We start from the raw sequence: 56488 nt of genomic DNA on the forward strand, positions 1-56488 counted from the left end.
TCCTGGTGAGCTCTGCTACGCGATAGAGCCTTGCGAGGTGCGACGATTCGATGGTGTGCGGCTGGCCTTCGGAAGCTCCGAAGGCCACGCCGCAGCGGCTCAGTGGCGCAGCATCGATAACGGCACCGCGGTTCTGACCCAGTACCGCGTGCTGATGCTCGGTCGTGTGGGGCCACAGACGTTCGGCATGCCGACCGTGACCCGGATGTGGACTGAGCACGACGGCATAGTGCTCGCCTATGGCGAGGAGCAGTACAAGCTCTGCACGCCGCGGCCGACCTGGTTCGACGTCCTGATCAACCAGGTGGCCTTCAACCGCCGGATGGACCTGGTGGTACCGACCTTCGTCACGGCCGCCTGGCGCCGGGCCGGTCTGGTCTGAGGCAACCCAGGCTCTGCTGCTGGCGGACCACGATCATTCCGGTTCATTTTGCCCAGAGCAGGTCCAGCGCCCAGCGTCAATTGAGGTTCCGCAGAACCCCGTACAGCAGCAGACCGGCGACCACCAGCTTTGCCGACCAGTTCACGGCGCGCGGACTTATCCGGAGCCGGGGAAGTTTGACCAGCCTGATCCACTCCAGCGCCCAGGCAACCAGTTGATAGCCGACACCGAGGCCGATCAGAGGCCCGAGCACCAGCACTACACAGTTGAAGTTCCAGGCAGCGACGAAATCACCGCGCAGCAGTGACGCTGCCATCCGGGTCGACCCGCACAGCGGACAGTTCAGCCCGGTCGTCGCGTGCAGTACGCAGGGGATGCCGATCCGGCCACCCGAAAGCTGGTAGACCGCAGCGACACCGAGTCCACCCACCCCGGCGGCAGCCAGACCAAGCGCCCGGCGGTCCACAGGCTCGACCGGCCCGCTCGGGCGGAGAAGGATAGCGTGGGCCGAAGGGGTCATTGCACCAAGGTAGACCCAGCTGCAGTGGAAATGGACACAGCATGAGTACTCCGACACCACCCCCGGGCGACGACCCGCAGGATGAGCCGTCCGGACCGCAGGGTAAGCCGCCGAACGGGGAGAACCCACCTGGCCAGCGAGGCTTCCCGAACCAGCCGGTCCCGGGCCAACCGCAGTACGGCCAGCCGCCGTACCGGCAACCCCCGTACGGCGAACCGCCATACGGGCAACCCCCGTACGGCGAACCGCCGTACGGGCAACCGCCGTATGGGCAACCGCAGCCCGGCCAGCCCAGCCAGGCACAGTACGGGCAGGTCCCGTATGGCCAGCCTCCGCACGGGCAACCGGGTTTCGGGCAGCCGTACCCGTATCCGTACGGGTACGGGTACGGCTATGACGGTCCCGGTGGCGCCGAGTTGGCCGGCTGGGGATCGCGCGTCGGCGCCGCCCTGATCGATGGTTTGATCATCTGGGTGCCGGCGGGGATCGGCTACGCGGTGTTCATCGCCAACCTCATCTCGAGATCGGAGAACGCCTATCCCGATGATCGTCCGACAGCGGGCGCGACCATCGTCTTCCTGATCGGCATCCTCGCCAGCCTCGGTCTTTGGATCTGGAACCGGGTGATCCGCCAGGGCAACACCGGCCAGAGTGTCGGCAAGAGCGCGCTGCACATCAAGTTGGTTGCCGCTGACACCTTCCAGCCGATCGGCGCCGCGAGGTCCCTGCTGCGGGAGGTCCTGCGCGTCATCTTCGACAGCGCCTGCTTCCTCAACTCGCTCTGGCCGTTGTGGGACGAGCAGAAGCAGACGTGGCACGACAAGGTCATGTCGACCTACGTCATCAAGGTCTGAGCTAGCGCGACAGCAGGACGCCGGCGCAGGTCACGGACCACAGGACGCTGGTGAAAGTACCGATGATGAAGCGTTCGGCGACCGCCTGAGGCGTCACCGACGCAGGCTGGTCCGGGCTCCGCAACTCGGGGTACCGGGCCAGCCCTTTGATCGCAAGCACGATCGCCAGCCCTTCCGGCCAGCCCGCCACGATCGACGCGAAGATCGCGCCACGCTCCAGCGCTCCGATCAAGGCGCCCCCGCGCAAGACCTCCCCGGCCTGCTGGGTCGATTGGGACCGGGTGTTGCCGCGGTCGACCAGCGCGAGCACCGATGTCGTCAGCGGGCCGCCGCCGGCTACCGCGAATGCGCCTGCCAACAGCAGCAGGACGTTCCACCAGCCCTCGCGCCAGCCGACGACCCCGTCGCCGGCAAGGAGGATGACGCCTACTGCGACCAGGCAGGCCAGCGTCACTCCACTGAGCACAATCTCCAGGGTGGACCCGGACTCGAGCGTCCACGCCAGTACGGCGAGGATCAGCCCGGCCGCGATCAGCGACAGGACGAGTGCCGTCATGCAGCGTCGCCCGACTCGAGCAGTTCGGCCGCGTCGAGCAGCTCGGCCGCGAGCACCCGGCCGCGTTGTTCTTCGGTGAACCCGGCCGCTTGGGCCCGCTGGGTCACCGCGGACTGACTGATTCCCAGTTTCACGCCGATCTCCCTGCGGGTGAGTCCCTCGGCGAGCAGGTCGGCCACGGCCCAACCACGCTCGCTCCTGCGTCGCAGTACCGAAGCCATCAGCCAGAGCACGGTCTCCACCTGTTCGGCGGCGTGCGCGTTGCTCCCGATCACGGTCACGTGGTGGGGGCTGGACTTGGCGCGGTTGACGGCCTCCCGCGCGTTCACGAACGCGGGGCCGCTGCCCGCCCTGGTACTACGCGGCAGCGGTTCGTCCACTTCACCGAATCCGAGCCCGATGTACCAGCGGTCAGCCCGGAGCAGCTCGACGATCACGTCGATGGTGGCGCGTGCTTCGGACAGCACGCCCTGCACTTCATCACCCGCGGTCCGCTCGAACCTGCGCAGCAACCCGGTCCGCCGCGGCCGTCGGTTGAGCGAGGTCAGCAGGTCGGGAACCACATCCGGCGTGGACCGACTGGCTCGCTGATCTACCGTTAGAACGAAGACCATCGCCCTGCACCTCCTTCCCGACGCATGATTAAGGCTACAGCCTTATTCACGTAGGGTGAAGGGCAGAACCTGAATCGGTTCCCTCGATCACGCAAAGTGATCGGGTTGTCGACTGCCGATCTCGCCCTCTCCGCTGGTTTCGGGCCCGCTCGCGGATCGACTCACCGTCCACCCTCACTCCGAGTCAGGGAGCTTTCGCTCGGGTCTCAAGCGGTACGACGCGGGCGGGGCTCGCCGGTCAACCGGCCGCCGGCTCTGGCTCGCCGGTCAACCGGCCGCCGGCTCCGGCTCCGGCTCGCCGGTCAACGCCGGCTCTGGCTCGCCGGTCAACGCCGGCTCTGGCTCGCCGGTCAACCGGCCGCCGGCTCTGGCTCGGCGGTGAGTCAGCCGCCGCTGTCAACCGCCGCTTCGCAGGGGCGGCTGCGGGTTCGTGCATAGGAAGGGCGGGCGCCCAGCACCCGAGTGGTACTCGTACCGCTTGCCGTCTGCCTCTAGCACGATCCGGCTGCCGTTGGTGAGGACCTGGGCGTATTGCATGCCCGGCTGCGGACAACCAAGGCTTGCGTCCCGCCAAGTCACCTCCTCGGAGCTGACCACAGTGACCTGCTCGGCACCAATCCTCAGGCGCCCGGTCAGATCCGACTTCGCCTGCTCGACAGATCCCTGCGCCGGCGTACTCGACCCACCGCTAGATGGTGTCGCGGAAGGGCTCACAGTGTTCTCCTGCCCGGTGGACGGGGGCGAATCGGACTCGTTGCCGCAACCGCCGAGCAGCAACAGAGCCGCGCCGAGAGCCCCCACAACGACAAACCTCATGACGAATCACCTGCCGACCCCATCGTAGGCAACAACACCTTCCCGACCAGCCAGGTCCCAGCTCCATCGACGCGCTCGGCGTGGAGTCTTGTTGCCGACAATCGATTCCCGTTCGTCGACGACTGAACCGCCACTCCCCCCGTACGGGTGGTCCGGACTGCGCGCTGGTGGGGTCGGCTGGCGGGTTCTTCGGCCGATAGCGCCAAGTAAAGGCGGTACCGGTCGAAGAACCCGTTACCGGCGGCGGGGATGCGGCTGAGCCGCTGCGGGGTGGGCCGCTGCGCGGGCGCGCCGCTGCGGGGTGCGCCGCTGCCGGGGGTGGTGGGCCGCCCGGCGCTTGCGTCCGAATGACTGTGGGGCAGGCCCTTCGGTTCTTCGGACGCAAGCGCGGCATCAGCTGCGCGGGTGCGCCGCTGCCGGGGGTGGGCCGCTGCCGGGGTGCGGCGCTGCGGGGTGCGGCGCTGCGGGGTGGGCCGTTGCGCGGGTGCGCCGCTGCCGGGGTGCGCCGCTGCCGGGGGTGCGCCGCTGCGCGGGCGCGCCGCTGCCGGGGGTGGTGGGCCGCCCGGCGCTTGCGTCCGAATGACTGTGGGGCAAGCCCTTCGGTTCTTCGGACGCAAGCGCGGCATCAAAGGGTCAGTCGACGACGGGGAGGTAGACCTTGTTGTCGTTGGACTTGAAGGTGTCGGACATCTCGGCGAAGCCCGCCTCGATGGCTTCCGTGGAGGTCAGCCCCTTCTCCTCGGCGTACTTGCGGATGTCGGCGGTGATCCGCATCGAGCAGAACTTGGGGCCGCACATCGAGCAGAAGTGGGCGGTCTTCGCCGGCTCGGCCGGGAGCGTCTCGTCGTGGTAGGACCGGGCCGTGTCAGGGTCGAGGGAGAGGTTGAACTGGTCCTCCCAGCGGAACTCGAACCGCGCCTTCGACAATGCGTCGTCCCAGTCCTGCGCGCCCGGGTGCCCCTTCGCCAGATCCGCTGCGTGGGCGGCGATCTTGTAGGTGATCACCCCGGTCTTCACGTCATCGCGATCCGGCAGCCCGAGGTGTTCCTTGGGCGTGACGTAGCACAGCATCGCCGTACCGAGCCAACCGATCTGGGCGGCCCCGATCGCGCTGGTGATGTGGTCGTACGCCGGCGCCACATCCGTTGCCAACGGCCCCAAGGTGTAGAACGGCGCCTCGCCGCAGAGCTCCTCCTCGAGCCGGACGTTCTCCGCGATCTTGTGCATTGGAACGTGCCCGGGGCCTTCGATCATCACCTGGACGTCGTGCTCCCAGGCGATCTTGGTCAGCTCGCCCAGGGTCCGGAGCTCCGCGAACTGGGCCGCGTCGTTCGCGTCCGCGATGCAGCCGGGACGAAGCCCGTCACCCAGGGAGAACGTCACGTCGTACTGGCGGAGGATCTCGCAGAGCTCGGCGAAATGCGTGTACAGGAAGGATTCCTGGTGATGCGCCAGGCACCAGGCGGCCATGATCGAACCACCGCGCGACACGATTCCGGTGATGCGCTGCGCGGTCAGCGGCACGTACCGCAGCAGCACGCCCGCGTGGACGGTCATGTAGTCCACGCCCTGCTCGCACTGCTCGATCACGGTGTCGCGGTAGACCTCCCACGACAGCTCGGTCGGGTCGCCCTTCACCTTCTCGAGTGCCTGGTAGAGCGGCACCGTACCGATCGGCACCGGCGAATTCCGCAGGATCCACTCGCGGGTCTCGTGGATGTTCTTGCCGGTGGACAGGTCCATCACCGTGTCCGCGCCCCACCGGGTGGCCCAGACCAGCTTCTCCACTTCCTCCTCGATCGAACTGCTGACGGCGGAGTTGCCGATGTTCGCGTTCACCTTCACCAGGAACTTCTTCCCGATGATCATCGGCTCGGACTCCGGGTGCCGGCGGTTCACCGGGATCACCGCCCGGCCGCGGGCGACCTCGGCCCGGACGAACTCGGGATCCACCCCCTCCCGGACCGCGACGTACCGCATCTCCTCGGTGATGGCGCCGGCCCGCGCGTGCGCCAGCTGCGTCAACGGCTCCCGGCCGGCGATCCAGTCTCGCCGCAGTGCCGGCAGACCGGTCTGTACGTCGATCCGCGCCGCCGCGTCCGTATACGGGCCGGAGGTGTCGTACAGGTCGAGATGCTCCCCGTTCGTGAGGTGCACCCGCCTGGCCGGAACCCCCAACTCGCCGCGCTGGATCTTCTCCGACCCCGAGATCGGGCCGGTGGTGACACTCGGGCGGACCTGTGACAAAGCGCTGTTGTCGATGGTTGTCACGATGCTGCTCCCTACGCCGGAATTACCCGGACAGGTTCGGCGGTCGGCGGCGCCGGTTCGCCCGACCTGGCCGGTCTCCCGGATCCAGGGGTGCGCAGTCCAGCCGCCCTCTCAGCCCACTACAGCGCGAGCTCCCGCGGTATCAACTTGTCGTGAGCAACCATAGCCAAGCGCTGCGTACTGCGTACTGGATCCGTGTGGCGCATCACGTCCTGAGCCAGTCTCCCGCCCGTCCAACCCGAGCCGAGCGGCGAGTCTCACGGCTCGAACCGGTGTGGCGTCTTGCCGGAGCCGGTAGCGTCAGGGGATGCGCGACATCCTGTATCCGCCGGTGATCGGCCTCGCCAAGACCGCCTTCAAGGTGCTCGACCTGAAGTTCCAGCTGACCGGCACCGAGCATGTGCCGCGCAGCGGTGGCGCGGTGCTCGCGCTGAACCACATCAGCTACGTGGACTTCGTGATCGGCGGGTTCGGCGCGCAACCGAGCAAGCGACTGGTCCGGTTCATGGCGAAAGAGGTGCTGTTCCGGAACCGGTACTCCGGGCCGCTGATGCGCGGGATGCACCACATCCCGGTGGACCGGGGCGCAGGGGCCGGCTCCTACCGGGAGGCTTTGCGCTACCTCAAGGAGGGCGAGATCGTCGGGGTCTTCCCGGAGGCGACGATCAGCCGGTCGTTCGAGTTGAAGGAGTTCAAGTCCGGCACCATCCGGATGGCGGCCGCGGCCGGCGTGCCCGTGATCCCGATGGTCCTGTGGGGCACTCAGCGAATGATGACCAAGGATCACCCGCGGGACTTCTCCCGGCACCAGCGGGTCTCCATCACGGTCGGCGAGCCGATCACCGTCACCCGTGCGGACGACGCGACCGAGGCGACGGAGCACCTGCACAAGACCATGTCCGGCCTGCTCGACACGACCATCCGCGACTACCACGAGCAGCCGCCCGGCGCCTGGTGGTTGCCGGCGTCGTACGGGGGTGGAGCGCCCACCCCGGAGGAGGCCGAACGCCTCGACCAGGAGGAACTGCGCCGCCGCGCGGAACGCCCGAAGAACTGAACTCCGTGAGTCATAATCCGGACAACGTCTTGACCGGACGCTGACCCGGGGGTACTAAGATCCTCTGTTGTTGTCGAGGCAGGTACCTGGGGGGTCCCTCTCGACGCAGGCCGCACGGCTCCAGCACGGGGGCACCAAGCGGCTGTCACCGGGTCGGGGGAAGATTTTGTTTGATTCTGACGAGGAGTTGCACCTCTTCGAGCCGGGAACGCTGACGATCCCGGCACACGTCGAGGAACAGATCCCGGACGTAGGCGGGTTCTTCATCGCATGGGCCACCGAGGCGCTGCGGCCTGACCAGGCCCGCGAGCTGGAGTCCGCTGTGAACGGCCGACGGTGCCAGAACGGCTGGTTCCCGCTGGAGAGCCTGGACAGCATCGGCAGCCGGGGCCTTTGGCGCGGCCCGCTGACCTATCTGGCTCGCATGACGGCCAAGGACCCGGCGATCGTCGAGGCCTGGGCGACCATCGACCTGTACGGCGCGGACAAGGCGAGGATCGGGGCCACGGCGAACCACCTGCTCTTCCAGCAGGGGCACGCGGCAGCGGCGACCTGGGTGATGGCTGTCCGGCCGCAGGCCTTCCTGAGCCTTACCCTGCTCGGCGAGTCGCTCTACCGCAACTGGGAGGACGTCGTCGGCACGGTCCGGCCCAAGGACATCGCCAAGGCCGTCCGCCGCTGGAACCGCTGACCGCATCCGCCGCCGAAACCCCCCGCCTGCGTCCGAACACCTGCGGGTCCTGCCCCGCTCCCCTTCGGACGCAACATCGCGGCGATTGGCGGCGCGCGGCGGGCCGTAGTACGGATCACTCCAGGATCAGGTGGGCGATGCCATAACAGAGGGCGGCCACCAAGCCGGCGGCCGGGATGGTCAGGATCCAGGCGATGATGATGCCCTTCGCCACGCCCCAGCGGACCGCTGACAGTCGCTTGGTCGCACCGGCGCCCATCACCGCGGAGGTGATCGTGTGGGTGGTCGAGACCGGCGCGTGCAGCCCGATCGCCATTACGTAGAGCACGGTGGCCGCGACGGCCTCGGAGGCGAAGCCACGGGCAGGATCCAGGTGGATGATCCGGCGTCCCAGCGTCCGCATGATCCGCCAGCCGCCCGAGTAGGTGCCGAGCGAGATGGCCGTGGCGGCCGAGATCTTCACCCAGGCCGGGATGCCCTGGCCGGCCTGCACGTGCCCGGTGGTGAGCAGAGCGAGGAAGATCACGCCCATCGTCTTCTGCGCGTCCTGCAGACCATGCCCGAGTGCCATCGCCGCCGCGGACAGCGACTGCGCCAGCCGGAAGCCGCGGGTCACCTTGCCGGGATTGCTGCGCCGGAAGATCCACAGGATCGCGGTCATCAGGATGAACGCGCCGAGGAAGCCGATCGCGGGCGACAGCACCATCGGGATGACGACCTTGTCGAGGATGCCGTTCCAGAGCACCACGCTGCTGGAGGCGATCCCAGCGCCGACCAGACCACCGATCAGGGCGTGTGACGACGAGCTCGGCAGACCGAAGTACCAAGTGATCAGGTTCCAGGTGATGGCGCCGATCAGCGCGGCGATCACGATCACCAGGCCGTGTTGGCCGGCCGGAGCGGTGATGATGCCCTTACCGACGGTGTCGGCGACCTCGGTGCCCAGGAAGGCGCCGAGGAAGTTCATCACCGCGGCCATGATCAGCGCGACCCGCGGCGTCAGGGCCCGGGTCGAGACCGAGGTCGCGATCGCGTTGGCGGCGTCGTGGAAGCCGTTCGTGTAGTCGAAGGCCAGCGCGATGACGATGACCGCGATGACGAGCGCGAACTCCACGCTCAGCTCTCCTTGACGGCGATCTGCTCGACCGTGTTGGCGACGTGCTCGAAGGCGTCGATGGCGGCCTCCAGCAGGTCGACCACGGTCTTCACCTTCATCACCGTCAGCGCGTCGAACTCGCCGCTGAACAGCTTGGCGATGATGCGCCGGTGCACCGCGTCACCGGTGTTCTCCAGCCGGTTGATCTCGATCCAGTACTCCGCCAGGTCCTTCATGGTGCGCAGCCGCGGCATGGTCTCGGCGGTCAGCGTGGCCATCCGCTGCAGCACCTCGATCTGCTCGGCGACCTCGGCCGGCAGCTCGGCCAGCGAGAAGAGGTGAACGGCGTCGACCGCCTCCTCCATGTAATCCATCACGTCGTCCAGGTCGGACGCCAGCCGGTAGATGTCTTCCCGGTCGAACGGCGTCACGAAGGTCGAGTTGACGCGGCGGATGATCGAGTGGGTCGTCTCGTCGGCCGCGTGCTCCGCGTCCTTCATCTGCTTGGCGATCTGATGGCTGGCCGCCAGCCCCGATCCGGCCTGGCTGCCCAGCAACTCGGCCATGATGCGGGACCCGTCGACCAGATGATTGGCGGATTCGGTGAAAAGGTCGTAGAACGTCGGGTCGTTCGGACGCAGACGTAACGGCACTTCAAGCTCCGGGTGAACGAGGGACAAACCGTGAACATGCTAGGGGCAACGGACCGTTGACAGCGCATCCGCCTGGTCACGGTACCGCGAGATGATGAATACATAGACTCAGCGCAACCGGTCCGTGACGAGAAGACTTCAGCGAGTGACCACCGCGTAGAGGTCGAACAGCCCTACCAGCAGGACCAATCCGGCCGCCACCTTCAGTACCCGATCGGACCCGAGTCCACCCGGAAAGCGCATAGCCCTTCGGTAGACGGCACTCACCGCCGCCCAGCAGAACAAAGCCAGCGCGGTGACCACGATGCCGAGTCCGAGCCGGACGTCGGAGGCGCCCCGATCGTCCGATCCACCAAGACCGGAGGCAAGCAGGAGGACGCCGTTGGCCACCAGGCCAAGCGCGGTCCGCCGCCACGCGAGCAGCGTGCGCTCCGGCTGCAGGCCAGAAGGCGTGCTCATCGCAGCAGGCTGAGCAGCAGCCCGATCAGGCCGACCACCGCGACGGTTGCCCCCAGCATCAAAGGCAGCCGGGTGACCGGTAGCCGCGCGCCCTGACGCATCGCGCTCAGGTTGACCTGCCAGCGGCGGAACGCGCCCGCGGTGGTGACGATCCCCGCCGTCACCAGGACGACCCCGATGACCCGGGCGAGCCAACGGGCACCGCCCAGATCAAGGAACTGTACTGCGGACAAACCGCCCGCATAGCAGGCGAGTGACGTCCGCAAATAGGCCAGGTACGTCCGCTCGTTGGCCAGGGTGAAGCGGTAGTCCGGCTCGTCGTCCGGCGGCGGCGTGGTCATCCGCAGCTCATCAGACCGTGGTTCTGCTTCAGGGTGAGCACCCGCCGCACGCTGCTCTGCAGGAGGGCCGCGAATGCCTTGTCCCGCTGGGATTCCCGGACCAATGCGCTCACCATCGTGGCAGTGAGCGAGGCCCTCGCCGTGATCACGATGTCGCCGCCTGCTGCTACGAACCGGGTCGCCCGCTCGCCTGCCGGCACAGATGCCACCTCGGCCGCGGCACCGACGTCGTCCGTGATCACGACCCCGCCGTACCGGAGGTCGCCGCGCAGCATGCCCCGGATCATTGTGGGCGAGAACACCGCGCGGTTCTTCGGGTCGATCTTGGTGTAGGTGACGGTCGACACCATCACCAGGTCGGCGCCCGCCCGGACCCCGGCCACGAACGGAGCGAGGTCGGCGTCACCACGAACCGTGACGTTGTCCACCACGCCGGAAGAGAAGTCCGTGTTGCCGCGCACGCGGCCGAGCCCGGGGAAGTGCTTGACCGACGTCATCACACCGGCCGCGTCCATGCCGTTGATGAACGCGGCGACGTGCTGGCCGACTGGGCCAGGGGTACTGCCGAACTCGCGGTCCAACTTGCCGATCGGCTCATTCGTGGTGCGCTGCGACTCCGGTACGACGTCTGCCACCGGCGCGAGGTCGACATTGATCCCGGCCCGCTTTAGCTGGTTACCCCAGCCCGCCGCCTCTGCGGTCAGCTTGGCCGTGGACCAGGTGCCTTGCACGGTTGCGGCAGGGATGCGGTCGAAGCCGGAGCCCTTGAGGCGCTGGATCTGGCCGCCCTCCTGGTCCGCGGCAACGAGTGGACGGATCTCCTTCAGGGTGGCGACAGCGGTCGCGGTCGACATCGCAGTACGGGTATGTGAGGCGCTGCCGCCGCTGCCCAGCAGCAGGAGGCCGCCCGGCTTCTGGGCGCTGGCCGTGGAGCGTTGCGCCGAGGTCATGCCGTTGGCGCTGATGCCGGTCATGATCAGCTGAGCTGCTTGCTCACGCAGTGTCAGCTCCTGCAGCTTCCGGTCCACGCAACTGGCCGGGGGTGTGCTCGGCGGCGTCGCTGGTGGGCTCGACGGCGTCTGACTCGGAGTGTCGCTTGGCGTCTGCGTAGGCGCAGTGGTCGGCGTGGTCGGCACGGACGACGACGGGACGGTGCTTGGACCGGCGGTGGGCGACGAGCTGTCCGCACAGCCTCCGAGGACAAAGGCTGCGACAACGAGCACGGCCGCTGCTGGGGTGGCCCGACCGATGATGTTCATCGGGGCGATTCTTGCTGACCGGGTCAGTGGGACTCCCAGATGGCGCTGTCGTAGGTCCCGCCGGAGTGCCGGGCCAAGGTCGCGCAGATGTCCCGCAGTTGCTCGACCTGCTCCTCGGTGAGTGCGTCGAACACCACTTGCCGGACGGTCTCAACATGGCCGGCTGCGGTCTCCTTCAGCTTCTGCCGTCCGGCCTCGGTGATGATGGCGACCTGGCCGCGGCGATCCGACTCGATGCCCTCGCGGCGGACCCAGCCGACCTGCTCCAGTCTGTTCACCGCGTGGGACAGACGGCTGCGAGAGCCGAGCGTGGAGACGGCGAGCTCGCTCATCCGCAGCCGGCCGTCGGCCGCGTCGGACAACCGGACCAGGATCTCGAAGTACGTGTGCGGCATGCCGGCGTCGCGCTGTAGCTGCTGCTCGATCCTTGTGTTGACCACGCGTTGGGCGGCAATGAACGCTCGCCAGGCCTGCTGCTCTTTCTCGTCCAGCCATCGCGGTTCCGCCATGGCCGCAGCGTAACCAGATCGTCGCCTTCATGCTGGCTCGGCGAGCCGTCACGTCGGCCGGCCGCGATCCCTGAACCGGAAGAGGACTACGGAGGCGGCACAGACGACCATACCGACCACAGCGAGCGCGCCGATGGTCTCGTCGAACAGCAGAAACGCGAGCACCATCGTGGTCGGCGGCACCAGGTACAGGAGGCTGCTGATCCGGGTCGCGCCGGACAGCCTCAAGTTGACCAGGTAGAGGCCCCAGCCGCCGCCAGTGGCCAGTACGACCAGCCACAGCGCGGCGCCGTAGAACCCGGCCTCGTGCGGGATAGTCAGTTGTCCGGTCGCCGCGGCCATGCCCACGAAGAACACGCCTGAGACGAGGCTCTGCAGGCAAAGGGCATCCAAGAGGGCGACGGCCGGCTTGCGCTTCCTCTCGAGGCAGGTGCCGGCTACCAGACCGAGTAAGCCGGCCAACGGCAGCAGGAACAGCAAGGGCGAGCCGTGCCCGGCGTTCACGTCGTCCGCGACGACCAGCCCGACTCCTGCAACCCCGACAACGAGGCCGACCCACTGGCGCAGGCTGACATGTTCCCCAAGGAGCGGCCCGGCCACCGTGGCGATCAGGATCGGCTGCAGTGAACCTATGAGTGCGGTGACCCCCGCGCTGATGCCGTGGTCGATCCCGCTGAAGATGAAGCCGAGGTAGACACACTGGGTGAGGAAGGCCATTGCGACCTGGGTGACGAGGTCTCCCCTGCTGATGCGCGGTCTGCGAATGGCCAGAACGGCCGCTGCGAGGCTCCCCGCGAGCAGGAAGCGCCAGGCGAGCAGATCGAAGGCCGAGCTGTACTCCGTGCCCCAGCGGGCCCCGATGAAGCCGCAACTCCAGAAGACGACGAATCCCGCTCCCGCGAGCAGTGGAAGGGCCTTCGGCCGGCCGGTACGCCGTACTGGGGTCGTCTCCAAGGCTTCGGCGGTCATACGACCCAAGTAACCACACCGGTCGGTATACTGTCAGTATGGTTGTTCGGCAGGCGAGACTGCTGATGGATCGCGGCGAGCTGGAGGCGAAGCGGCTGACCCCGGCAGGTGAACGCATCCTCTCGGCGGCTTCGGCGCTGTTCTACGAGCGCGGGATCCGCACAGTGGGTGTCGATGCGATCGCGGACGCCGCCGAGGTGACCAAGAAGACGTTGTACGACCGGTTCGGCTCGAAGGACAAGCTGATCGCGGCGTACTTGGAGGAGCGGAACCGGAGCTGGCACCGCTTCCTCGACGAGCAGCTGGACGCCCGGGATCCGCAGACGCCGGAAGAAGTGATCCTGGCACTGTTCGCGGCGCTCTCCGACTGGATGGCCGAGTCGCGGCGCGGCTGCGGGTTCATCAACGCGAGTGTGGAACTGGCAGCGCCGGACCACCCTGCGATGCCGACGATCGTTGCGCAGAAGCAGTGGATGCGGGCCGAGTTCGTGGCGCAGGCGGAGCTGGCCGGCTTCCGCAGTACGGGTGAACTTGCTGACCGTCTACTGTTGCTCCACGAGGGCGCGCTGGTCACCTACCGGGTGGCTGCGATGGAGCACGCACCCGAGGTGGCTCACCGGGCCGCTGCCGATCTGCTGGCAGCCTGGCCACGGGTCTAGGAGCGCCGGGCTATGTGCGGCGGGCGACCGTAAGGCCCACCAGGCGCGAGACCACCATGGCGACGTAGCCGAGGCCAGCGAGTTGCTCGAGCATCACCACTGATCTACCCCAGGACGTGACGGGAACGATGTCGCTGAGGCCCGTGCTCGACAGCGTCGTGAAGCTGAGGAACAGCAGCTCCATCCAGGTGCGATCCATGGCCGGGTTGACCGCTGCGATGAAGCTCTGCGGCTTGAGTGCCTGTACGAAGACGAACAAGTAGGCGAAACCCCAGGCCACCAAGGTGAAGGTGGCGCCGGTGGCATACAGCTCGTCCGCGCTCACGTCGTGATCGGACAGCATGTACCGCAAGAGGCTGTAGGCCGCGTAGAAGTAGAACGCTGCGTGGAACGCGCCCGAGATCGGAACGATCACGTCGGTCGGACGGAAGGCGTCCACGAGCGACAGCGCCACAGCGGGGACCCCCAGACCGATACTGACCCAGGTCAGGCCGGGCGTGGACCGGACGGAGAACACCGCGAGCACCAGCACGACGATGCCAAGGATCTCGAAGGCGACACGCCCGGTGCGCGAACCTTCCATCGCCGGGTAGACCAGTACGCCGAGCAGTTGGACGACGAGCAAGATGGCCGAGGGATGCCGCCTGGCACTGCCGACGATGCTCACGGCGTGACCTCCCCCCGGGTCGCCGAGGTCGGACGCGACGACGGGGTGTCGGACATCTGCGGTGTGCTCCTCGGGGACGGCTGTCTGGTGGTCGGGTGACCTTCACTCGGTTGGCGGGTGTGCTGTCGGTCGGACCGGATCTTCTGGTCGGTCGGGCGGGAGGTTCTGGGGGTGATCGGAAATTCTGGCGGTTAGCAGGAGGTCGGGTGGGTACTGAGCGCGGCGGTTGACGCAGGATATCCGGCGGTTGTCCACAGGGCCGGAATTGCCTGGCGGGCGAGGGGCCGTTCGCTCGTACTTTCTCTGCCGAGGAGGTGGACAGCATGACCATCCAGCACAACGATCCCACCGAACGGGCCTTGAGCAACGATCCGGACTCCCGGCATCCCCTGTTCTCGCCGCTGACCTTCACCGAGGCGGCCCACCTGATACGACTCGCCCTGACGGCCGCCGCCGCACAGGGTTTCCCAGCCACCTATGACGGCGCCGGCGCCATGGTCGTCACCCCACCGGCCGAGCTCGCCCTCACTGGCAGCGGGCCAGAGATCGTGGTCGGGCTGACGAATCTGGCCAGGGCCGTGTCGGCCCATTCCAGGCACCGCTGGCCACAACTGGTCGAGGAACACCTCGCACACCTGGCGAGCAGCCTCCTGCACGGCCCGCCGCCACCACCGGCAGACCCTGAGCGGGAGCTCTTCCTGCGACTTGCGGCGGCACGTTCTCTGCCACCGGAGTGGACTGCCTCCGCGCCGGAGTTCCTTCCCGGCCTACTGTCAGTGCCCGCGACCCACGAGAACGGCATGGTCGCGATGCACCTGGACCCTTCGGACTTCGGTATGACCTGGCCCGAGGCGCAACGCATCGGCCTGGCCAACCTCCGGCGCCTGACCGACACCGTGGATTACGCCGAGTACGGCGACGTCCGGGTCGCAGTCCTCAGCGGATCCAGCTTCGCCGCCTCCCGAGCGCTCGTGCTCGACACGGTCCTGCGGGAATCCCTCCACGTCGAGAACCCAGAGTACGGCGTGCTGGTGGCGCTGCCGGTGCGTCATCTCCTGCTGGTGCACGTGATCCAGGACCTGTCGGTGATCACGGCGCTGAGCATGATGCTGCACCTGACCGGGCATGCCCATGCGGAAGAGCCGGGTCCGCTGAGCCCCTGGGTCTATCTGGTCGACAAGGATGGCTGGCATCCGGCGACGGCCTCGGAGCCCGATGAGGATCTCCATTTCCGGCTGACGCCACGCATGCTGGCCCTCGTCGACGAACTCCGGCAACTGGAGTAGCCGAAGCGGGCCGCGTGGCACAGTCGGGGCATGGCACAGACATCGTCGGAGCTCCGGGATCTGTTCAGGCGTGCGGCCGACCACGCTGCGGACTTCCGGGAATCCCTCGACGAGCGACCAGTCCGGTCGGCGAAGAGCTCGGCCGAGGTTCGGGCGGACTTCCAGCGGCCACTCGGGGCCGCGGGGCGACCGGCTGCCGAGGTGATCGACGAACTCGTGAGCGTGGCGGACGGCGGACTGGTCGCCACTGCGGGGCCGCGGTACTTCGGATTCGTGGTGGGTGGTGCACTGCCCGCCGCGACCGCCGCCGAACTGCTGGCTGCCGGGTGGGACCAGAACGCCTGGAACAGCGTGCTCTCCCCCACTGCGGCGGCCGCCGAGCAGGCTGCCGGCGACTGGCTCAAGGAGCTCCTGCGGTTGCCGCCGACCGCCTCGGCCGGGTTCGTCACCGGAGCTCAGGCGGCCAACACGGTTGGGCTCGCGGCGGCCCGCAACCACGTGTTCGCCCTAGCCGGCTGGGATGTGGAGGCGGACGGGCTGATCGGTGCACCACGGGTCCGGATCCTCGCGGGTGACGAGCGGCACGCCACCATCGACCGATCGCTGCGGCTGCTCGGGTTCGGATCGAGCTCGCTGGAACTCGTACAGACCAACGCGAACGGGGTGATCGATCTGCAGGACCTGCGAGCCCGGCTGGACGGCCACGAAGGCCCGCTGATCGTCTGCCTGCAGGCCGGCAACGTGAACACCGGGGCCTCGGATTCGGTCGGACCTGCTTGCCGGATCGTGCACGAGTACGGCGGGTGGGTGCACGTGGACGGCGCCTTCGGACTGTGGGCGGCGACCAGCCCGGAGCTGCGGGACCAGGTGCACGGGCTCGAGCTCGCTGACTCATGGGGGTGCGACGGGCACAAGTGGCTCAACCTGCCCTACGACAGCGGGTTCGTGTTCTCCGCGCACCCCGAGGCTCACGTGGCTGCGCTCGCGTACAGCGCGTCGTACCTTGTGAAGTCGGGAGAGCGGGAGCCGGGCGACTACGCGATCGAGTCCTCGAGGCGGGCGCGCGGGCTGGCGGTCTGGGCCGGGCTGCAGGAGCTCGGTCGCGACGGTGTGACCGAGGTGATCGACCGGTGCTGCCGGCTGGCGCGGAGATTCGCCCAGCAGTTGGGCGAGGCGGGGTGCGAGATCGGGAACGAGGTGGTGCTCAACCAGGTGCTCGTGGCGTTCGGATGCGACGACGAGACCGACCGGGTGATCGCGGCTGTGCAGGAAGGCGGCGTCTGCTGGATGGGCGGCACCACCTGGCGAGGCCGCCGCTACATGCGCATCTCCGTCTCGAACCACCTCACCACCGAGCCCGACGTCGACCGCTCAGTCCAGGCAATCCTCGCCGCACGAACTGGTTGATGCGACTGGGCGGCGCCCCGGCAGAAGAGGCGCCGCCCAGTCCGTGCAGGATCCTGGCCTGGCTTGCGGTCGGAGGATCAGGAGGTGATCAGGCTGCCGGCGGCATCAGGACGGTGTCGATCAGGTAGACCGTCGCGTTGGCGGTCTTGACGCCACCGCAGATGACCTTGGCGTTGTTGACCATCAAGTTGTCGCCCGAACCGGTGACGGTGACGGGCTGCTTCTCGACCGTTGTCTGCTTGCCGACCACCGCGGTCGGATCGAGCTGCCCGGCCACCACGTGGTAGGTCAGGATCTTGCTCAGCAGCGCATCGTTGGTCTTCAGTGTGTTGATCGTCGCGGCCGGGATCTTCGCGAACGCCGAGTCGACCGGTGCGAACACGGTGAACTCGCCACCGTTGAGCGTCGACACCAGGTCGACCTTCGGGTTCAGCTGGCCCGACACCGCGGCCACCAGGGTCTTCAGCAGCGGGTTCCCGGAGGCGGCAGTGGCAACCGGTGCGGCCGCCATGCTGTCGATCGAGCCGGAGCCGGTGGCGTTGGCCTTCGCGTAGTCGGCGCAGCCAGGCCCGACCAGGCCGGACGCGTTGCTCATCGGGGGCGTCATGCTCGGGGTCTCGGCCGGCGCCGAGGACGAGGTGCTGGTGGACGGGTTGCTGCTGCTGGCTGTTCCGTCGTTGCTTCCGCAGGCGGCAGTGGCGAAGAGCAACGAGACGGCCGAGGCGGCGAGTGCGACCCGCTTGATGGTGTGGGACATGACGATCCTTCTCCTTCGGATGGATTTCTACTACGTCGGTGATGGGTACTGGTACTTACTTCGGTTCGACTGCGTCTGCGGGTCATCCGCAGCTGTCCTTGGGCGCCGGCTACTCGACCATCACCACCGTGTTGTGCAGCCCACTCGATCCGTTCGGGCGTGGGGCTGCACGGTCGGTGGTCTGCACCTGTCCGTCGGCATCGGTAGCCCGGACGGTGAGTCTGTGGTTGCCCGGCGTCGCGTTCCAGCGCAATGTCCACTGCCGCCAGGTGTCGATGGTGTCCTCGAGCGCGAGAGTGGCTTCCTGCCAAGGGCCTTCGTCCACCTGCACCTCGACCTTGGCGATGCCGCGGTTCTGCGCCCAGGCGACACCGGCGGCAACGGCCGGGCCTGCCTTGATCCGCGCGAAGCCCTTTGGCACGTCGATCCGGGACGAGGTCTTGATCGGCGCCTCGACCGACCAGCCGCGGTCTGTCCAGTAGGCGCTGAAGTCCTCGAACCTGGTCACCTCGAAATCCACGATCCACTTGGTCGCGGACACGTAGCCGTACAGGCCGGGCACCACCATCCGCACCGGGAAGCCGTGCTCGAACGGCAACGGTTCGCCGTTCATCGCGACCGCGAAGATCGCGTCCCGCCCGTCGGCCAGGGCCTTCAGCGGCGTGCCGATGGTGAGGCCATCGACACTGGTCGACTTCACCGCATCGGCGCCGGCCCGGACTCCGGCCTCTTGCAGGATGTCCGCGATCGGTACGCCGATCCAGCGGGCGTTGCCGACATACGGGCCGCCCACCTCGTTGGACACGCAGGTCAGGGTGATGTCGCGCTCGACCAACCGCCGGCCCAACAGATCGGCGAGGTTGAAGCGCAGCTCGCGATCGACCATGCCGTGGACGCGCAGTTCCCAGTTCCGCGGATCCACCTTCGGAACGGTCAGCAGCGTGTCGACCCGGTAGAAGGACTTGTTCGGCGTGACGAACCGGCTGACCCCAGCCACGTCCGCGGAAACCCCCGCAGGCAAAGCGTTCGCCCGACTCGCCGGCGCCGGAATCTTGATCGCGGCCCTGGTCGCGTCGTCCACCCCACCAGGCAGCACCCGCGAAACCGCCAACCCCCCTACCCCGGCCGCCCCCAACGCGATTGCCGTGACCAGGAACCCGCGCCGATCAAACCCTGCGGGCGTCTCACGCTCGCCAGACTCAGCACCCCCGGCACCCGCTGCAGCCGAGCCACCCGAGCCACCCGAGCCAACGGTCACGGCGTCCAGGTCGGCGGTCCTGTCGTTCGGCCTGGTCGGAGACGGGCCGACGATGCGGGTGGAACCTTCGGCGGCCGCGGTCTTCCGGCCCCGGCGACCGCCGAAGGGGTTCAGGTTGAGAGAACGCAAAACCAGGAACATGCCGATTGTTGCTACTAGCAACGTGACGAACCCCGGCAGGACCTGGACGAAGTGGTTGGCCGCAAGTGTTCGCCCAGTGGCAGCGGCGAGGATCGCGAGCAGCCCGAGCGCGATCGTCATCCCTACGGCCACCCGCGGCTTCGAGGCCCCGATCACCCCTGCCAGCAAGGCGAAACCCGTCACGGCGAGGAGAACTGCCCCGACCAGGATCGGTTTGTCCGCAGTACCGAGGTTCTTGACCGCCCAGTCCTTCGCGGGACCGGGAGCCAGGTCGATCAGCTGCGTGCCGACCCCGACAACCGGCGACGTACCACCGGCCAGCGCGGCGGTCAGCTCACCCAGGCCGAGTCCAGCGCCCGCGGCGAGCACACCTCCCAGCGCGGCCCTGGCCCGAAGTCGCCTCGTCAAAGTCATGCCGGTGCTTCGGACCGACCAATGCCCCGGATAGGTGGATCCCCGAGAAAGTTTCCGCCCCGAGGACGGCGCCCCAAGAAGGCGTTACCCCGTCAGGGACTTTCCTGCCAGTCTCAGTGACACCACACCTCGCTGTCGCTGTGCTCGGGTCGTGCGGGCAGTTCCCGCTCGGCCTCGGTGTCGTCTACCTGATCACCGTGCGGTCGACGATGCTGCAGCGAGAGGTCGCGCCCGGGCTACTGGGCCGGGTCGGCGCGGTGATCCGCCTGGTCGAGTGGGGACCAGGCCCGTTCGGCGGGCTCGCAGGCGGCCTCGTGGGGTTGCCCTCGGGCTCAGGCCAGCCCTGCTCCTACTCGGAATCGGCAGCCTGTCCGCCGTCCCCTGGATCGCTGTCGCCGCCGCCCGCGGGCACCTGAGGCTCCCGGACTGATCGCCCGCCCCCGGGCCACGTCCGCCAAGACTGTTCAGCCGGCGTTGGGGGTGGTGGGCGCGGTGAAGTGACCGGGCCAGTCGGTGTGGCGGATTCGGCTGATGGAGCGGATCTCGCCGAGGGTGGACCACTCGTCCTTGCCGAGGCGGGCCAGCGGCCGGAGCTTGGTGATCTCCGGGTGGTCGCCGTCCAGGACCGCCTCGTCGATCGCGATATGGCGTACCCGGCCGATCACGACGGTGGAGTCGCCGAGTTCCAGGGTCGTGTGCAGCCCACACTCGATCGCGACCGGCGATTCGGCAACCCGGGGAACCGCGACCGTCGCGGCCGGCTCGGTCGTCAACCCGACCGCCGCGAACTCCGAGATCTCGGGCGGGAAGTTCGTCGCCGTCGCGTTCACCTGCTCGAACAACGGCTCGGCCGCGAAGTTCACCACGAACTCGCCCGTCGCCTCGACGTTGTTCAGGCTGTCCTTGCGCCCGACGGACATGAACTGCACCATCGGCGGCCGCACGCATGCCACGGTGAAGAACGAGTGCGGTGCCAGGTTCAGCACCCCGTCCGCCGACAAGGACGACACCCAGGCGATCGGCCGTGGCACCACCACCGCGTTCAGCACCGCGTAGAAGTCCCTACTGCTGACCGTCTCCGGATCCAGATCCCTTCGCACGCCCGCAAGTATCCCTGCCCATCCCCAACGGCCGACCGGCAGACCGATCGACAAGCCCGATCCGCCGTGGCGGTGAATTCGGTGGACCGCGGCAACGAACCCCCGCGAGAATCCCCTTCGATGACAAGGTCCCCAGAGTTGAGCGCATGACGGCGGCGCCGACCGCCGACGTCCTGGCCGCGCTCGCGAGCCGGTACGGCGTACGGCTCGAGGCGGTTCGCGAGGTTCCGGGCGGCGTCGCCAACCGCGCCTTCGTCCTCGGCGACGGGTTGTTCCTCCGGATCCCCCGCGCCGAGGCCTTCGCACGCGATCTGCGCAAGGAGGTCGCGGTCATCCCCGTCGCCCGGGCTGCCGGCGTACGGACTCCCGCGATTGTCGACTTCGACGCCACCCGCACCCTGATCGACGCGCCGTACCTGGTCGTCGAGCGAGTCCACGCCACCGATCTCAGCACAACTCAAGACGCCGGTCACGAACTGTGGCAGGACCTGGGCAGCCAGGTCGCCCTGCTCCACAGGGTCAGCCAGGAAACCCCACTCGAAGGCGTCGAACACGACGACGGCGGTGGGGACCCACGCCCCACAGTCGAGCGCCTGGCCACAGACGGCTACCTGGACGCCGGTACTGCGAACTGGTTGCTCGCGTGGTTCGACAGACTGGCAAGGCGGTTCCCCCAGGACGAGCCGCACGTGCTCCTGCATGGCGACCTGGCTCCGCAGAACCTCCTGATCGAGGACGGTCACCTCGGAGCCCTCATCGACTGGGGTGATGCGGCATGGGGTCCACCCGGGATGGAGTTCGCCAAGCTGCCGCTGGACCAGGTGGCCGCGACCCTGCCCAGCTACAACCGCCAGTACCGAGACCAGCCGGGCCACCACCGCGAGGGCATGGAGGCGGCCGCCCTCTGGTACCACCTCAGCTGGGGACTGAGCGGGATCACCAAGCCACCACGGCCGCCGGAACCACACGAGCGGCACTGGACGGCACCGCCCGCCAGCCGGTTGCTCGGCGTACTGCGGTTCTACGCCGCGTCACCACCGGACCCCTGGTCCGCACTGGGCTGAACGGCAGCGCCAGTCAGAAGGTGTGCCACTTGCACTGATCGACGCCGGTTCTACCGTAAAACAAGGGTTCGCGGACATTTCCCGCCATGGTGCAGACTGGGGTTCCGTGACTGATTATGTAGCTGCTCAGGACCGGTACGACGACCAGATGACCTATCGGCGAAGTGGCCGCAGCGGACTCCAGCTGCCGGCGATCTCGTTGGGGCTGTGGCACAACTTCGGTGACGACAAGCCGTTCGAGGTCCAGCGGGACATCCTGCGCCGCGCCTTCGATCTCGGCGTCACCCACTTCGACCTGGCGAACAACTACGGCCCGCCGTACGGCTCGGCTGAGACCAACTTCGGCACGCACTTCGCGCGCGACTTCAAGCCGTACCGCGACGAGCTGCTGATCTCCACCAAGGCCGGTTACGACATGTGGCCGGGCCCCTACGGGCAGGGCGGCGGCTCCCGCAAGTACCTGCTGGCCTCGCTCGACCAGTCGCTGGGCCGGATGGGCCTGGACTACGTCGACATCTTCTACTCGCACCGGTTCGACCCCGACACCCCGCTGGAAGAGACGATGGGCGCGCTCGACGCCGCCGTCCGCTCCGGCAAGGCGCTGTACGCGGGGATCTCGTCGTACTCGGCCGAGAAGACCCGCGAGGCCGCCCGGATCCTGGACGAGCTCGGCACGCCGCTGCTGATCCACCAGCCGTCGTACTCGATGCTGAACCGCTGGATCGAGGAGGACCTGCTGGACGCCGTCGGCGAGCTCGGGGTCGGCGTGATCGCCTTCTCCCCGCTGGCGCAGGGCCTGCTCACCGACCGTTACCTGGACGGCGTACCGGAGGGTTCCCGAGCGGCGCAGGGCAAGTCGCTCAGCACCGACATGCTGACCGAGGAGACTCTCAAGCACGTCCGCGCGCTGAATGACATCGCCAAGCAGCGCGGCCAGTCCGTCGCCCAGCTGGCGCTGTCCTGGACGCTGCGTGACAACCGCGTCACCAGCGCGCTGATCGGCGCCTCCAGCGTCGCCCAACTGGAGAACAACCTCGCCGCGGTGAAGAACCTCTCCTTCACCAAGGACGAGCTGGACGCGATCGACGCGGACGCCGTCGAGGCCGGCATCAACTTGTGGAAGAAGAGTTCCGACAGCTGAACAGGTTGGTCACGGACTGTGCTGGTGCGGTTGCGCCGGCACAGCCCGGGGCGCACTCTGGGAGGAGATCCAACCCTCCCAGGAGGTGGTCACGATGACCGTCTCGACGCTCGAACAAGCAGTCGGCTTCGAACACGCCCGGATCCGCGAACTAGCGGGGCCGGCGCACGAGCAGGCGGCTGCCAGACCTGACCGGCGGCACGAGACCGACCGGTTCTACGCGATCGCGGCCCAGCATCTGGCCGCAGCCGAAGACGTCCTCCTCCCGCGAGTGCGTCGACTACCCGACGGCCGGACGAAGGTCTCGGCGTACGTCGAGAATGCCCGGCAACTGGAGCGATCGCTGCGGTTCCTCAAAGGCCGGATCTACGGCGACGCCCGGATCCAGCATCTGCGGCACGACGAGGTCTGGCGGGAGGTGGACCGGCTGCTCGCCCAGCACGAGGTGCTCGAGGCCGAGTACTGCCGGCTCCTCGCCGAGGAGCTCGCCGGCGACGACGTCAGCAGCCTGACCGAAGACCTGCTGACCGCCGAGGAGAAGGCCCCGACGCGGGCACATCCGGGTTCACCGCACACCGGACCGGCCGGCCGGCTCGCGCACCGGATGTGGCGGCTCGCGGACACCGCCTGGGACAGCGCGGAAGGCCGCGTGGTCCCGGCCAGGTACCGCGAGCACCCCAAGCGCGACTCGGCGCTGTCGCACTACCTCTACGGCACCCTGATGCCCGAGGCAACGAACCCCGAGGCACCGAATCCGCCGGCCACGGCCCGCGGTACAGGAGACGACGCGGCGACAGCTCCGCGGCCGCCCGACGAGAAGATGTAGAACGGCCGGACCCGACACCGCCGGATGCCTCCGGCAGCGCGGGCCCGGCCTGAAACCCTCCCCCACTGCGCCTGGTTGTGGGGGTGGGCCTGGTTCCCGCCTCCGCTGCGCCTGGTGTGCGGAGGTGGGACCCTGCGCCCTCCCCCGCTGCGCCTGGTGTGCGGGGGAGGACGGATCGTGGGGTCAACTCATGGAGTCGATCGCCTTCTTCGCGCCCGGGTGCAGCGGCACCGGGTCGGTCTTGGCCGCGTTCTCCACCGTGATGCCCTTGGCGGCGGCATTCACCTGGACCAGCGCGTCCTTGTTGTCGTAGATGACCTTGGTCAGCTTCTCAGCCAGCTCGTCCGACATGTTCTTCCGGACCAGCAGCACGTTCGGCACGATGATCGTCGCCACGTCCCCCGCCTGCTTGTACGTCGCGGCCGGGATCGCGCCCTCGGCATAAATAGTGCCGTATGTCTTCTGCAGTGCGGGCAGCAGGTCCGTGATCGGGATCAGCTTCACGTCCTTGCCCAAGCTGGTGGTCAGGTCGGTGATGCCGCCGGTCGGCAGGCCGCCGGACCAGACCAGGGCGTCGATCGAGCCGCTCTTCATCGCATCCACCGACTCCGGCAGGCCGAGCCGCTGGGCGGTGACGTCGCGGGCCGCGTCCAGGCCGGCCGCCTCGAGCAGCCGGCGAGCGATCACCTCGGTGCCGGAGTTCGGCGATCCGGTGGACACCCGCTTGCCCTTCAGGTCAGCGATCTTGGTGATGCCGGCGGACGCGCGGACCGCGACCTGCGTGTAGTTCGGGTAGAGCCGGGTCAGCGCGACCACGTCCTGCGGCGACTTGAAACTGTGCTCACCCTTGACCGCGTCCGCCGCGGTGTCACCGAGCGAGAACGCGATGTCGTAGTTGCCCGCCACCAGCCCCTGCACGTTCTGCACCGAGGCGCCGGTCTCACTCGCCGTTGCCCGGTAGCCCTCCACCTTCGACGAGATCAGCGAGGCCAGCGCGCCACCGAGCTGGTAGTACACGCCGGTGGTATTGCCAGTGGCGATCGTCAGCCGGCCGCCATCCGTACCGGCCTTGCCTGCTTCTGGTTCGCGCTGACCTCCGCAGGCGACCAATGAGACAGCGGCGGCGAGCGCGACCACGGCGGCGGGGAGGCGACGGCTTCTCATGAAGTGAAGGTTCCTTCCGTTGATCCGGCACTTGACCGGGGTGGTGGGGTGGGGTCAGCATCTGTACCGCGTTGCCGCCGGAGAAGATTGATGACCACGGCAACAAGAAGCAAACCGATCCCGACGGCGATGGTTACGGGCGCGAGGTAGAGCAAGAGCAACGCCGCCGGCACGCACAGCAGTCGCTCGAGCCATCCAGTGGCGATCACGATCCAGCCGCCGGTGACGACAGCCAGCGCAGCCACGGCGAGGATCGAAACACCCAGCGTCCACAGCATGTCCAGCAGGCTGCCCTGGCCCAGCAGGTGAGCTCCGTTGTCGGTCAGCACGAACGCGAACGGCACCAGGAACGCAGGCAGCGTGTATTTCCACGCCTGCCACATCGTCGGCATCACCTTGCCGCCGGTGATCGCGGACGTCGCCACCGCGGCCAGTGCGGTCGGCGGCGAAACCTCGGAGAGCACCGCGTAGTAGAAGATGAACATGTACGCCTCGGCCTGCGTCACGCCGAGGTGGACCAACGCCGGCGCGATGATCACCGCCGCGATGATGAACGACGCCGTCACCGGCACCGCCAACCCGAGCACCAGTACTGCGAACGCGGACAGCACCACCGTCAGGATGAGCACGACGGTCGGGTTGTCCGTCAGGCCCTTCGCCGCGTCCACGATGATCTCGGCCAGGTTCAGCCCCAGTCCGGTCTGGGTCGTGACCGCGACGATCACCCCGGCGGTCGCGCAGGTGGCCACCACCGGCAGCACCGAACGGGTGCCCTGGGCAAGGGCCTTGAACAGTGGCCCAGCGGTCAACCGGTGCTCGCGGTCGAGGAACGACAACGCGAACTGGATGATCACGGCGTACACGACGGCCTTGAACGGCGGCACGTCCACCGCCATGAAGCCGATGATCACGAACAGCGACAGGAAGTGGTAGCTGAATCGCAGCAGCAACTTCCCCGCGGACTGGGTGGAGGTCTCGGCCGAGATGGTTCCATGCCGTCGCGCGTCGATCTCGATCGCCAGCAGGATGCCCAGGTAGTAGAGGATCGTCGGGATCACCGCGTAGCCGAGCACGGTCAGATAGCTGACCTGCAGGAACTCCGCGATGATGAACGCGGCCGCACCCAGTGTCGGCGGTGACAGGATCGCGCCGATACCTGCCGCGGCGAGCATTCCGCCGGCGGGCTCAGGCGGGTAGCCCGCGCGGCGGAGGATCGGCCAGGACACCGTGCCCAACGAGACTGCCGTCGCCGTACCAGAGCCGGAGACGCTGCCCAGGAGGAAACCCGCCAGCGTGACGGTCCGGCCGGGCGCGGTACGGCTTCGTTTGAAGGCCGCGAAGGACAGGTCGATGAAGAACTTGCCGGCGCCGGAGTAATCGAGCACCGCGCCGTAGATGGTGAACAGCACGATGTAGCTGGCTGCCACGTTCAGCGGGGTTCCGTAGAACCCGGCCGTGCCCATGGTGAACTGCGCGACGATCGCGTCGAAGTTGAAGCCCTGGTGGGCCAGGGACCACGTGTACGGCAGGTAGCCGCCGTAGTACGCATAGGCAATGAAGAGCACGCTGACGAGCGGCAGCACCCAGCCCGTCGTACGGCGGCAGGCTTCGAGCAGCAGCACCAGCAGCACGGCACCGGCGAACACGTCGAGAGTGGTCGGAGCCTGGCGTCGCTCCAGGAAGCCGTCGAAGTCGAACAGCGGATAGACGCAGACGACGAGCGCGATCACGGCGAGCACCCAGTCGGTGATGCCTGGGTTGTCGCCTGCCCGGGCCTTGAAGGGATTCACGAAGGCAGGCACATGCCAGCCCCGGTAGCACAACAACGTGACCGGCAGGGTGGCTGCGAGAAAGATCACTAAATAGAACTGGGTTCCGGCCGACAACGGGAAGAAGACCTGCAGCAGAACGCCGACGCTGACCACCGCGCACCAGGCGGAGACCGCCAGGTCCAGGGCAGGATGCAGCCGCCGAGCGGGCTTTTCCTGCTCGTACTCGGCTAGTTCGGACTCGGAGAGCGCGGCAGAGCCAGCCCCCGTACCAACACCCACAGTCATCGACCGGTTCCCTCCTGTCGTCGAAGGCTAGTGTCGACGACCACTCCATGGAGTCGCGTGATTACGTCTTTACCAAGATCTGACACACATGAGCGCCTCCTGCCCTACGATCACGGACATGAGTGGCGCGGTCAGGATTCTGTTGGTCGAGGACGATCTCGATATCGCCAATGCTCTGATACCTGCGCTGCGGCGGTACGGGCTGATGGTGACGCACGTCAGGACGGCCGCGGACGCCCTCGCCGCCGACCCCGGGGACCTCGTTCTGCTGGACCTCGGGCTTCCCGACGGCGACGGCATCAACGTGTGCCGGCAGATTCGCACGGTGTCAGACGTCCCTGTGATCGCGGTCACCGCCCGAGGCGAGGCGGCGGACCGGGTCCGCGGCCTGCGCAGCGGCGCGGACGACTACGTGGTGAAACCCTTCGCCATCTCCGAACTACTCGCCCGCATCGACGCCGTACTGCGGCGCACCGGCCTTCTGCAGCCTCGACCGCGGGTCACGGTCGGTGACCTGACCGTGGATATCGAGGCCCGGACGGTCCAGGTGGCGGAGAAACCAATCAGCCTGACCCGCAAGGAATTCGACGTACTCGCTGTGCTGGCCGCTCACCACGGCCGGGTGGTGCCGCGCGAACAGGTCGCCCTCTACGCGTGGCAGTCCGTCTTCGAGGCCTCGTCGCGGACCATGGACGTGCACGTGGCAAGCCTGCGGGCCAAGCTCGGCAGACCGGAGCTCGTCCAGACCATCCGCGGCGTCGGCTACCGCCTGGGCTCGGACTGACCGTTGCGCCGTCGCCTGCTGCAGTCCCTCGTCCCGATGGTGATCGTGCTCGCCGTCGTCGCTGCTGTTCCGCTGGCCAACTACATCGCGACCAGTGCGTCGCGCACGCTCTTCCTGTCTCGTAGCAACGACGCCGACTGGTTCGCCACCATGGCCGAGTCGCCGCTGCAGTCCGGTGACATCGCCGGCCTGCGCGAGCTCGCCGTCCGCTATCACGAGCTCTACAACACCCCGGTGTTCGTCGTGGACGTCGACCGCCGGGTGATCGCCACCTCACGATCGGGCGTCGTCGTGACGGAGCCGGACCTGGACAACGCGCTGGACAGCACCCTGGCCGGCCGCCTGCCCGCGGAACCGCCCGCACTGTGGCCGTGGCGTTCCGGCGAGATGGTGGTGGCGCGCCCGGTCGTCAACAACGGCCGCGTGCTCGGCGCCGCAGTACTGCGGGTCCCGACCGAGCGGAGTCGCGAGCAGGTCCAGCGTGGCCTGCTGCTCCTCCTCGGTGGTCTGCTGATCAGCATCGGCGCCGTCGTGATCGGCATCGTCCGCCCGGTGACCCGCTGGGTGCTGCGGCCGCTGAACGACCTCGACAACGCGACCCACCAGGTCACCCGCGGCGCCCTCGACACCCGGGTCTCCACCGACGGTCGTGCGCCGGAGCTCCGCCGGCTGGGCGACAGCTTCAACTCGATGGCCCTGAGCCTGCACCAGGCCCGGCAGCGCGAGCGGGAGTTCGTCGCCGACGCGTCCCACCAACTGCGGACCCCGCTCACCTCGGCCCGCATCCACATCGAGGGCCTCTCACGGCTGTCCCCGACCGCGCGGTTCGCGCTCAGCGACATCGACCGCCTCGGCCGGATCGTTCAGCGGCTGTCCCGACTGGCCGGTTCCGACCGTCCCGGCGATGCCGACGGCAACGAGCCGCCGCTGGACCTGGCCCAGGCGGTGAAGGAGCGGCTGGTCGGCTGGAAGGCCGTGTATGCCGCCGACGACCTGGAACTCATCATCGGCGAGATGGTCCCCGGCGGGGTCGCCTCCGAGCTCGAGGTGGACGACATCCTCGACGTGCTCCTCGACAACGCCGCCAAGTACGGCGCCCCGCCCGTCGAGGTCTCGGTACTGCGGGACGGCACCGAGGTGGTCCTGTCAGTCCGCGACCACGGCCTCGGCCTGGGCTCCCGGGACCTGAAGAAGGTCGGCGAACGTTTCTGGCGCAGCGCCCATCACCGCGAAATGCCCGGCACCGGCCTGGGCCTCGCGATCGTCCGCTCAGAGGCCGCCCGAGTAGGCGGCCGCGTAGTAGCCCGCCCCCCGATCGGCGGCGGCCTGGTCATCGAGGTTCGCGTCCCCCTCATCGAGGACTACGACCTCTAGTACGCCGCTGACCCCTGGTGCGCCGCTCCAGCACCTCTGGTACGCCGCTCCCTGCGCAGCTCCTATGAGGGTTGGGCCACGCAAGGCGCCGTACTCCCCTGCCACGGTGGTAGCCGCAGCCATCTCACCCAGCCCAAGGTGATCCCGCGCCGAGCGCGCCGTGTGCGCCCGGTGGGGACCAGTGGCGGGATGCCCGGTCGGGACCAGTAGCGGGATATCCGGTCGGGACCAGTGGCGGGATATCCGGCCGGTAGCGCGTTATTTTGGCGCCAGTGGGCGAAGAACCCGGCAGCGGGCGCGCCGCGAACGCTGCAGGTGGGCGCGCCGCGAACGCTGCGGGTGGCGCGGCTGCGACGCAGGAGCCGGGCGGAGTTGCGACGCAGGAGCCGGGCCGGGGTTGCGACGCAGGAGCCGGGCGGAGTGCGACGCAGGAGCCGGGCCGGGTTGCGACGCAGGAGCTGGGCGGAGTGCGACGCAGGAGCCGGGCGCGGTCGGAGTACGGGACTCAGATGTGGTTGTTCCTGTACCAGCGTTCGGCGGCTGGGTGGAGCGGGATCGGCATGGTGGCGATGGCGGAGCGGGCGTCCAGGGAGCCTGCTTCGGGGTGGATCTCCATCAGGTCGGTCTGGCGGCGGAACATCGTGTTCAGGGTCCACCAGGCCCACGAGTCGGGCAGGCCGCGCCGGGCCAGCAGGTAGTTCGGTACGGCGAGGGTCGGTACCGAGCTCGAGAGCTGGTAGACCGAGGGTGGGATGGAGGAGAGGAGGTAGCCGCCGAAACGCTTCAGCGCGATCTGCTCTGCCAAACTGCCGATGTCGACCAGCCGGAAGCCGATGGTCGACTGCAGGTCCAGGATCGGCTTCGTCGGCAGGCCGCCGCTCCAGATCAGTGCGTCGATCCCGTTCGGGCTCTTCTCGTCCTTCGCCTTGGCCTGCAGCGCCTTCGCCGCTTGCTCGAGGCTGTAGTTCCGCTTCCGGACCTGTACTCCGGCCGCCTGCAGGATGCGCTCGGCGACCACCCGGGTGCCTGAGTTCACCGGACCGACGCTCACCTGCTTGCCGGCCAGGTGCCCGATGTTGAAGATGTCGGAGGACATCGGCACCACCACGTGCACGTAGTTGTCGTAGGTCCTGGCGAGCGCGGTGAAGCGCAGCGCACCCTTGGCGAAACTGGTGTCGGCGGCGCCGTCCCAGGCGTCCAGGGCCGAGTCCGACAGGCTGAAGCCGACGTCCGCAGTGCCGGCGGCGAGCATCCGGAGGTTCTGCACGGACCCGTCGGTCTGGATCGTGGTCATCTGCACCCCGGTCACCTCGGTGACCAGCTTGGCCAGCCCAGCACCGTAGATGGCGTACACGCCGCCCGTGTTGCCGGTGGCGAACCTGGCCGGTCCGGCCGGGGCCGGTTCCTGGGACCGGCCGCGGGAACATCCGGGTGTCACCAGCGCCGCCGCAGCCGCGGCTCCCATTCCGAGCACGCTCCGGCGATTCAGCAGGCGGGGACGATCCATAGAGGACAACCTAGAGGTCCAGCGGTCCGTGCTGGTAGTTGCTCCAGTGCCGGCGGTGCTGAGTCCCAGTGCCGGTAGTGCTGAGCTAGCGGCAACAGTTGGCATCGTGCTGCTACTGAGGGTGCCGTAAGGCGCTGAGTCTGGACGCGCCCGGGTGGTATGTGACAGCGTTGTCATGCAGGCGGCCGAGAGAGCCGCGACAACCCGGAGGATGATTCCGTGCACGACGACCGACAACTCATCGAGGAGCGGCTCCAGCGCGCCCTGCGGGAGCGGATCCGCCCCGCGATCTACGGCGCGGCCGTCCCGCTGGACATCAAGGTGTGGCACGCGCCTGGTGAGCCGGTGTCCCCCGCCGAGGCCCTCGTTGCCAGCTACGAGGCGGCCGAGATCGGCTTGCCCTGGGGTCCCGCGTGGGGCACCGCGTGGTTCAACTTCAGCGGCCAGGTGCCGACCGAGTGGGCCGGCCGTGAGATCGAGGCCGTGATCGACCTCGGCTTCAGCGGCGGTCCGGGCTTCTCCGCGGAGGGCCTGGTGCACACCACCTCCGGCGTCCCCCTGAAGGGCCTGCACCCGCGGCAGACCTACGCGCCGCTGTCGATCCTCGGCCCGGACGGTACCGCGGCCTCGGCCGGCGACCACATCGAGTTCTACGTCGAAGCCGCGGCCAACCCCGAAGTACTGGGATCCAACGCCTTCGCCCCGACCGACATCGGCAGCAAGCCGGAGCCGGGCGGCAAGCCGATCTACCAGCTGGCCCGCGCCGACCTGGCCGTCTTCAACGCCGAGGTCTGGGACCTGATCCTGGACCTTGAGTCCCTCGACGGGCTGCAGAAGCAGCTGTCGCCGCAGGAGCCGCGCCGCCGGGAGATCCTGCGCGCGCTGAGCCGCGCCCTCGACGTACTGGACTACGAGGACGTCGCCGGTACCGCGACGGACGCCCGCGCCGAGCTGACCGACGTACTGAGCCGTCCGGCGCACGCGAGCGCGCACCAGCTGTCCGCGGTCGGCCACGCGCACATCGACTCCGCCTGGCTCTGGCCGCTGCGCGAGACCCGCCGCAAGGTGGCCCGCACGGTGTCCAACGTGGCCACGCTGGCCCAGGAGTACCCCGAGCTCGTCTTCGCGTTCTCGCAGGCACAGCAGCACGCGTGGGTGAAGGACAACTACCCCGAGGTGTGGGAGCGGCTGAAGAAGGCCGTTGCCGACGGCACCATCGTGCCGGTGGGCGGCATGTGGGTCGAGTCCGACACCAACCTGCCCGGCGGCGAGGCGCTGGCCCGGCAGTTCGTGCACGGCAAGCGGTTCTTCCTGGACGAGTACGGGATCGACACCCAGGAGGTCTGGCTGCCGGACTCGTTCGGCTACACCGCGGCGCTGCCGCAGCTGGTGAAGCTGTCCGGCTCGAAGTGGTTCCTGACCCAGAAGATCTCCTGGAACAAGGAGAACAAGTTCCCGCACCACACCTTCTTCTGGGAGGGCCTGGACGGGACCCGGGTGTTCACCCACTTCCCGCCGATCGACACGTACAACTCCGACCTGTCCGGCCGGGAACTCGCGCACGCGCAGCGCAACTTCGCCGAGAACGGCGCGGCGACGCGTTCGCTGGTGCCGTTCGGCTACGGCGACGGCGGTGGCGGCCCCACCCGCGAGTTCGTCGCGACCGCCCGCCGGGTGGCCAACCTGGAGTCCTCGCCGCGGGTGACGATCGAGTCCCCGACCGAGTTCTTCAGCGCGGCCGAGGAGGAGTACCCGAACGCGCCCGTGTGGTCGGGAGAGCTCTACCTGGAGATCCACCGCGCGACGTACACCTCGCAGGCGAAGACCAAGCAGGGCAACCGGCGCAGCGAGCACCTGCTCCGCGAGGCCGAGCTCTGGTCCGCGGCGGCCGTGGTGGCGGGCAAGCTCGACACCTACCCGTACGAGGAGCTCGACCGGATCTGGAAGGCCGTGCTGCTGAACCAGTTCCACGACATCCTGCCGGGCAGCTCGATCTCGTGGGTGCACCGCGAGGCCGAGGCGACGTACGCGCGGCTGGCCGAGGAGCTCGAGGCGATCATCGCCAAGGCGCAGCAGGCGCTCGCCGGCGAGGGCTCGAACCAGATCGTCTTCAACGCGGCCCCGCACAGCCGCGAGGGAGTCCCCGGCCTCGGCGCCGGCATCACCGCCGGCGAGGGCCAGGCGGCGACGATCGACGGCAACGTGCTGGACAACGGGCTGATCCGGGTCACGATCGACGACCGCGGCCTGATCACCTCCCTGTACGACGTGGCCGCCGACCGCGAGGTGCTGGCACCCGGCAGCGCGGCGAACCTGCTGCAGCTGCACGTGGACACCCCGAACCACTGGGACGCCTGGGACGTCGACTCGTTCTACAAGAACAATGTCCGCGACGTCACCGAGGTGGACACGGTCGACTTCAGCACCGTGGAGGGCGTCGCGACGGTCGTGGTGGCGCGCTCCTTAAACCGGTCCAGCATCACCCAGACGCTGCGGCTGCGGCCCGGCGCCAAGCGGGTCGACATCGAGACCTCGGTCGACTGGCACGAGTCGGAGAAGTTCCTCAAGGCGGCCTTCCCGGTGGACGTGCACGCCGACCGCTCCGCCTCGGAAACCCAGTTCGGGCACATCTTCCGCCCGACCCACCAGAACACCTCCTGGGACGCGGCCAAGTTCGAGATCGCCGCACACCGCTGGGTGCACGTGGGCGAGCCCGGCTACGGCGTTGCCGTGGTCAACGACTCGACGTACGGGCACGACATCAACCGGACCGCCCGCCAGGACGGTGGCACGACGACCACGATCCGCACTTCGCTGATCCGGGCGCCGCGCTTCCCCGACCCGCACACCGACCAGGGCGTGCACGTGGTGAACCACGCGCTGGTAGTCGGCGCCGGCATCCCGGAGGCGATCGAGGAGGGCTACCGGATCAACCTGCCGGAGCGCGTCGTCAGCGGTGCGACCGGGTCCGACCCGATCGTTGCCGTGGACAACGGCAATGTGATCGTCGAGGCGGTCAAGCTGGCCGACGACCAGTCCGGCGACGTGGTCGTCCGGCTGTACGAGTCGAGCGGCGGCCGCTCCCGCGCGACGCTCACGCCGGGCTTCGCCGCCACCACGGCGACGGAGGTCGACCTGCTGGAGCGACACCTGGCGGACCGTGAACTGAAGGACGGCGGCGTCACCTTCGAGCTCCGCCCGTTCCAGATCCTCACCCTCCGCTTCACCCGCGCCTGACCCAACGCACTTGCGTCCGAAGAACCGTGGGGCACGACCCCGGGTTCTTCGGACGCAAGGAAGCGCGCTACCTGAAGCTCTGCCGGTGTTCACACTGCTGACGTAGCGTGGAGCCCACAGGAGGTGGCATGTCACAGACGCCCTTGTTGGGAGCGCGCACGCTCGACCGGGAGACCGCCCGGGCCCTGCCGCCCGGTCCGCGGTTGCCGACCCTCGTTCAGACGGTGTTGTTCGCCAGCCATCGCAAGACGTACTTCCCGAAGCTGCGACGACGCTACGGCGAAGTCTTCACGATCCGGCTGGTCCCGTCGAGCCGGGTCGTCGTGGTGCTCAGCCGTCCGGACCACATCCGCGAGGTCTTCGGTACGCCGCCGACGGTGGCCCACGCGGGCGAAGGCAACACCGTGCTCGCCCCGATCATGGGTGACCACTCGCTCCTGCTGCTGGACGACGACGACCACGTGCGGATGCGGCGTCAACTCATGCCCGCCTTCAACGGCCACGCCCTGCGCAGCTATACCGGCATGATCGCCGACCTCGCCCGCGCGGAGGTCGAGTCCTGGCCGGTCGGCGAACCCTTCCGACTGCACGAGCGGATGCGGACCCTCACCCTCGAGGTGATCCTCCAGGTCGTCTTCGGCGTCACTGACCAGGACCGGCTGGCGCAACTCCGCCCACTGGTCGAAAAGGTGGTCTCCGTCCGGCCGGTCATCATGCTCGGCGGCTTCTACCCGCGCCTGCTCCGGCTGCCGCCCTGGCGCACCTACCTGGAGACCCAGCGCCAGGTCGACGAGATCCTGTACGACGAGATCGGGGCCCGGCGGAACCAGCAGAACCTTGCCGAGCGCAACGACGTACTGAGCAGGTTGCTTGCCGCGGGCACCTGGTCTGACGTGGAGCTCCGCGACCAGTTGGTGACTCTGCTGCTCGCCGGGCACGAGACCACCGCGACGGCTTTGGCCTGGGCGTTCCATGAGCTTGCGCGGCGGCCTGATCAATTGAGGGCCGGGCAGGTCGCCGCGGACGAGGGCGATGACGACTACCTCGAGGCGATCACCAAGGAGGCGATGCGTCTGCACCCGGTCATCTACCAGGTCGGCCGGCGGCTGACCGAGACGGTGGAGGTGGCCGGCTATCGCCTACCGCGCGGGACCACGTTGATGGCCGCGATCGGACTCGTTCACTCGGACGAGGAACACTTCCCCGGCGCCGGTGATTTCCGCCCGCAGCGGTTCTTGTCCGACAACCCGCCCGCGCCGGCGACCTGGATCCCGTTCGGCGGCGGCGCCAGACGGTGCATCGGCGCCGGGTTCTCGTTGCTGGAGGCGACCGAGATCCTCCGCGCGGCGCTCACCCGGTACGACGTCCACGCCGTCCGTCCCAGACCGGAAACGGCACAGCCGCGGAACGTGACCCTGGTCCCGTCCCGCGGCTGCGAAGTGTTGATGACGCGGCGCTAGGCCTGTCTCGCGGCGCTGGGCCTGTCTCGCGGCGCTGGGCCTGTCGCCTGTCTGGCGGCGCTAGGCCTGTCTCGCGGCGCTGGGCCTCGATGCGGCGCTGGGCCTCGATGCGGCGCTCGGTCCGCGTTCGGCGGCTGTGCTCAGTCCTCCGGGTCGCCGACGTCGCCGAGGTCCACGTCGCGGAGATCCTGGAGGTCGGTCTCGTCCTCGTCGTCAAGCTCGAACGGCGCGTCCTCGTCGACCACGTGCACGGCCGCCTCCTCGGCGCTGGCACCGGCCCCGTCGATACCGACGTCCTCCGCGACCAGGTCCTTCTCCTCGTCGAGGTGGGCTCCCTCGTCGGGCGCGACCAGGCGGCCAGACCGCGGGCCGCCGACCTCCGGACCGCCGACGTTCTCCTCGTCCTCGGCGTAAGGGTCGATATCCGGCTCCTCCTGCGCGATCCGCTGGTCGAGGGTCTCGCCCTGCAGCTGCTCATCGGCGGTGTTGCCGTACTTCTCGGCCGGCGACCACTTCTCCGGCGGGGAATAGCCCTCGTCCAGCGGGTCGTCCAGACCGCGGTCGTCCAGGGTGTCCTCGGCGCCCGGCTGGTCCTCGTCGTCGACGCTGTAGCTGCCGTAGTCCTCGCGGTTGTTCTCGGTCATGACCCCACCCTGGACGTCCCGGCGGTGTGAATCAAGGCAGCGCACGTCGGGCGCCCGCTGTGTCCGGCTGCCGGGGCACCGGCTCATCCCCGATGATGGGGTGATGGATCCGGTCCGGTTGACGCTGGAGCAGCTGCGCGAGCTGCGGGACGACGTAGCACCGCAGGCTGCCCGCCGGTCCAGAGCCTCCCTCCACCGCCGTATCGACAGGTGGCGCAATCGGGCCTTCTTCATCGCGCAGTGCTCCCTCGCCGCCGGCACCGCCTGGGCACTGGCCCGGTACGTCGTGGGTCACCCGCAACCGTTCTTCGCGCCCGTCGCGGCCATGGTCTGTCTCGGGTTCAGCTTCGGACAGCGGTTACGTCGGGTCGCCGAGGTGATGGTCGGCGTGGCGGTCGGGGTCGGGGTGGGCGACCTGTTCGTGAGGTTCTTCGGCACCGGCATCGTGCAGATCGTCATCGTGGTCGCCCTGGCGATGAGCGTGGCCGTCCTGCTCGGCGCGGGCAACCTGATGACCACCCAGGCCGGAGTGCAGGCCGCGATCGTGACCACCTTGCTGCCCAATCCCGGCGCGGGCTTCAGCCGCTGGCTCGACGCGGCTCTCGGCGGCCTCGTGGCGCTGGCCGCGGCAACCATCGCGCCGGCCGCCCCGATCCGTCGCCCGAGGCAACAAGCGGCCGAAGTACTGAACGAGCTGGCGGCGATCCTGGTCGAGACCGCGGAAGGCCTCCGCGCCAAGGACCCGGAACTGGTCACCGATGCCCTGCGGCGGGCCCGGTCGAGCGAGTCCCTACTGGACGATCTCCGCAGCGCCGCCGAGGAGGGCGTGGCCGTCGTCCGGATGTCGCCCTTCCGGCGTCGGCACCGGGGGCGCGTGCAGGAAGTCGCGGACCTGGTCATCCCCCTGGACCGGGCGATCCGGAACATCCGGGTCCTCGTCCGCCGGGCGGCCGTCTCCGTCTGGCGGGAGGAGCAGATCCCGGACGAGTACCCGGCGCTGCTGGAGCGCCTGGCCGATGGCACCCGCCTGATCGCCGAATCCCTCTTCGAGCCCGCCGCCGACGTCGCCGCGCACCGCGTCCTGGGAGAACTGGGCCGCCGGACCGCCGTGATGCCGATTCCCTCCGGACTGTCCGCCGTGGTGATGCTGGGCCAGATCCGCTCGACCATCGTGGACCTGCTCGAGCTGACCGGTACGTCGTACGACGAAGCGCGCGAACTGGTCCCGCTCCGGCACGACGGGCTGGATGAGAAGTAGGTCACGCCAGATTCTTTGGTGAAATCCCCGTCATAGCCGGGTCGCCGGTGCGTCTCACAGGCATGACGATCCACCGACTGATGAGTGTCATCGCTTCGGAGCAGGTCCGCCTGCGCGGCGACGACCCACGCGAAATCCCGGCCTCAGAGGCCCTTGCAGACGACCGGAACGACGCCGCCGCCGAGCAGTAGAGGCGCGAACCGGACGGACGGGCAGGCGGCGCACCCGGACGGTCTTCCCCACCGAGGTAGACCGCACGGACGTCGCATGACGCAAGAGGCGCCCTGATGCGAGGCGCCGTCTGCTCCGTCACCCCTGTGTCCCGCGCGGGAGCGGGACACCGAACCACCCGCTGGCTGTCCTGACGCCGATTGCGCGAGGCTCAGGGCAGCCAGCCGGGTGGCTTCTTTTTGTTCGGCGCCGTGACGTGTCAGCCGGCGACGATGACCTCGGTGGTGACCGAGTTGGCGATGAAGCACTCCAGGTGCGCCCGGTGGTGCATCCGCTCCAGTGCCTCAGCGTCCGGGGTCTGGCCCGCGAACGTGATCTTCGGGTGGAGCGTCACCTGGGTGATCGCCAGCCGCCCGGCCTCGTTCTTCGCCATCACCCCTACCGCATGGTCGTCGTACGAGTCGACCACCAACCGCTTCTTCGCCGCGATCGCGAGGAAGGTGAGCATGTGGCAGGACGACAGCGCCGCCACGAAGGCCTCTTCCGGATCGACCGGCCCCGGATTGCCCAGGTACGCCGGATTGGCGGACCCGGGCACGGTGATACCGCCGTCGAAGTGCCAGTGGTGATCGCGGCTGTAGGTGTCGTAGGTGAACTCGTGCTCACCACGACTCCAGCTGACATCGACCACGTGCTCCGACATGTTGCGCTCACCTCTCCAGGACGTTGCTTCACCGGCACCAGACCGGTCCTACCACCGGGTTGCATCGTACGGGGGTGTGGCCAGGCAACTGGGCGACGAAGTCGCTGTCGTCCGTGCGGCTATCCCTGCCACCTGGAAGTCCGTGGTGACCCTCGGAGGTCATCGCGAAGAGCCCTTCGAAATGACTCGAAATGAACGAAGGCCGAATTGGCAACGTTGTCCCCCTAGCGGGGCACAATGACCCCATGGTCACCACTTCTACTGGGGAAGCGCAGGGAGCGGGGGGCGAGGCCGCCTACCCGTTGCGGCGGACGCCGACCCAGGACCGGGCCAGCCGTCAGGTCGAGCGGATCCTCGACGCGGCTTGTGCCGAGGTGGTCGAGCGCGGGTACGACGCGGCCTCGACCAGCAGCATCGCCAAACGTGCGGAGATCGCGGTCGGCAGCGTCTACCGGTACTTCCCGGACAAGAGAACCCTGGTCCAGGCAATCGAGCGCCGCAACCAGCGCCGCTACACCGAGACGGTCCGCGAGCGGCTCGCGGTGGTGGAGGACTGGCGGCAGGCCGTCGACGTCACGCTGGACACCTTCCGGGAGATGCACCGCACCGATCCCGGCTTCCACGCTGTGGTGCTGAGCGGGCTGGGCGATCCGGAACTGGAGGCCACGCCCGGGGAGTTCGACGACCAGCACGCGGGCGAGTTCGCGGAACTGCTGAGTCTGCGTTTCGGTGCCCGCGACAGCCGGGAGTTCCGGATGACCGTCACCTTGACGATCGCTATGGGCGAGGCGTTGGCGCATCTGGCCGATCGCCTGCCGGCCGAGGACGCGGAGTACGTGCTGTCCCGAGGGCGGCCGACGCTGCACCGGCTGCTGGAGCCCCACCTGCCCTGAGGCAGGTCCCGAGAACCAGAAGGCCCCCGCCTTCGAGGCGAGGGATCGATACGAGCAGCGGCTCAGAGACGGCTCAGAGCAGTCTCTGGGACGTGTCTAAGGTTGTGGGATCGGCGTCGATGATCGCGGGCCGCCCTGCGGCCAGTGGCTGACCCGGCCCGCGACCCGGGCCCTGCGCGGCGCCCGGACGTCATAGCTGACGATCACCCGATCGTCCTTGGCGTAGATGTTCCTGCTGTTCGCCGGCATCCTGCGCTGGACCTCGAACGGCCCCTCGCCGTGCCGGGTGTAGTACTCGACGGTGACCTCGACGTACGCCGCCGGCGCACCGTTTCCCGACAGACCACGGACCGGTCCCCGAACCCGGATGACCCGGCCTGCGGTCCTTTCCTCTCCGGTGTGATCGCGACGCCTCACTCCCGCGACCACGTCCGCCACGATGCATGCCGTGACCAGCAGCACCAAGCCGAATCCACCGAATACAACGACAGTCAACATGGCACTCACCCCCGACGTGCCGCCCGCTACGGCGGTCGTCGTTCTCGAACTTTCCGCGCGGCCATCTGCCGCACACCAGTTCGACGCCAGCTGGGGTGCGCCAGTTCCCCGATTCCGGCAAATGAGTCCTCAGTCGTCACCAAACATGCCGAATTCATACTTTCGGGGGACCGGTCGGTTCGTGCCGAGTCGGCGCTGGGTCTCCTGCCACAGGGAGGCCAAGTCGTTTTCTCCCTCGCGAAGTCCGGGCAGCTCGATTCCCTCGTCCAGCAGGGCTTCCGCGCCCGCCGGGTCGCCGGTCCGCAGCAGCAGGCGGACCTGCGCGACGCGGACCCGCGGGTCTGTCCGGGTCCCTCCTACCTGCGCGAAGATCCCCTTCGCTCCCCCGGACTCCAGACAGGCGTTCACCGCCTCGGCGAGCAACTGCGGCAGCTCTGCCGAGTTCAGTTCGACCGCGCGTTCCCAGTGCGACTGGTTGCCGGTTGCGATCGCGAGATTACGCAGAGCCCAGGGATTCTCCTTGGCGGCAAGGGATTGCCGCCACGCATCGATCGCGCCCTCTTCGTCACGGGCGTACCACCGGGCGACACCGCGGTGGTACCAGCTCAGCCAGTTGTCGTCCTCAACGGCTTCCAGCAGTTCGCGCCAACCCACCAGGGTTCCGTCCGGCGCTTGCTGCCAAGGAACCTCCGGGAACCTGCCGTCAAGGACAGGCAACCAGGCGCGCTCGCGCTCGGTCATCGTCTCCTCGGCGAACGGCGTCCCGGGTGACACCCTCCACCCGGTCCGCCGCAGCTCGAGTGCACCCCAGCCCGAACCAGCGAACAAGTTCTCGACCGGCACCTCGTCCGCGACGGACAACCAGTCCCGCTCCCTCGCTGCCAATTCAGTTGCACTCAGCAACGACTCCAGTACTTCGCCGACACCCGCGCGGGCAGTTCCCCAGTTTTCGGCATGCGCGACGGCTGGATGAGTGTCGAGCCGACCATAAGCCTCCAGCCAGTGCCAGTCGGTTGCTCCAGGCAACTGAAGGTGTTCCAGCTGGGTTCGGGCCAGACCCGCCTGGATCTCGCAGTAGCCGTGACCCTGCAGCCCTGGCGACAACCACTCCTGCCAGCGGTGACCTCCTCGACTCTCGCCCCAGACGAACATCTTCCGGCCCCGGAGGCGAGCGGTGGACGTCTGCACCAGGCCATTGCCCTCCGCGTCGAGCGCCGCGATCCACGGTCGCTGCTCCGGCGGCAACTCGAAGAAGAAGTCGATCGCCCGGCGATGCCGCATCGGATAGCTCAGATCGACGTCGTCCTGCACCGGTACGTCGACCAGATCGAGGCGGTTGCCGTAGCCGTGCTTCCACGCCTGGTCGGCCGGGACGAGCACGCGGGTGCCCTGCGACTGCTCGACGGCGATGTTCGACCACCAGTACGCCGGGACCGTCTCGCTCGACGGATTCTGGATCCGCGCCCCGACGTACAGGAACTCGGAGTCGGTGGGCAGCCAGAAGTCCACCTGGGTGACCAAGCCACGAGTGCGTTCCCACTCCCACAAGCGCAGGACCGGGGTTTCGTCGGGGCCCTCGACACGGGCAGCGTGCATCGGGGCGCAGGTGCCGGTCCAGTGGCCGGTGCTGCCGAGGTTCCACTCGACGCCGCCTGCGAACCAGGCATCGCGGAGGGCGAGGTTCGCTGGTTGGAGCACGGGGTTGCGGTAGAGCAGTTCCTGGCCGCTCGGTTTGTGCACCAGCGAGTAGAGCCGGCCGCCGAGTCCCGGCAGGACGGTCGCCCGCAGGTGGTCGTTCTCCAGCACGAAGGTGGGGATCGGGCGTTCGACCAGCCTCCGGTCGTAGCTGTCCTGGGTGAGACACGGCAGCGCGTTCTCCAGTCGGCCGTACTCGACGTTCTGCCGCATCTCCACCGGCAGGTCGGCGAGATTCCCCAGCGGGACGTGCTCCCGGTTCCTCGTCATCGGCGGTAGGGGGTTCTCAGGGCCGAAGGAAGCGGCAGGCAACACCAGCTCATGCGCGGAAAGGATCGTCACACCGCCGATTCTTGCAAGTCTGTGCATTTCCGTCCATCGCTGGTTGGTGTCCGCTATACATGGACGACCGGACTGAGGGGATGGATTGATGGACGCTGACGTGATCGTCGTCGGAGCGGGGCTGGCCGGGCTGGCCGCCACCGCCGAACTGGCCGATGCGGGCAAGAAGGTGCTGCTGCTCGACCAGGAGCCGGAGGCGTCGCTCGGCGGGCAGGCGTTCTGGTCGTTCGGCGGGCTGATGTTCGTCGACTCCCCCGAGCAGCGGCGGATGGGAATCAAGGACTCCCGCGACCTCGCCTGGCAGGACTGGCTCGGCTCGGCCGGGTTCGACCGGTTGGACGACGAGGACCAGTGGGCCCGGCAGTGGGCCGAGGCGTACGTCGACTTCGCCGCCGGGGAGAAACGCGCGTGGCTGCACGCCCAGGGCGTTCGGTTCTTCCCCGTGATCGGATGGGCCGAGCGCGGCGGCTACAACGCCGACGGCCACGGCAACTCGGTGCCGCGGTTCCACATCACCTGGGGCACCGGACCTGGTCTGGTCGCACCGTTCGAGCGCCGCGTCCGGGAAGCCGTCGCCAAGGGCCTGGTGGAGTTCCGGTTCCGGCACCGGGTGGACGAGTTGACCGTCACGGGTGGGGTGGTGGAGGGCGTTAGCGGCAAGGTGCTCGAGGCGAGCGACGTGGCTCGCGGCGTCGCCAGTTCCCGGGCCGAGGTCGAGGACTTCACCCTCACCGCCCAGGCGGTGATCGTCACCTCCGGCGGGATCGGCGGCAACCACGACCTGGTCCGCGAACAGTGGCCGGCCCGGATGGGGAAGCCACCCGCGCAGATGATCTCCGGCGTACCGGCGCATGTCGACGGCCGGATGCTGGCGATCACCGAGACGGCCGGCGGCCGGTACGTGAACCGCGACCGGATGTGGCACTACGTCGAAGGAATCCGGAACTGGGACCCGATCTGGCCGATGCACGGGATCCGGATCCTGCCCGGGCCGTCGTCGCTCTGGTTCGATGCCACCGGCAAGCGCCTGCCGGTGCCGCTGTTCCCCGGGTTCGACACCCTCGGCACGCTCGAGCACATCGCCTCGACCGGCTACGACTACAGCTGGTTCGTGCTCACCCGGAAAATCATCGAGAAGGAGTTCGCCCTGTCCGGGCAGGAGCAGAACCCGGACCTGACCGGCAAGGACATCAGGGGCGTGCTCGGCCGGGCCCGCGGCGGTGCGACCGCGCCGGTGCAGGCGTTCATGGACAAGGGTGCCGACTTCATCGTCCGGGACAACCTGGCCGACCTGGTCCGCGGGATGAACTCGTTGACCGGCGAGGACCTGATCGACCCCGCCGAACTGGAGCGGCAGATCGTCGCCCGGGATCGCGAGATGGACAACACGTTCACCAAGGACCTGCAGATCACCGCACTGCGGGGGGCGCGGAACTACCGCGGCGACAAGCTGATCCGGGTCGCCTCGCCGCACAAGATCCTCGACCCGAAGGCCGGCCCGCTGATCGCGGTCAAACTGAACATCCTCACCCGCAAGTCCCTCGGCGGCCTGCAGACGGATCTCGACTCGAGAGTGCTGCGCACCGACGGCACGCCGCTGCCCGGGGTCTACGCGGCAGGCGAGGTGGCCGGCTTCGGTGGCGGCGGCGTCCACGGCTACCGCTCACTCGAAGGCACGTTCCTCGGCGGTTGCCTCTTCAGCGGCCGTACTGCGGGTCGCGCTGCCGCGAAGGCGGTGTCCTGACATCCCATCCGCGGGTGGGTCGTTGTGTGGTCTGAGCCCCTGTCTGTGAAGTGGGGTGGACTTCTAGCGTTGCGCGCAGCCGATCCTGGGAGGACCTCTCATGCGCCGCCTCGCTCTGTCCTTTGCGGTACTGCTTCTGGCCGGTGGCCTCACCTTGCCCGCTGAGGCTCATGGGTGTCCGCGACTGCGGGTGCCAGGAGCGGAGCACCAGGAGGTTGCCTGCCTGGATGATCTGACGACGGCCGGAACCGTGGCGTCAGGGCATACGAATCCGGCGGACTACGCGGGGCTGACGCAGGCCGGGCTTCCGCAGCAGTCGGGGGTTCCGGGCGTGCAGATCGACGGGTACTTCCCAGACACCTCGCACACGAACACGAACCACGGGTGGAACCACGACGCGCAGTTCGTCCTGCGCTTGCCGGCCAACTGGAACGGCGGACTCGTCGTGGCGGGATCACCCGGCGTGCGGGCGCAGTACGCGAATGACAAGGCCATCTCGGACTACGTGCTCTCGAAGGGGTACGCGTTCGCGGCGACCGACAAGGGCAACACAGGCGCGAACTTCTTCACCGACGGGGTGAAGCCCGGTGACGCGATCGTGGAGTGGAACCTCCGGACGACACAGCTCACCCGGGCTGCACGGGCGGTCGTGTCACAGCGGTATGGCCGGGAGCCCCGCGAGGTGGTTGCCGCGGGCCTCTCGAACGGCGGCTACCTGGTCCGCTGGCAACTGGAGAACCACCCGGAGCTCTATACGCGAGGCGTGGACCTCGAGGGGACGCTGTGGACCGTCACTGGCCCGAACCTGCTGACATTCCTGCCGCCGGCGATTCGGGGCTATGAGCAACATTCGCCGTCGCAGATCGTTGCCGCGGGCTTCGATCCACGGTCGGACTTCCTCTGGGACTACCACTACACGGTCTACTGGAAGCTGACCCAGCGGATCTACGCGGCCGAGCTGGACCCGGCGTACCAGGGCAGTGAGGCCGACTACGACTACGCCTCCCGCCCAGCGGCACAGCGGGCCGTACGGCGGATCGCCCTCACCGGGAAGATCGGCCGACCGCTGGTCACGCTGCACGGCACCTTCGACAGCCTGCTGCCGATCTCGCAGGACTCCGACGTGTACGCCGAAATGATCCGCCGCGCGGGTCGTTCCCGCCTTCACACCTACCAGCGGATCGAGGCAGGCAACCACGTCGACGGCCTCGTCGACGCCCACCCCGACCGCCTGGTCCCGCTGGTTCCCCCGTTCCAGCGGGCCATCAGTGGCTAGAAGACCATGGTGAGGAGGTCGGCGAACAACTCTTGCTCGTCGATCTCGAGGCCTCGGTTGGTGAACCAGGTGGCGATGTTGTGGCAGTCACGGAGGAGGAAGTCCATCCCCTTGGGGTTGCCGACGATGTCGACCACCTGCGGGAGGTCGATCAGGACGATGCGGTCGCCCTGCGCCAGCACGTTGTACGGCGACAGGTCCCCGTGGGCCAACCCCACCGTGGCCAACTCCCGCATCCCTTCGCGCAGCTGCTCGAAGTACGACGCCAGCAAATCCTTGCCGGGCCGGACCTGCGCCAGCCGCGGCGCGGCACCGCCGTCGCCGTCGTCGATGAACTCCATCAACAGCTCAGTGCCATCCACCTGCACCGGGTATGGCACCGGGACACCCGCCGTCCAGAGCCGGCAGAGCGCGTCCCACTCGGCGTAGGCCCATTGCCCGGCGGCGACGCTGCGGCCGTGGGCCGTCTTCTTCGCCATCGCCCGGCTGTCGCGGCTGTTGCGAGTCCGCCGGCCCTCGACGTACGACGTACTTCGGTGGAAGGAACGGTGTTCCTCGCTGCGGTACCGCTTGGCCGCCAACAGCGAGCTGCGCGACGGGTTGTCGCCGATCGCGTCGACAGCTCGTTCGACCAGGAAGACATCGGCTTCCTTGCCGGTTTTGAGGATGCCGAGCTCGGTATCGATCGCCGCCTGTTCCGTCACTACCCAGTCGGGTCGTGGATCCGGGCCGCGAGAACCGCGCTCGACATCCAGCCAGGTCGACCACCGTTGATCCGGGCCCAGCTGTTCGTCCACTTCCTGGAAGCGGAAGACGAAGGCGTCGGCGGGGTCTGGTTCGGTCTCGTCGCTGGTGAGTTCGGCCCAGCGCGGTTCCAGATCAGTGAACTGTTCGAATTGCCGGTCGGTACGAAAGACGTCGGAAGACATCAGGTGTGCTCCTGAGGAAAGAGGTGAGGCTGAAGCGGGCATGCCGCAACACAGTGATGGACATCCGTTCAGCCCTCCTTCGGTCAGGCAGCACTCGTAGCTGCACAAGCAGCTTCAGGATGCAGGTTCGCGCTGAACCCCGCAACGCATTTAATCCAGCGGCGTGAAGACCAGGCTCTGCCCGGCCTCGGTGGTCAGTCGGGTCGTGCCTGGTTCGACCTTCTCGGTCGACCCCGCGGTGGTCAGCAGGGCACCGCCCGGCCAGGGGATCTCGAGCTGGAGTCCCGAACCGGTTTCACTGAGAATGCGGATCTCCTCGACGACACCGGCCCGCCGGCTCGCGCTGACGAGGAAGGCGCCGGCGGCCCGCAAGGTGGTGAACGAAGCATCGCCCGTCCAGTTCGGGAACAGCCGCAGTACGCCGTCGTAGCTCTGGAGGAGGCACTCGTTGATCACCGCCGGCAGGGCGAAGTTCTCCACCCAGATCCCACCACGACTCATGAAGTCGAACGACAGGGTGTCGTCATACCGGCCGTGGACCGCCCGCACCCGGTCGGTCGCCGTACCGTTGGGGAGCAGGCAGTAGCGCACGTCGCGCTTGAACCGCTCGAGGTCGAGGATGCCCAGCCGGGCTCCTTGCAGCGCGGCGAAGACGAGTTCGTTGCCGCCCTCGATCGTCTGGTTCCGCCAGGTTCGTCGGAGCAGCTCCAGCTCAGCCGGCTCGCTGCCGAGACCGACTTGTTCGGCCGGGAAGGCCGGCATCGCCGCGACCGGCACGTTGTAGACGATGGCCGGATCCTCGCCCGGCGTGGACACGATCACCTCGCTGCTCGTCGGATAGTCGACCAAGCGCCGCAGCACATCGTCGACCTGGCTGAGCAGTGCCACCTCGTCCTGCGAGCGTTCCAGTATGCGAGCTGCCTCGGTGAAGGCGTTCAGGAGGAACCTTCCGAGGGCGAGATCCACCACACAGTCGGCGTTGTACCGGAACCCGGGACGCAGGCCGTAAAGCTCGGGAGTCACCGTCGGGAAGACGTGCAGCCGACCGTCCTCGAAGCCGCCGCGCTCGGTGGACGACAGCACGTAGTCCACGAAGAAGAGCGTTGCCTCCTTCAACGGTCCGAACGCGCGATCCCGCAGGTAGTCCGCGTCCTGCGTGTAGAGGTATTGCCACCAAAGACTCTGCACGGCCCACGGCGTCTCGCAGACCTCCCAACCCCAGGACGGGTCGGGATACGGATTCACAGTCATCCGGACCGGGTACGCCGAGTGCGGGAACGCCGCGCCGCGCAAACCGTAGTACTGGCCGGCCCATTCGCGGCTGAGTGGGAGCAGGTGGTCGACCATCGAGACGTACGGCTCGTGCAGCTCGGGGTGGTTGCTGGAGAAGACACCCCAGAACGGCTGCTGGACGTTGTAGTTCAGGTGATAGTCGCCGTGCCAGTCGCTGCCGATCCGCCGGTACGACCAAGGTCCGAAGAGGCCGGGGCACGCCTTGCCCGGTGCCGCAGCACAAGCCAGGAAGTAGGAATTCCGGTACCAGAGGTCCGTCAGGAACTCATCCGCCAGCTCCACCCCCGACGCTGCCCAGTACGACGCCCAGAACTCGCCCGAGCGTTGGTAATCCGGCTGATAGTTGCCGAGGTCAACCAGTTCGGGCTGGGTGGTTCCGCCGGCGGTGCCGTGGACCAGGGATACGGCGACGAGGAGGTCCGGCGTGCTCGGCAGACTGACCTGGAGGGGTCCGTCGGGGTGGGGTCCGCCGTCGATGCCTGGGCGCGATCCCTCGCGCACTTCGGCGTTGATCGTTGCCGTGAGGACGAAGGCGTTGTCCTCGGCCGCTGGATCGAGCGTCGGCAAGACCTGCCGGAACGCGAGCATCCCGCCGGTCGAGGGGGCCGACCTGCGCGACGCCGCGTAGGGGAGCGGATCGGTGATCGCGTTCGGAAGGGCCTCCATGGCCGGGTGCGAGTCGCTGGACGGCGGCAGCGGCTCAGGTCCCGGGCCGGAGCTGCCTGTGCGGGGGTCCGGGATCAGGCCCACCGGGTCGGGGAGCAATCTGATCCGGTCGAACACCGGCGTACGGGAACTCACCCACAGGCGGTCGGCGTCCCGGGCGAGGAAGACCTCGACCTCGGCCGGGACGCCCTCCACCAGCAGGGAGATCTGGCAGACCGCGGTCGCCAGCTCCAGCCTGTGGCCGAGCACCTCGACCCGGCGGGGATCGAAGCCGAGGATCAGCGAACCGCAGGGGAACGGCCGCGGGAACGGCAGGTCGTAGCTGGCTCTGACCAGGTCGTTGTACTGCTTGAACCACGGGTCGTCGGTCAGTTCGTCGAGGCCGGGATCGATCGCCGCGACCTTCGCGAACACCTCGGCGAAGGTCCCGATGCCGTCGGCGTGCCCCTCCTCGACCCGGACGTCCCAGACCTCGTTGTGCCCGAAATGCACGACGACCGCATCCGGGCGAGTGGTGACGACCGCCCCCAGACCGCCGTTGCCCAGCAACGCGCCCTCGAAGAAGTCCGGCGCCGGGCCGGTGTGACTGATCGAACCGGGTGTCACCAGACCGGAGTGGTGGGGTGGGGTCAGCATTGGATCGAGGCCTCGCAGCAGCAGATCGGACGGTTTCTTTCCGCGCGAAAGATACTAGGCGCGAACCGTCGTCCTGTCTCCGCTCCTTGTCTCGCTGGGCGAGACCTCAACGGAACTGGGAGCGGGCAGTGGGTCGGAGACGCAACTCCTGGGGCGCGGCGACCGAGCGGCAGACGATCTCGGGGAGCACCTCGCGCTGCCAGGTGCGGGACGCGGCCAGCCGGCGCCGATGCTCGTCGTACGCGGCATCGTTCGGAAACGTCGCGAACCACGCGAGCACGATCTCGTCCCGAAGCGGTAGCGCCGGGAAGTTGTTCTCAGCCGCCAGTGTCTCGAAGGTCGCGGTCAGCACCGCGCCCGTGCCGGTCAGGACCGGGACGATCCGGTCGTTGAAGAACTCAGCGAACCCGTCGTCGGCCGAGCCGCGGTGATAGACGGCACCGGCGATCACCGAGCGCGGGATCTCGGTCGCATGGAGCGGCGGCCGGGGCGAGCCCAGGGCGGGATAGCCCGGGCCCAGCTCGATCGGCGTGAGCAGCAAGGCGTCGTCGGAGTCCTTCATCGTGACGTTGGCTTCCTGGCGGCGCGCCTTCCAGACCGGGCCGTAGTAGAACCCGTTCAACGCCTCGGCCCGGGCATCCAGGTCGGTGAACCCGCGCAGCCAGACGAACCGGTCCGGGTCGTCGAGATCGCGGAACTGCCCGCAGATGTGCATCCCCCGGTCTTCCTGCCCCTCGACGAAGGCCTCGTCGAAGACCTCGATCAGCTTGTCCCGCTGCCCTGGGTGCAGCGTGTACTGCCGCAGGTCCACGACCGCACAGCACTCCCTCATCGCGCCTCCTCGTCGCCGGTACGACGAACATTCCACCAGCCAAACGTGACACGGTCTGTCAGGTTTCGAGGTGACGGTCTGGAACCGGCGCACGGTGGGTACCGGCGCACGAAAGAGGGACCACTCAGGTCCGATTCAGGAGGACCGATGATCGACGAGGCACGACTCGGGACTTATCTACAGGATCACTACGCCGGCTCGGCTGCCGGCATCGAGTTGTTCAAGCGGGCGGCGGACCAGCAGACCGATCCCCTCGTCCGGACGGTACTGGCCGGGATGGTGGAGAAGGTGGAGGCCGAGCGGTCGGCGCTAGAGAGCTATCTGAAGGCCATCGGTAGCAAGCCGGATCCGGTCAAGAACGCGGGTGCCTGGATGGCGGAGAAGCTGGGCCGGTTCAAGCCGAACGGCGAACTGATCAGGCGGTCGCCACTGAGCGACGTGGTCGAACTGGAGGGTCTGCGGCTCGCCGTCGAGGGCAAGGCCTGCGGATGGCGGGTGCTTCGGCGGCTGGCGGACGACGACGAGCGGTTCTCCGCGAAGGAGCTGGACGAGCACATCGCCGACGCCCAGGAACAGATCGACGAGCTCGAAGGACTTCGGATGGAAGCCGCTGTGAGGGTCTTCCTCAAGCAAGCCTGACATTCCTCAAGCAGGCTTCACGCGCAGCGGCCCCCGGAGGCTCGAGGAGCCTCCAGAGGCCTGAGTCCCCGTGGGGGTGAGATCCCACCTCCGCGGGGACGTTCCTACGCGACTGGGGTCAGGTGAAGATGCTGACGCCGCCGGGGCCCACCAGCAGGCCTACGACGATGAGGGCGGCACCCATCAGGACTTGCCCGCGGACGAGCGAGACGATCCCCGCGATGACGAGGATCGCCGCAATGATCCAGAGCACTAGGCCCATGGCCGTTCCTTTCTCGACGGCCGGACCGGCCTGCGGCCCGGCGACTGACTCCCCGTGTTTCTCTCCCTCTCTGGTGCCCGGCCCCACCCGCCGCAAACGGTGCCCATCACAGGAAAGTGCGGCGCAGAACAGGAAAGTCGCGGCAGGAATGCCTGGGATCCGTAGGGGCACCGGGCCGGGTACAGCCAGCGATCATCTGGAGGCGACGTGAAGATCGGCTACTTCCTGTCCAGCGAGGAGTACACCCCCGCGCAACTGATCGAACAGGCCCGGCTGGCCGAGGAGTCCGGCTTCGACGGCCTGTGGATCAGCGACCACTACCATCCGTGGAACGACGAGCAAGGCCAGAGCGCCTTCGTCTGGTCCTCGATCGGGGCGATCTCGCAGGTCTGCGATCTGCCCGTGACCACGGCGGTCACCTGCCCGACGGTCCGGATCCACCCGGCTGTCATCGCCCAGGCCGCCGCGACCAGTGCTGTCCTGCTGAACGGGCGGTTCACGCTGGGTATCGGTACCGGCGAAGCGCTGAACGAGCACATCTTCGGCGACCCCTGGCCGACCCTCGACGTACGGCTGGAGATGCTCGAGGAAGCTGTCGAGATCATGCGCCGGCTGTGGACCGAGGACGGGTTCGTCTCGCACTACGGCAAGCACTACACCGTCGACAACGCACGGATCTACACCAAGCCGGACTCGGCACTACCGATCTACATGTCGGGTCTCGGCCCCAAAGCCACTGACGTCGCAGCGCGCATCGCCGACGGCTACATCAGCACTTCACCGGACAAGGAACTCCGGCAGCGGTTCCGCAACAACGGCGGCGGCGACAAGCCGACCCAGGCCGGGTTCAAGGTCAGCTACGCCCCCACCGAGGAGGAGGGCATCGAGCAGGCGCACAGGATCTGGCGCAACTCCGGTCTGCCGGGCGAACTGTCGCAGGTGCTGCCGTCGCCGCGCCACTTCGAGCAGGCCAGCGAACTGGTCACCAAGGAGATGACCGCGAAGTCGGTGACCTGCGGCTCCAAGGCGGACCACCATGTCGAGGCGTTCGAGCCGTACGTCGAGGCCGGGTTCGACGAGATCTACGTGGCGAACATGGGCCCGCACTCCGTCGACATGATGAAGCTGTACCGCGACGAGGTGCTGCCCGAGCTCCGCAGGTCGGGTATCTGAAGGCCCGCAAGGCGGATCAGGGCAGCAGCGAGGCCGCGACGCGGAGATCGTCGACGAAGAGGCCGAAGTCGCGGCGGTACTCCTCCGAGCGCACCACCGAGGACGGATGGACTGTCGCGACCGCGGCAGTCCCGTCCGGCAGTTCAACGGGCTGCCCACGCCGCTCGGTGACCTTGAATCCCGGGCCCATCAGGGCACGCGCAGCGACGGCGCCGAGGATGACCACCAATGAAGGCTTCACGATCGCCCGTTCCGCGGCCAGCCAGGGGCTGCAGGCAACGATCTGCCCGACGGACGGCGTCTTGTGGATGCGGCGTTTGCCGCGGCGCTCGAACCGGAAGTGCTTGACCGCGTTGGTGAGGTAGACGTCGCCGCGATCGATCCCGGCCTCGACCAGCGCCTTGTCGAGCAAGCGGCCGGCCGGTCCGACGAACGGATGGCCCTCCTTGTCCTCGACATCGCCGGGCTGTTCGCCGACGAGCATCAGCCGCGCTCGGGCCGGCCCCTCGCCCGGCACCGCCTGCTCGGCGTACTCCCACAGATCGCAACCTCGGCAGTCCTTCAGCGCGGCCTGGAGTTTCCGCAGGCCGCCCCCGTCGGGCACCCACTGCTCGGCGCCGGGAAACTTCTCCACAGGGGGTCCGGTGCCCCCTTTTAAAACACCCGTAACACGCGGGGGCTTGATTCAGGCGCGCGACTTTGATCTGGTGGAACACAAGTGGTTCAGCCTTGACGCCACCCACCGCAGGACGACACGACGAGGTTTCTCACCGTGACCATCGCACCTGTCAGCGCTGTCGAGACGAAGCAGCGCATCGCCGAGACCACCCAGGAACTGCTCGAAGAAGCAGACAACGTTCGCGATCCGCGGCGTCGGCAACTGCTCGATGAGGTTGTGATCCTGAACACCCCGGTCGCCCGTTCCATCGCATCCCGCTACCGCCGCAAGGGCGTCGACTCCGACGATCTGGAGCAGGTCGCGTACCTGGGCCTGGTGAAGGCCGTCAACGGCTACCGCCTGAATGCGGCGACCGCCTTCCTCGCGTACGCCGTACCGACCATCCGGGGCGAGCTCAAACGGTACTTTCGTGACTGTGCGTGGACCGTCCGGCCACCGCGGCGGGTCCAGGAGATGCAGGGCAGCATCGCCGCCGCCGAACCCGAACTGACCCAGAAGCTCGGTCATCTGCCGTCCGACCGGGAGACCGCCGAGGCGCTGGGCACCGAAGCCGAAGAGGTCGCCGAGGCGAGCTCGGTCCGGGGGTGCTTCAGCACCCTCTCACTGGACGCGCCGGGAGCGTCGGACAGCGGGGCGAGCCTGATCGAGAGCGTCCCGGCCGCCGAGGACGGCTACGAACTGGTCGAGAACGTCCACACCTTGAGCCCGGTCGTCTCAGAACTCGACAACCGCGACCGCCGCATTCTCGAGCTCAGGTTCTGCGCCGGCTTCACCCAGGAGGAGATCGGCAACGAGCTGGGGGTCAGCCAGATGCAGGTTTCGCGGCTGCTGCGCGGGATCCTGGAGCGGCTTCGCGACGAGCTCACCCAAGGAGTTCGCGCGCCTGCGCGGACATCGTGAGGTCCTCGCGGCTCGGGATCACGCACAACCCGACAGCCGAACCCGGAGAACTGATCACCGGCGCCGACAGTTCGTTGTCCTCCGCATCCAGTACGACGCCCAGCCACTCCAGCTGACGGCAGACCGCCGCACGGAGGGGAGTCGAGTGCTCCCCCACACCGCCGGTGAAGGCGATCCCGTCCACCCCACCCAGCGCCGCGGCCATCCGCGCGATCTCGCCGGTCATCCTGTGCACGTAGACGTCAAAGGCCAGGCGACACGACTCATCGTCCAGGTTCGCCAGCACCTCGCGGAGGTCGCCGGACTTCTCGCTCAGCCCGAGCAGCCCGGACCGATGCTCCAGTGCGTCGCTGATGTCGTCCGCCGCGAAGCCTGCCGACGTCTGCAACCACATCAGCAGCCCTGGATCGACCGAGCCCGACCGGGTGGCCATCACCAGGCCGTCGACCGGTGTGAACCCCATCGTCGTATCGACCGACCGCCTGTCGGCGATCGCGCAAAGCGAGGCACCCGCGCCGAGGTGACAGCTGATCAGCCGCGGCAGTCCCCGTCCGAGCACCTCCGGGGACCTGCGGGCGACGTACTGGTGGGACAGGCCGTGGAAGCCGAACTTCCGCAGCCCGTGGCGGCGCCGCCAGGCGGCCGGCAAGGCATAGGTCGCGGCCGCCGCAGGCATCGTCCGGTGGTACGCCGTGTCGAAGCAGGCCACGACCGGACGGTCACCGCGGAGGCTGGCTCGGATCAGCCCGAGTGCGCGTGGTTGATGCAGCGGCGCGAGCGGGACGAGTTCCTCGATCGCTGCCACGACGGAGTCGTCCACGAGCGCGGGGCCGTCGAAGCGATCACCGCCGTGGACAACACGGTGGACCACGGCATCGGCCTTCAGCGACTCCAGCGGGTCCGGTGATCCGTCCCAGTCCGCGATGTCCTGTTCGTCGATCACCTGGTCCGAGGCGTCGAGCACCCGCAGCTTCAGGCTGGAAGAGCCCGCGTTGACGATCAGCAGGTTCATCCGCGCTGACCCCAGCGCCAGTTCCGGACCTCCGGCAGGTCCTCGCCGTAGGTGGTGACGTATGACCAGTGCCGGGTCCGTTGGTCGGCGAAGAACTGCCGCGCCGACACCGCCCGGGTCCGCAACGCCGGCACCCGGTCGATCACGTCCATCGCCAGGTGGTACCGGTCCAGGTTGTTCAGCACGACCATGTCGAACGGCGTCGTCGTGGTGCCTTCCTCGATGTATCCGCGGACGTGGATGTTGTCGTGCCCGGTGCGCCGGTAGGTGAGGCGATGGATCAGCCAGGGATAGCCGTGGTAGGCGAAGATCACCGGCTTGTCGGTCGTGAACAGCGAGTCGAACGCGGCGTCGGTCAGTCCGTGCGGATGTTCGTTCGGAGCTTGCAGCCGCATCAGGTCGACGACGTTCACCACCCGGATCTTCAACGAGGGAAGGTGTTCGCGGAGCAGATCGACCGCGGCCATCGTCTCCAGCGTCGGCACGTCACCCGCACACGCCATCACCACATCGGGATCGCCGTCGTCGTTGCTGGCGAAGTCCCAGACACCGATCCCGCGCGCACAGTGCAGCGCGGCAGCCTCCCAGTCCAGCCAGTTCGGTTGCGGTTGCTTGCCTGCGACAACGACATTGATGTAGTTGCGGGTCCGTAGGCAATGATCCATCGTGGCCAGCAGCGTGTTGGTGTCCGGCGGGAGGTAGACCCGGACCACCTCGGCCTTCTTGTTCACCACGTGGTCGATGAAACCCGGATCCTGGTGCGAGAACCCGTTGTGGTCCTGCCGCCAGACGTGCGAGGTGAGCAGATAGTTCAGCGACGGGATCGGCCGGCGCCACTCCAGCCGGTTCACCGTCTTCAGCCATTTGGCGTGCTGGTTGACCATCGAGTCGACGATGTGCACGAACGCCTCGTAGGAGGAGAACAAGCCATGCCTGCCGGTGAGTAGGTACCCCTCCAGCCAACCCTGGCAGGTGTGCTCGCTCAGGATCTCCATCACCCGGCCGTCCGGCGCGAGGTTCACGTCGGTGTCGCGCACGTCGGCGAGCCACGCCTTGCCGGTGACCTCGTAGACCGCGTTCAGCCGGTTCGACTCCGTCTCGTCCGGCCCGACCATCCGCAGATTGGAGAACTCGGCGTTCGCCGCGATGGTGTCGCGCAGGAAAGCCCCGAACACCCTGGTCGGCTCCCCGTCCTCGGCTCCCGGCGCCTTCACCGGTACGGCGTACTCGGCGACGGGTGGCAGCTCCAGGGCCCGGGTGATGAGTCCGCCGTTGGCGTGCGGGCTGGATCCCATCCGCAGGGATGCCTTCGGCGCGAGTTGGGCCACCGCGGCGACCGGCCTTCCGTCGTCGTCGAAGAGTTCCTCGGGCCGGTAGCTGTGCAGCCAGGCCTCCAACTGGTGGAGGTGCTCGTCGTTCGTCCGGACGCCCGAGAGCGGCACCTGGTGGGACCGCCAGGTGTCCTCGACCGGCTCACCATCGACGGCGTGCGGGCCGGTCCAGCCCTTGGGTGTCCTCAGCACGATCATCGGCCAGGCGGCCCGGGTCGGCGTTCCTTGCGTAGTGCGGGCCTCCAGCTGGATCTCCTCGATCCGGTCGAAGCACTTGTCCATGGCCGCGGCCAGCGCCCGGTGCACCTCGGCCGGCTCGGACCCCTCGACCAGATAGGGGTCGTGGCCGTATCCCTGCAGCAGACTGGTCAGTTCCTCGTCGCCGATCCGCGCGAGCACGCTGGGGTTGGCGATCTTGTAGCCGTTCAGGTGCAGGATCGGCAGCACCGCGCCATCCCGCCGGGGATCGAGGAACTTGTTCGAGTGCCACGAAGTTGCCAACGGCCCCGTTTCCGCCTCGCCGTCGCCGACGACGCACGCGACCACCAGCTCCGGGTTGTCGAAGGCGGCGCCGTACGCGTGGCTGAGCGAATACCCCAGCTCGCCGCCCTCGTTGATCGAGCCCGGTACCTCGGGCGCGACATGGCTCGGGATCCCGCCGGGGAAGGAGAACTGCTTGAACAACCTGCCCATCCCCGCTTCGTCCTGCGTGGTGTTCGGGTAGGTCGCAGTCCAACTGCCCTCGAGCCAGGTGTTGGCGATGATCGCAGGACCTCCGTGGCCCGGACCGATCACGTACATCAACTGGCGTTCCCGTTGCCGGATCACCCGGTTGAGGTGGGTGTAGATGAGGTTCAGTCCCGGCGTCGTACCCCAGTGACCGAGCAACCGCGGCTTGATGTGTTCGGGCCGCAGCGGCTGTTTGAGCAGCGGGTTCGCGAGCAGGTAGATCTGCCCGACCGACAGGTAGTTCGCGGCTCGCCAGTACGCGTCGAGGCCCTGCAACTCCTCGTCGCTCAGCGGGGTGGCGTCGACTTGTTGCACAACGGCTCCTCTAGGGGTGAGTAGCACAGCTCCCTTACGAATGGCTGCCGCTAGCGGGCGACGGCCTTCTCCAGCTCGGCCTTGCTCATCTTCGAGCGGCCCTTGACGTTCTTCTGCTTGGCCTCGTTGTAGAGCTGGTCCTTGGTACGGCCCTGCGAACCGCTGTGCGAGCGGAGTCCGCCGCGGCGGCCGGAGGAGATGTCCTTGGTGGAACTGCGGCTCGCCGTCTTGGCTTCGCCGGACCGGGCCCGCTCCTTGTTCACCGTGCGGGCTGCGATCTCCTCGGCGGTGTCCTCACTGCGGCCGCGCTGCTTCAGTCCGGCCTTGATGTGCTCGTACTGCCGTTCGCGCTTCTTGCTCGATCCTGCGGGCATGTCGATCTCCTTTCACGCTGCTCGCCAAGTACCCCGTGAGGTGTCCCGCAATCAGCTCGGCGGTGCTGGCACAGGGTTGGCCGCACGCGCCGGAACCGGCTATTCGTCGCTGTCCGCCACCAGCCGCGCGACCGAACGTTCCAG

General features: G+C 68.2%; 54 protein-coding genes (1 of these 54 only partly in view). 22 read left to right on the top strand and 32 right to left on the bottom strand.

The window, feature by feature from the left end; all coding sequences use genetic code 11:
* The first annotated feature begins 37 nt into the window (after positions 1-37).
* Entirely contained in the window at positions 38-382 is a 345-nt protein-coding gene (locus ABD210_RS15920; protein ID WP_344112236.1) for a hypothetical protein, read from the top strand.
* Between the two features lie 76 nt (positions 383-458).
* On the opposite strand, the gene ABD210_RS15925 is transcribed toward ABD210_RS15920, so the two are convergent.
* Positions 459-902, bottom strand: coding sequence for a DUF2752 domain-containing protein (locus ABD210_RS15925; protein WP_344112237.1), 444 nt, complete (start codon positions 900-902; stop codon positions 459-461).
* Positions 903-943: 41 nt separating this feature from the next.
* Here ABD210_RS15925 and ABD210_RS15930 point away from each other — a divergent pair, with 41 nt between their 5' ends.
* A complete protein-coding gene (locus tag ABD210_RS15930) occupies positions 944-1756 on the top strand; it encodes an RDD family protein (RefSeq protein WP_344112239.1) in 813 nt (270 codons plus the stop codon).
* 1 nt (position 1757) lies between these two features.
* Here the strand turns inward: ABD210_RS15930 and ABD210_RS15935 are convergent, their stop codons facing one another.
* The 4 genes from ABD210_RS15935 to thiC all read right to left on the bottom strand — a co-directional run bounded on the left by ABD210_RS15935 (position 1758) and on the right by thiC (position 6013).
* The gene (locus ABD210_RS15935) at positions 1758-2312 is read right to left on the bottom strand and encodes a hypothetical protein (RefSeq protein WP_344112240.1); all 555 of its coding nucleotides are present in this window, start codon (positions 2310-2312) and stop codon (positions 1758-1760) included.
* Positions 2309-2926 (bottom strand): transposase, encoded by a 618-nt coding sequence (locus tag ABD210_RS15940; RefSeq protein WP_344112241.1) that lies wholly within the window; start codon positions 2924-2926, stop codon positions 2309-2311. Before ABD210_RS15940 ends, ABD210_RS15935 begins: the two co-directional genes overlap by 4 nt.
* A 396-nt stretch (positions 2927-3322) precedes the next feature.
* The gene (locus tag ABD210_RS15945; RefSeq protein WP_344112243.1) at positions 3323-3742 is read right to left on the bottom strand and encodes a hypothetical protein; all 420 of its coding nucleotides are present in this window, start codon (positions 3740-3742) and stop codon (positions 3323-3325) included.
* 633 nt (positions 3743-4375) lie between these two features.
* Positions 4376-6013 carry a phosphomethylpyrimidine synthase ThiC gene (thiC, locus tag ABD210_RS15950; RefSeq protein ID WP_344112245.1) on the bottom strand — a complete coding sequence of 546 codons (1638 nt, stop codon included), beginning with the start codon at positions 6011-6013 and terminating at the stop codon, positions 4376-4378.
* Between the two features lie 307 nt (positions 6014-6320).
* Here thiC and ABD210_RS15955 point away from each other — a divergent pair, with 307 nt between their 5' ends.
* Complete coding sequence (locus ABD210_RS15955; RefSeq protein ID WP_344112246.1) at positions 6321-7070, top strand: lysophospholipid acyltransferase family protein; 750 nt, start codon at positions 6321-6323, stop codon at positions 7068-7070.
* Between the two features lie 166 nt (positions 7071-7236).
* Positions 7237-7761: a hypothetical protein gene (locus ABD210_RS15960; RefSeq protein ID WP_344112247.1), complete on the top strand. Its 525-nt coding sequence runs from the start codon at positions 7237-7239 to the stop codon at positions 7759-7761.
* A 115-nt stretch (positions 7762-7876) separates the two neighbouring features.
* Here ABD210_RS15960 and ABD210_RS15965 read toward each other — a convergent pair whose 3' ends face one another.
* From ABD210_RS15965 to ABD210_RS15995, 7 genes are all read right to left on the bottom strand, one after another.
* Entirely contained in the window at positions 7877-8875 is a 999-nt protein-coding gene (locus ABD210_RS15965) for an inorganic phosphate transporter (RefSeq protein ID WP_344112248.1), read from the bottom strand.
* A gap of 2 nt (positions 8876-8877) precedes the next feature.
* Entirely contained in the window at positions 8878-9510 is a 633-nt protein-coding gene (locus tag ABD210_RS15970; RefSeq protein ID WP_344112249.1) for a DUF47 domain-containing protein, read from the bottom strand.
* A gap of 138 nt (positions 9511-9648) precedes the next feature.
* Positions 9649-9969 carry a DUF202 domain-containing protein gene (locus ABD210_RS15975; protein ID WP_344112250.1) on the bottom strand — a complete coding sequence of 107 codons (321 nt, stop codon included), beginning with the start codon at positions 9967-9969 and terminating at the stop codon, positions 9649-9651.
* Positions 9966-10310: a YidH family protein gene (locus ABD210_RS15980; RefSeq protein WP_344112251.1), complete on the bottom strand. Its 345-nt coding sequence runs from the start codon at positions 10308-10310 to the stop codon at positions 9966-9968. Before ABD210_RS15980 ends, ABD210_RS15975 begins: the two co-directional genes overlap by 4 nt.
* Positions 10307-11569 (bottom strand): glycoside hydrolase family 3 N-terminal domain-containing protein, encoded by a 1263-nt coding sequence (locus ABD210_RS15985; protein ID WP_344112252.1) that lies wholly within the window; start codon positions 11567-11569, stop codon positions 10307-10309. Before ABD210_RS15985 ends, ABD210_RS15980 begins: the two co-directional genes overlap by 4 nt.
* Positions 11570-11592: 23 nt before the next feature.
* On the bottom strand, positions 11593-12078 hold the full coding sequence (locus ABD210_RS15990) for a MarR family winged helix-turn-helix transcriptional regulator (RefSeq protein ID WP_344112254.1): 486 nt from the start codon (positions 12076-12078) through the stop codon (positions 11593-11595).
* 48 nt (positions 12079-12126) lie between these two features.
* A complete protein-coding gene (locus ABD210_RS15995) occupies positions 12127-13047 on the bottom strand; it encodes a DMT family transporter (RefSeq protein ID WP_344112255.1) in 921 nt (306 codons plus the stop codon).
* A 38-nt stretch (positions 13048-13085) separates the two neighbouring features.
* On the opposite strand from ABD210_RS15995, the gene ABD210_RS16000 reads away from it, so the two are divergent.
* Positions 13086-13706, top strand: a complete 621-nt coding sequence (locus ABD210_RS16000) for a TetR/AcrR family transcriptional regulator (protein ID WP_344112256.1) — start codon at positions 13086-13088, stop codon at positions 13704-13706.
* Between the two features lie 10 nt (positions 13707-13716).
* Here ABD210_RS16000 and ABD210_RS16005 read toward each other — a convergent pair whose 3' ends face one another.
* A complete protein-coding gene (locus ABD210_RS16005) occupies positions 13717-14373 on the bottom strand; it encodes a potassium channel family protein (RefSeq protein WP_344112257.1) in 657 nt (218 codons plus the stop codon).
* Between the two features lie 323 nt (positions 14374-14696).
* Between ABD210_RS16005 and ABD210_RS16010 the strand changes: the two genes are divergently transcribed.
* Positions 14697-15659, top strand: coding sequence for a DUF1444 domain-containing protein (locus tag ABD210_RS16010; RefSeq protein ID WP_344112259.1), 963 nt, complete (start codon positions 14697-14699; stop codon positions 15657-15659).
* A gap of 30 nt (positions 15660-15689) precedes the next feature.
* Positions 15690-17066 (top strand): pyridoxal phosphate-dependent decarboxylase family protein, encoded by a 1377-nt coding sequence (locus ABD210_RS16015; RefSeq protein WP_344112260.1) that lies wholly within the window; start codon positions 15690-15692, stop codon positions 17064-17066.
* A gap of 88 nt (positions 17067-17154) precedes the next feature.
* Here the strand turns inward: ABD210_RS16015 and ABD210_RS16020 are convergent, their stop codons facing one another.
* A complete protein-coding gene (locus tag ABD210_RS16020; protein WP_344112261.1) occupies positions 17155-17823 on the bottom strand; it encodes a fasciclin domain-containing protein in 669 nt (222 codons plus the stop codon).
* Positions 17824-17932: 109 nt separating this feature from the next.
* A complete protein-coding gene (locus tag ABD210_RS16025; RefSeq protein WP_344112263.1) occupies positions 17933-19636 on the bottom strand; it encodes a molybdopterin-dependent oxidoreductase in 1704 nt (567 codons plus the stop codon).
* A 116-nt stretch (positions 19637-19752) separates the two neighbouring features.
* Between ABD210_RS16025 and ABD210_RS16030 the strand changes: the two genes are divergently transcribed.
* The gene (locus ABD210_RS16030) at positions 19753-20052 is read left to right on the top strand and encodes a hypothetical protein (protein WP_344112264.1); all 300 of its coding nucleotides are present in this window, start codon (positions 19753-19755) and stop codon (positions 20050-20052) included.
* 48 nt (positions 20053-20100) lie between these two features.
* On the opposite strand, the gene ABD210_RS16035 is transcribed toward ABD210_RS16030, so the two are convergent.
* Positions 20101-20736: a flavin reductase family protein gene (locus tag ABD210_RS16035; RefSeq protein ID WP_344112266.1), complete on the bottom strand. Its 636-nt coding sequence runs from the start codon at positions 20734-20736 to the stop codon at positions 20101-20103.
* 146 nt (positions 20737-20882) lie between these two features.
* Here ABD210_RS16035 and ABD210_RS16040 point away from each other — a divergent pair, with 146 nt between their 5' ends.
* The 3 genes from ABD210_RS16040 (at position 20883) to ABD210_RS16050 (ending at position 23767) form a co-directional block, all read left to right on the top strand.
* Positions 20883-21800, top strand: a complete 918-nt coding sequence (locus ABD210_RS16040) for a phosphotransferase family protein (protein ID WP_344112268.1) — start codon at positions 20883-20885, stop codon at positions 21798-21800.
* Positions 21801-21906: 106 nt separating this feature from the next.
* Positions 21907-22941: an L-glyceraldehyde 3-phosphate reductase gene (mgrA, locus tag ABD210_RS16045; RefSeq protein WP_344112269.1), complete on the top strand. Its 1035-nt coding sequence runs from the start codon at positions 21907-21909 to the stop codon at positions 22939-22941.
* Between the two features lie 94 nt (positions 22942-23035).
* Positions 23036-23767: a hypothetical protein gene (locus tag ABD210_RS16050; protein ID WP_344112271.1), complete on the top strand. Its 732-nt coding sequence runs from the start codon at positions 23036-23038 to the stop codon at positions 23765-23767.
* Between the two features lie 183 nt (positions 23768-23950).
* On the opposite strand, the gene ABD210_RS16055 is transcribed toward ABD210_RS16050, so the two are convergent.
* On the bottom strand, positions 23951-24931 hold the full coding sequence (locus ABD210_RS16055; RefSeq protein WP_344112272.1) for a TAXI family TRAP transporter solute-binding subunit: 981 nt from the start codon (positions 24929-24931) through the stop codon (positions 23951-23953).
* Positions 24928-26988, bottom strand: a complete 2061-nt coding sequence (locus ABD210_RS16060) for a TRAP transporter permease (protein WP_344112273.1) — start codon at positions 26986-26988, stop codon at positions 24928-24930. The genes ABD210_RS16055 and ABD210_RS16060 overlap by 4 nt, the downstream gene beginning before the upstream one ends.
* Before the next feature lie 118 nt (positions 26989-27106).
* Here ABD210_RS16060 and ABD210_RS16065 point away from each other — a divergent pair, with 118 nt between their 5' ends.
* Both ABD210_RS16065 and ABD210_RS16070 read left to right on the top strand, forming a co-directional pair.
* Positions 27107-27772 (top strand): response regulator transcription factor, encoded by a 666-nt coding sequence (locus tag ABD210_RS16065; protein ID WP_344112274.1) that lies wholly within the window; start codon positions 27107-27109, stop codon positions 27770-27772.
* Between the two features lie 3 nt (positions 27773-27775).
* Entirely contained in the window at positions 27776-29146 is a 1371-nt protein-coding gene (locus ABD210_RS16070) for a sensor histidine kinase (RefSeq protein ID WP_344112276.1), read from the top strand.
* Between the two features lie 505 nt (positions 29147-29651).
* On the opposite strand, the gene ABD210_RS16075 is transcribed toward ABD210_RS16070, so the two are convergent.
* A complete protein-coding gene (locus ABD210_RS16075; RefSeq protein ID WP_344112277.1) occupies positions 29652-30653 on the bottom strand; it encodes a TAXI family TRAP transporter solute-binding subunit in 1002 nt (333 codons plus the stop codon).
* Between the two features lie 219 nt (positions 30654-30872).
* Here ABD210_RS16075 and ABD210_RS16080 point away from each other — a divergent pair, with 219 nt between their 5' ends.
* Together ABD210_RS16080 and ABD210_RS16085 are read left to right on the top strand one after the other, a co-directional pair.
* Positions 30873-33890, top strand: a complete 3018-nt coding sequence (locus ABD210_RS16080) for an alpha-mannosidase (RefSeq protein ID WP_344112279.1) — start codon at positions 30873-30875, stop codon at positions 33888-33890.
* Between the two features lie 128 nt (positions 33891-34018).
* Positions 34019-35350: a cytochrome P450 gene (locus ABD210_RS16085; protein ID WP_344112280.1), complete on the top strand. Its 1332-nt coding sequence runs from the start codon at positions 34019-34021 to the stop codon at positions 35348-35350.
* Between the two features lie 140 nt (positions 35351-35490).
* Here ABD210_RS16085 and ABD210_RS16090 read toward each other — a convergent pair whose 3' ends face one another.
* On the bottom strand, positions 35491-35994 hold the full coding sequence (locus ABD210_RS16090; RefSeq protein WP_344112281.1) for a DUF5709 domain-containing protein: 504 nt from the start codon (positions 35992-35994) through the stop codon (positions 35491-35493).
* A 103-nt stretch (positions 35995-36097) separates the two neighbouring features.
* Here ABD210_RS16090 and ABD210_RS16095 point away from each other — a divergent pair, with 103 nt between their 5' ends.
* Positions 36098-37252, top strand: coding sequence for an FUSC family protein (locus ABD210_RS16095; RefSeq protein ID WP_344112282.1), 1155 nt, complete (start codon positions 36098-36100; stop codon positions 37250-37252).
* A gap of 430 nt (positions 37253-37682) precedes the next feature.
* Here the strand turns inward: ABD210_RS16095 and ABD210_RS16100 are convergent, their stop codons facing one another.
* Entirely contained in the window at positions 37683-38126 is a 444-nt protein-coding gene (locus ABD210_RS16100) for an OsmC family protein (protein ID WP_344112283.1), read from the bottom strand.
* A gap of 245 nt (positions 38127-38371) precedes the next feature.
* Between ABD210_RS16100 and ABD210_RS16105 the strand changes: the two genes are divergently transcribed.
* Complete coding sequence (locus ABD210_RS16105) at positions 38372-39019, top strand: TetR/AcrR family transcriptional regulator (RefSeq protein ID WP_344112285.1); 648 nt, start codon at positions 38372-38374, stop codon at positions 39017-39019.
* A gap of 96 nt (positions 39020-39115) precedes the next feature.
* On the opposite strand, the gene ABD210_RS16110 is transcribed toward ABD210_RS16105, so the two are convergent.
* Both ABD210_RS16110 and ABD210_RS16115 read right to left on the bottom strand, forming a co-directional pair.
* Entirely contained in the window at positions 39116-39517 is a 402-nt protein-coding gene (locus tag ABD210_RS16110; protein WP_344112287.1) for a DUF3592 domain-containing protein, read from the bottom strand.
* Between the two features lie 129 nt (positions 39518-39646).
* The gene (locus ABD210_RS16115; protein ID WP_344112288.1) at positions 39647-41554 is read right to left on the bottom strand and encodes a DUF5107 domain-containing protein; all 1908 of its coding nucleotides are present in this window, start codon (positions 41552-41554) and stop codon (positions 39647-39649) included.
* Positions 41555-41642: 88 nt separating this feature from the next.
* Here ABD210_RS16115 and ABD210_RS16120 point away from each other — a divergent pair, with 88 nt between their 5' ends.
* Positions 41643-43298 carry an FAD-binding dehydrogenase gene (locus ABD210_RS16120; protein ID WP_344112289.1) on the top strand — a complete coding sequence of 552 codons (1656 nt, stop codon included), beginning with the start codon at positions 41643-41645 and terminating at the stop codon, positions 43296-43298.
* Between the two features lie 100 nt (positions 43299-43398).
* Positions 43399-44574 carry a tannase/feruloyl esterase family alpha/beta hydrolase gene (locus tag ABD210_RS16125; protein WP_344112290.1) on the top strand — a complete coding sequence of 392 codons (1176 nt, stop codon included), beginning with the start codon at positions 43399-43401 and terminating at the stop codon, positions 44572-44574.
* On the opposite strand, the gene ABD210_RS16130 is transcribed toward ABD210_RS16125, so the two are convergent.
* From ABD210_RS16130 to ABD210_RS16140, 3 genes are all read right to left on the bottom strand, one after another.
* On the bottom strand, positions 44571-45503 hold the full coding sequence (locus ABD210_RS16130; protein ID WP_344112293.1) for a serine protein kinase RIO: 933 nt from the start codon (positions 45501-45503) through the stop codon (positions 44571-44573). The two genes, ABD210_RS16125 and ABD210_RS16130, sit on opposite strands and share 4 nt — an antisense overlap.
* Before the next feature lie 150 nt (positions 45504-45653).
* Entirely contained in the window at positions 45654-48098 is a 2445-nt protein-coding gene (locus ABD210_RS16135) for a glycosyl hydrolase family 95 catalytic domain-containing protein (RefSeq protein ID WP_344112294.1), read from the bottom strand.
* A 106-nt stretch (positions 48099-48204) separates the two neighbouring features.
* Entirely contained in the window at positions 48205-48930 is a 726-nt protein-coding gene (locus tag ABD210_RS16140; RefSeq protein ID WP_344112295.1) for an NIPSNAP family protein, read from the bottom strand.
* Positions 48931-49077: 147 nt separating this feature from the next.
* Between ABD210_RS16140 and ABD210_RS16145 the strand changes: the two genes are divergently transcribed.
* The gene (locus tag ABD210_RS16145; RefSeq protein ID WP_344112296.1) at positions 49078-49569 is read left to right on the top strand and encodes a hypothetical protein; all 492 of its coding nucleotides are present in this window, start codon (positions 49078-49080) and stop codon (positions 49567-49569) included.
* Positions 49570-49687: 118 nt separating this feature from the next.
* Here ABD210_RS16145 and ABD210_RS16150 read toward each other — a convergent pair whose 3' ends face one another.
* Complete coding sequence (locus ABD210_RS16150) at positions 49688-49831, bottom strand: GPGG-motif small membrane protein (RefSeq protein WP_344112297.1); 144 nt, start codon at positions 49829-49831, stop codon at positions 49688-49690.
* A 207-nt stretch (positions 49832-50038) separates the two neighbouring features.
* Here ABD210_RS16150 and ABD210_RS16155 point away from each other — a divergent pair, with 207 nt between their 5' ends.
* Positions 50039-51004 (top strand): TIGR03557 family F420-dependent LLM class oxidoreductase, encoded by a 966-nt coding sequence (locus tag ABD210_RS16155; RefSeq protein ID WP_344112298.1) that lies wholly within the window; start codon positions 50039-50041, stop codon positions 51002-51004.
* Positions 51005-51020: 16 nt separating this feature from the next.
* On the opposite strand, the gene ABD210_RS16160 is transcribed toward ABD210_RS16155, so the two are convergent.
* On the bottom strand, positions 51021-51638 hold the full coding sequence (locus ABD210_RS16160; RefSeq protein WP_344112299.1) for a UdgX family uracil-DNA binding protein: 618 nt from the start codon (positions 51636-51638) through the stop codon (positions 51021-51023).
* Between the two features lie 138 nt (positions 51639-51776).
* On the opposite strand from ABD210_RS16160, the gene ABD210_RS16165 reads away from it, so the two are divergent.
* Positions 51777-52583 carry a sigma-70 family RNA polymerase sigma factor gene (locus tag ABD210_RS16165; protein WP_344112300.1) on the top strand — a complete coding sequence of 269 codons (807 nt, stop codon included), beginning with the start codon at positions 51777-51779 and terminating at the stop codon, positions 52581-52583.
* Here ABD210_RS16165 and ABD210_RS16170 read toward each other — a convergent pair.
* The 4 genes from ABD210_RS16170 to ABD210_RS16185 form a co-directional block, all read right to left on the bottom strand.
* Positions 52546-53595, bottom strand: a complete 1050-nt coding sequence (locus ABD210_RS16170) for an acetate/propionate family kinase (RefSeq protein ID WP_344112303.1) — start codon at positions 53593-53595, stop codon at positions 52546-52548. The genes ABD210_RS16165 and ABD210_RS16170 overlap by 38 nt on opposite strands.
* Positions 53592-55970, bottom strand: coding sequence for a phosphoketolase family protein (locus tag ABD210_RS16175; protein ID WP_344112304.1), 2379 nt, complete (start codon positions 55968-55970; stop codon positions 53592-53594). The genes ABD210_RS16170 and ABD210_RS16175 overlap by 4 nt, the downstream gene beginning before the upstream one ends.
* Before the next feature lie 50 nt (positions 55971-56020).
* Positions 56021-56344, bottom strand: coding sequence for a plasmid stabilization protein (locus tag ABD210_RS16180; RefSeq protein WP_344112306.1), 324 nt, complete (start codon positions 56342-56344; stop codon positions 56021-56023).
* Between the two features lie 99 nt (positions 56345-56443).
* Positions 56444-56488, bottom strand: the final stretch of a protein-coding gene (locus tag ABD210_RS16185) for a DNA topoisomerase IB (RefSeq protein WP_344112307.1). Its footprint extends 972 nt past the window's final position; only the last 45 of its 1017 coding nucleotides appear in the window; the start codon falls outside the window, past its right edge; it ends in the stop codon at positions 56444-56446.

The sequence above is a fragment of the Kribbella alba genome (assembly GCF_039529635.1).
Classification (GTDB): domain Bacteria; phylum Actinomycetota; class Actinomycetes; order Propionibacteriales; family Kribbellaceae; genus Kribbella; species Kribbella alba.

What these genes read in the sequence shown, in the direction of transcription:
- ABD210_RS15980 (WP_344112251.1), bottom strand. Translation starts at nt 10,310, where the DNA reads ATGACCACGCCGCCGCCGGACGACGAGCCGGACTACCGCTTCACCCTG.
- ABD210_RS15995 (WP_344112255.1), bottom strand. Translation starts at nt 13,047, where the DNA reads ATGACCGCCGAAGCCTTGGAGACGACCCCAGTACGGCGTACCGGCCGG.
- ABD210_RS16040 (WP_344112268.1), top strand. Translation starts at nt 20,883, where the DNA reads ATGACGGCGGCGCCGACCGCCGACGTCCTGGCCGCGCTCGCGAGCCGG.
- ABD210_RS15925 (WP_344112237.1), bottom strand. Translation starts at nt 902, where the DNA reads ATGACCCCTTCGGCCCACGCTATCCTTCTCCGCCCGAGCGGGCCGGTC.
- ABD210_RS15975 (WP_344112250.1), bottom strand. Translation starts at nt 9,969, where the DNA reads ATGAGCACGCCTTCTGGCCTGCAGCCGGAGCGCACGCTGCTCGCGTGG.
- ABD210_RS15940 (WP_344112241.1), bottom strand. Translation starts at nt 2,926, where the DNA reads ATGGTCTTCGTTCTAACGGTAGATCAGCGAGCCAGTCGGTCCACGCCG.
- ABD210_RS16145 (WP_344112296.1), top strand. Translation starts at nt 49,078, where the DNA reads ATGATCGACGAGGCACGACTCGGGACTTATCTACAGGATCACTACGCC.
- ABD210_RS16065 (WP_344112274.1), top strand. Translation starts at nt 27,107, where the DNA reads ATGAGTGGCGCGGTCAGGATTCTGTTGGTCGAGGACGATCTCGATATC.
- ABD210_RS16125 (WP_344112290.1), top strand. Translation starts at nt 43,399, where the DNA reads ATGCGCCGCCTCGCTCTGTCCTTTGCGGTACTGCTTCTGGCCGGTGGC.
- ABD210_RS16050 (WP_344112271.1), top strand. Translation starts at nt 23,036, where the DNA reads ATGACCGTCTCGACGCTCGAACAAGCAGTCGGCTTCGAACACGCCCGG.
- ABD210_RS16100 (WP_344112283.1), bottom strand. Translation starts at nt 38,126, where the DNA reads ATGTCGGAGCACGTGGTCGATGTCAGCTGGAGTCGTGGTGAGCACGAG.
- ABD210_RS16000 (WP_344112256.1), top strand. Translation starts at nt 13,086, where the DNA reads ATGGTTGTTCGGCAGGCGAGACTGCTGATGGATCGCGGCGAGCTGGAG.
- ABD210_RS16150 (WP_344112297.1), bottom strand. Translation starts at nt 49,831, where the DNA reads ATGGGCCTAGTGCTCTGGATCATTGCGGCGATCCTCGTCATCGCGGGG.
- ABD210_RS16010 (WP_344112259.1), top strand. Translation starts at nt 14,697, where the DNA reads ATGACCATCCAGCACAACGATCCCACCGAACGGGCCTTGAGCAACGAT.
- ABD210_RS15985 (WP_344112252.1), bottom strand. Translation starts at nt 11,569, where the DNA reads ATGAACATCATCGGTCGGGCCACCCCAGCAGCGGCCGTGCTCGTTGTC.
- ABD210_RS16105 (WP_344112285.1), top strand. Translation starts at nt 38,372, where the DNA reads ATGGTCACCACTTCTACTGGGGAAGCGCAGGGAGCGGGGGGCGAGGCC.
- ABD210_RS15935 (WP_344112240.1), bottom strand. Translation starts at nt 2,312, where the DNA reads ATGACGGCACTCGTCCTGTCGCTGATCGCGGCCGGGCTGATCCTCGCC.
- ABD210_RS16090 (WP_344112281.1), bottom strand. Translation starts at nt 35,994, where the DNA reads ATGACCGAGAACAACCGCGAGGACTACGGCAGCTACAGCGTCGACGAC.
- ABD210_RS16085 (WP_344112280.1), top strand. Translation starts at nt 34,019, where the DNA reads ATGTCACAGACGCCCTTGTTGGGAGCGCGCACGCTCGACCGGGAGACC.
- ABD210_RS16110 (WP_344112287.1), bottom strand. Translation starts at nt 39,517, where the DNA reads ATGTTGACTGTCGTTGTATTCGGTGGATTCGGCTTGGTGCTGCTGGTC.
- ABD210_RS16170 (WP_344112303.1), bottom strand. Translation starts at nt 53,595, where the DNA reads ATGAACCTGCTGATCGTCAACGCGGGCTCTTCCAGCCTGAAGCTGCGG.
- ABD210_RS16130 (WP_344112293.1), bottom strand. Translation starts at nt 45,503, where the DNA reads ATGTCTTCCGACGTCTTTCGTACCGACCGGCAATTCGAACAGTTCACT.
- ABD210_RS16025 (WP_344112263.1), bottom strand. Translation starts at nt 19,636, where the DNA reads ATGACTTTGACGAGGCGACTTCGGGCCAGGGCCGCGCTGGGAGGTGTG.
- ABD210_RS15930 (WP_344112239.1), top strand. Translation starts at nt 944, where the DNA reads ATGAGTACTCCGACACCACCCCCGGGCGACGACCCGCAGGATGAGCCG.
- ABD210_RS16120 (WP_344112289.1), top strand. Translation starts at nt 41,643, where the DNA reads ATGGACGCTGACGTGATCGTCGTCGGAGCGGGGCTGGCCGGGCTGGCC.
- ABD210_RS16135 (WP_344112294.1), bottom strand. Translation starts at nt 48,098, where the DNA reads ATGCTGACCCCACCCCACCACTCCGGTCTGGTGACACCCGGTTCGATC.
- ABD210_RS16060 (WP_344112273.1), bottom strand. Translation starts at nt 26,988, where the DNA reads ATGACTGTGGGTGTTGGTACGGGGGCTGGCTCTGCCGCGCTCTCCGAG.
- ABD210_RS16095 (WP_344112282.1), top strand. Translation starts at nt 36,098, where the DNA reads ATGGATCCGGTCCGGTTGACGCTGGAGCAGCTGCGCGAGCTGCGGGAC.
- ABD210_RS16140 (WP_344112295.1), bottom strand. Translation starts at nt 48,930, where the DNA reads ATGAGGGAGTGCTGTGCGGTCGTGGACCTGCGGCAGTACACGCTGCAC.
- ABD210_RS15955 (WP_344112246.1), top strand. Translation starts at nt 6,321, where the DNA reads ATGCGCGACATCCTGTATCCGCCGGTGATCGGCCTCGCCAAGACCGCC.
- ABD210_RS15945 (WP_344112243.1), bottom strand. Translation starts at nt 3,742, where the DNA reads ATGAGGTTTGTCGTTGTGGGGGCTCTCGGCGCGGCTCTGTTGCTGCTC.
- ABD210_RS16020 (WP_344112261.1), bottom strand. Translation starts at nt 17,823, where the DNA reads ATGTCCCACACCATCAAGCGGGTCGCACTCGCCGCCTCGGCCGTCTCG.
- ABD210_RS16015 (WP_344112260.1), top strand. Translation starts at nt 15,690, where the DNA reads ATGGCACAGACATCGTCGGAGCTCCGGGATCTGTTCAGGCGTGCGGCC.
- ABD210_RS16055 (WP_344112272.1), bottom strand. Translation starts at nt 24,931, where the DNA reads ATGAGAAGCCGTCGCCTCCCCGCCGCCGTGGTCGCGCTCGCCGCCGCT.
- ABD210_RS15990 (WP_344112254.1), bottom strand. Translation starts at nt 12,078, where the DNA reads ATGGCGGAACCGCGATGGCTGGACGAGAAAGAGCAGCAGGCCTGGCGA.
- ABD210_RS16075 (WP_344112277.1), bottom strand. Translation starts at nt 30,653, where the DNA reads ATGGATCGTCCCCGCCTGCTGAATCGCCGGAGCGTGCTCGGAATGGGA.
- ABD210_RS16180 (WP_344112306.1), bottom strand. Translation starts at nt 56,344, where the DNA reads ATGCCCGCAGGATCGAGCAAGAAGCGCGAACGGCAGTACGAGCACATC.